Origin of the sequence: Corynebacterium sp. p3-SID1194 (assembly GCF_025144155.1) — a bacterium.
In the GTDB taxonomy this organism is placed as follows: domain Bacteria; phylum Actinomycetota; class Actinomycetes; order Mycobacteriales; family Mycobacteriaceae; genus Corynebacterium.
Genome location: NZ_JALXWY010000013.1, coordinates 1 through 57,009, shown reverse-complemented (window position 1 = coordinate 57,009; position 57,009 = coordinate 1). Strand labels below are relative to the sequence as shown.

Genomic DNA, 57,009 nt, shown 5'->3' with positions numbered 1-57,009 from the left:
AGCCTCAACGAGATCGTGTCCCGAGCCGTTGCTGGCCTCGACGGCATCATTGCCGAGGAGAAGCCCGACGCTGTCATTGCCCAGGGAGATACCTCCACCGCGATGGCAGCGGCGGTGGCGGCCTTCAACCGTGAGATCCCGGTGATCCACCTTGAAGCCGGACTGCGCACCGGCAACATTCACTCTCCGTTCCCGGAAGAGGCGAACCGCCGAATCATCGGGCAGATCTCGGACCTGCACCTTGCGCCGACAGAGACATCCAAGCGCAACCTGGTCGCGGAAAACTTTGACCCGGCGAATATCGCGGTGGTGGGAAACACCGTCATCGACGCATTGCTCACCGCGGCGGAATGGGACACGACGTTCACCGACGAGCGCCTCAACGAGCTCGCAGCCTCAGATGCCCGGCTCATCGTCGTGACAACGCACCGACGGGAAAACCTGGATGCGATGGCGCACATCGGACTGGCTGTCAACGACCTGGCGCAGCAGTACCCCGACGTGACCTTTGTTCTCCCGCTCCACCTCAATCCGAAGGTGCGCGAAGCCGTCCTGCCTGAGGTCGATTCTGTGCGCAACGTGATCATCACTGATCCGCTGCCGTACGACCAGTTCACCAAACTCATGGGACGCTCCGACATTGTTCTCACCGACTCGGGCGGAGTGCAGGAGGAAGCACCCGCGCTGGGCAAGCCCGTGATCTGCATGCGGGAAAACACCGAGCGCCCCGAAGCTGTTGAGGCGGGAACGGTTCAACTTGTGGGCACGGACCGCGGCAACATCGCGGCGTCTGTTTCCACTTTGTTGGATGACGCCTCGGCTTATGAGCGCATGGCCCGGGCCATCAACCCCTACGGTGACGGCCACGCGGCGCAGCGTTCTGTCGCGGCAATCGCCCAACTGCTCGGCGTGGGTGAGCGGCTCCCGGATTTCGCGGCGGCGGCCACGGATCAGTAACCGTCGACAAGCGGAGATGCGCTGCGGGGTGGTGGCTGGACGCGGCCAACCGTGGCGCATTCACATGGTTGGGTTGATCCAGGGAGTGTTTACTCTGTGTCCCCGAGAATCGCCCTGGGCAGCTTCTTCAGGCTCTTGAGCTGCTTTTGAGAGATCGCGTCGAGCGCCCGCTCCTCGGCGGCTGCGACCCGTGCAGCCAGCTCCGCATGCGCCTTGGTGCCCTTCTTGGTGGGGGTGACAATCTGCCGGCGCCTGTCCTTCGGGTCGCGGTCCCGGGTCCCCTAGCCGTGCCCCTCCAGTGAATCGATGAGGCGCACCATTTCGGATGCGTCGATAGCCAGCAGCGTCGCGAGCTGAGTCTGCGAGCAGGGCTGCGCGGTGACGCACGAAAGAATCCAGTACTCGCGCATCGTGGTGTTCTCCTCCGCGAGCGCGCGCTCAACCTCATCCTTGGTGTGCCGGTGGACGCGCTCGATCTGGAACGAGGGGGGACTTAGCCAACACGGCGGGCAGTTCAAGGAGAGGGGCCATGCTCCCTCCGCCCCCACACCGCCCCCGCCCTCATCGGACTGCCCGGCGGCCCGGACTCCCTCGCCCTGGTCGCCGCTGCTGCGGCCGAGGGGAACGACGTGCGCGCGGTGGTGATCGACCACGGCCTGCAGGAGGGGTCAGCCGATGTGGCGCAACGCGCCGCGGGCGCCGCCGAGGAGCTGGGCGTGCCCGCTGAGGTCGTCGCCGTGACCGTGGATGCCGCGCCGGGGGTAAGCGTCGAGGCCGCCGCCCGCACGGCCCGCTATGCGGCGCTGGCCGCCGCAGCGGAGGCCGCCGGCCGTGACATCTGGGTCGCGCACACCCTCGACGACCAAGCTGAAACGCTTCTGCTCGGCGCGCTGCGCGGCAATCCGGCGGGCATGGCAGACGTATCCCGCCTCGACACGCAGGATGGGCCGGGCGTGACGCTCGTGCGGCCGATCCTTTGCCTGCGGCGGGCAGACACCGTCGGGGCGTGCGCGGAGTTGGGGCTCGAGCCCTGGCACGACCCGATGAATGGCGACCCGGCATTCCGCCGCGTCGCCATCCGCCAGCAGATCCTCCCGGCGCTCGCGGAGATCGTGGGCGGCGATGCCGCTCCCGCGCTCGCCCGCACGGCTCGCAGGGTCGCGGCCGACCAGTCCCTGCTCGCGGAGCTGGCGGAGGTGACGCCGACTTCTGATTGCGCCACCCTCGCCACCGATCCTGCGCCGGTGCGGCAGCGCAGTATCATCGCGTGGCTGCGCGGGCACGGCGTGTCCCCCTCCGGCGCGCAGCTTGCTGACACGGAGCGTCTCTGCACTGACTGGCACAGCCAAGGCCCCGTCTACGTTGGCGGGGGAGTGCGCGTCGCGCGCCGCGGTGGCGCGCTGGTGCTTGAGCCCGCCGAGCGGTAGGCACCGAACGCGCGCGGCACCGAATGTACGGGTCGCCGGCGTCCACTGTCGGCATGAACGGGTAGTGGCGGGGAGTGCGGGGGCGGGGGAGTCGTCGATAAGCGATCTTCTGGCAAGATAGCGGTATGGCTGAAGGAACGAGGCTGAGCGAAAGCAAAGATTTCGATGTCCCCGCGCACCGCTACGGCGATGACGTGGAAGCGATCCTCATCCCAGAGGACGAGCTGAAAGACCGCATCCAGGAGATGGCGGACAAGGTCTCCGAGCTCTACCGCGACGCGGACGACGACCTCATCCTCGTGTGCGTGCTCAAGGGCGCGGTGTACTTCCTCACGGACTTCGCGCGCGCGCTGTCCATCCCGTCCGAGGTCGAGTTCATGGCGGTGTCCAGCTACGGCAACTCTACGACGAGCTCCGGCGTCGTGCGCATTATGAAGGACCTGGACAAGGAGATCTCCGGCCGCGACGTGCTCGTCGTGGAAGACATCATCGACTCGGGTCTGACGCTGTCGTGGCTGCTGAAGAACCTGTCCGGCCGCCAGCCGAAGAGCTTGAATGTGATCACGCTGCTGCGCAAGCCGGAGGTGCAGACGGCGAAGATCGACTTGCTCGACGTGGGCTTCGACATTCCCAACGAGTTCGTCATCGGCTACGGCCTCGACTACGCCGAGCGCTACCGCGACCTGCCGTATGTGGGCACGCTGCACCCGCGGGTGTATTCCGATGTCGGTGAGGAGCCGGTGCCGTCGCGCAACGAGGGTCCGGAAACCGTCGAAATCTAGGCCGCGCGGTTAGGATGCGCCCCGCCGCTGGGGCGCAACTTGCCACGGTGAGTAGGCTGTAAGAACTACAACTTCCGGCTAATCACCCATTACAGGACTAGATGAATAACAAGACTGTCGCGCGCTACGGCATCATCGGTGCCGTCCTGCTGATTCTGCTGTACCTGCTCACGCTGATCGGCGATGATTCGCGCAATTTTGCCGAGGTGGATACCTCGGTCGCCCTGCAACAGCTCGCCGACAAGAATGTCGAAGAAGCGCAGATCGACGACCGCGAGCAGCGCGTCCGTCTGACACTGCGCGAGCCGATCACCGTCGAGGAACGCGAAGGGATCGAAGAGATCCAGGCGCAGTACCCGGCCCGCACCACCCCGGACATCTTCAACGCGGTCAAGGGCGCGGAGCCGGATTCCTACACCACCAACGTCACACAGGAGTCCTTCCTGCTGTCCATGCTCGGCTTCATGCTGCCGATGCTGCTGATCTTCGGCCTGATCAGCTTCCTCATGTACCGCATGCAGTCCGGCGGCGGCATGTTCGGCATCGGCGGATCGCGTGCGAAGAAGCTGACCAAAGACATGCCGACGAACACCTTCGCCGATGTCGCTGGCGCCGATGAAGCGGTCGACGAGCTGCAGGAGATCAAGGATTTCCTGCAGGACCCGGGGATTTACGAGCAGCTGGGCGCGAAGATTCCGCGCGGCGTTCTGCTCTACGGCCCTCCCGGCACCGGTAAGACGTTGCTCGCCCGTGCCGTGGCCGGCGAAGCGGGTGTGCCGTTCTACTCCATCTCGGGCTCGGACTTCGTGGAGATGTTCGTCGGTGTCGGCGCGTCCCGCGTCCGTGACCTGTTCAAGCAGGCCCGCGAGAACAGCCCGTGCATCATCTTCGTCGACGAGATCGACGCGGTGGGCCGCCAGCGCGGCTCCGGCACCGGCGGTGGGCACGACGAGCGTGAGCAAACCCTCAACCAGCTGCTCGTGGAGATGGACGGCTTCGGCGACCGTGAGGGCGTCATCCTCATCGCCGCGACCAACCGCCCGGACATCCTCGACCCGGCGCTGCTGCGCCCCGGCCGCTTCGACCGCCAGATCCCGGTGACAAACCCGGATCTGGCCGGCCGCGAGAAGATCCTGAACGTCCACGCCAAGGGCAAGCCGTTGGGCCCGGATGTGGATTTGAAGGCCTTGGCCAAGCGCACCGCCGGTATGTCGGGCGCGGATTTGGCGAATGTCCTCAACGAGGCCGCGCTGCTCACCGCCCGCATCGGCGGCAATGTGATCACGGCGGACGCGCTCGAGGAGGCATCGGACCGCGTCATCGGCGGGCCGCGCCGCTCGTCGAAGATCATCTCCGAGAAGGAGAAGAAGGTCACCGCCTACCACGAGGGCGGCCACACGCTCGCCGCGTGGGCGCTCAAAGACATCGAGCGCGTGTACAAGGTCACCATCCTCGCCCGCGGGCGCACCGGCGGCCACGCCATGACCGCCGCCGAGGACGACAAGGGCATGTACAACCGCGACGAGCTCTTCGCCCGCCTCGTCTTCGCCATGGGCGGCCGTGCGGCCGAGGAACTCGTCTTCGGCGAGCCAACCACGGGCGCATCCGCCGACATCGAGCAGGCCACCAAGATCGCGCGCGGCATGGTCATGGAATACGGCATGAGTTCCGTGCTCGGCACCGTCAAGTACGGCGACGAGGACGGCGACCCGTTCGCGCGCGCAATGGGCGGCGGCAGCCTCGACTATTCGCCCGCTGTCGCCGAGACGATCGACCGCGAGGTGCACGAGCTTATCGACGTCGCCCACCAGCGCGCCTACTCCATCCTCGCCGAAAACCGCGACTACCTCGACACTCTCGCCTCCAAGCTGCTGGAGAAGGAGACGCTGCGCCGCGGCGACCTCGAGGCCATCTTCGACGGCATCGAACCGGCCGGCTCCGGCCTTGAACTTGTCGACGCCCGCTTCCCCCGCCAGCCCGACCGTGAACCCGTCAAGACCCCGGTCGAGTTGGCTGAGGAACGCGGCGAAGAACCGCCGAAGAAATTCTCTCTGCTCGAGGCATCCCAGCAGGCCCGCGCCCGCCGCCAGGCCCAGCGCGAGGCCGAACTGAACCAGCGCTGGATGCCGCAGGACCAGCCCGGCGCCCCCGTCAACGGCTCCACCCGCTGGCAGCCAGGTCAGCCCAGTCAGCCCGTCCCGCCCGCGCAGGTTCCGTCGCAGGCGCAGGGCCAGAACCAGCCGCGCTACGACGGCCCCCAGCCGCCCGCCGACTGGTCCTTTACCGGCGACGGTCGCGTCCAGCAGCAGCCCGCGCAGCCGCAGCCGCAGCCACACCCGCAACACCCGAACCAGCATCCGGGCCAGGCGCAGTACCCGGTGAACCCGGCGCAGCGGCCTGCCCCGCAGCAGGCACCACCGACCGAGGTGATCGGTTTCCGCCTGCCGGAAAATGAGCAGCCGGACCATGTTTGGGACGACCGTGCCGAGGACATGAAAAAGTCCGGCGAGAAGGCGACGGGCCAGCAGGATTCAGGTGAGCAGGCGCCGCGCGCGGATGCGGCCGGTGTCGCGGAACCGACACTGCGCGAGGGATCCGAACCGACGGAACAGCTCCCGCGCCCGGATACCGATCACGACGCGCGACACAGGAGGCCCGAACATGAGTGAGACCGCTAGCGACCGTCCGACATTCGACCGCGAGCGCGCGGAAGCCGCCGTGCGCGAACTGCTCCTGGCGGTGGGGGAGAACCCGGATCGCGAGGGATTGCTAGACACCCCGGCGCGTGTTGCGCGAGCCTACGAGGAAGTCTTCGCGGGCCTGCACACGGACCCGACGACGGTGCTGGAGAAGACCTTCGCGGAAAACCACGAAGAGCTCGTGCTGGTGCGAGACGTACCGATCTACTCCACCTGCGAACACCACCTCGTGCCCTTCTACGGGGTGGCGCACATCGGGTACATTCCCGGTGAGGACGGCCACGTCACCGGCTTGTCCAAGCTGGCGCGGCTGGCGGATATGTACGCCAAGCGGCCGCAGGTGCAGGAAAGGTTGACGAGTCAGATCGCGGATGCGCTCGTCGATAAGCTTCATGCGCAATCTGTGATTGTCGTGATCGAATGCGAGCACCTGTGCATGGCGATGCGGGGCATCCGCAAGCCGGGCGCGACCACGACGACATCGGCCGTGCGCGGCGGATTCAAACGCAATGCCGCCTCCCGCGCGGAGGTATTGAGCCTGATCAGGGGGTAGAAATGGTCACCGTTTCTGATTTGACTGCGCCCGGCCGCACGATGGTCATGGGCATCCTCAACGTCACCGAAGACAGCTTTTCCGACGGCGGGAAGTGGCTCGACCGCGATGACGCCATCGCGCACGCCAAGGAACTCGTGGCCCAAGGCGCGGACATGATCGACGTCGGCGCGGAATCCACGCGACCAGGCGCAACGCGAGTTGACCCCGCCTTAGAAGTCGAGCGCGTCCGCCCCGTCATCGAAGCGCTGCACGCGGAAGGAATTCGCACGTCGGTGGACACGATGCGCGCGGCGACCGCACGCGCCGCAGCCGAGGCCGGCGTGGACATGATCAACGACGTCTCCGGCGGACTCGCCGACCCGGACATGTACGCCGTCATGGCAGAGACCGGACTGCCGGTATGCCTCATGCACTGGCGGACCGTTGAATTCGGCGATGCCGCTGGCTCCGCAGACCACGGCGGCGATGTCGTCGCCGATGTCCGCGACACCTTGAAGCGCCTGACCGGCAACGCCGTCGCCGCTGGCGTGGAGCACTCGCAGATCGTGCTGGACCCGGGCCTCGGCTTCGCTAAGACCGCTGCCGACAACTGGGCGCTGCTGCACGCTTTGCCGGAATTCATCTCTGGTGACCTGCCTGTTCTCGTCGGTGCGTCCCGCAAGCGCTTCCTCACTGAGATTCGCGCGAACCGCGGACTGGAGGCGAACCCGTCGCTCGCGGACCCCGCTACGGCGGCTGTCACCGCGGTCAGCGCGCACCTCGGCGCGTGGGGCGTGCGCGTCCACGAGGTCGACGTCTCCCGCGATGCCGTCGATGTCGCCGCGGCATGGCGTCGCGGCGCCGATTATGGAGGTGCGTAGATGGCCGACCGCATTCAGCTCACCGGCATCCGCGTCCACGCGGGCCACGGCGTCCTTCCGCACGAGGCGGAGTACGGCCAGCCGTTCATCGTGGATATCACCGCTTGGCTCGACTTCGCCGACGCCGCGCGCGATGACGACCTCACGAAAACGGTCAATTACGCGGAGCTCGCCACGCTTGCGGCGGACACGGTCACAGGCACGCGCCGCGCGCTTGTGGAGACAGTGGCCACGCAGATCGCCGAAGAAGCCATGACCGCATTCGCCCAGCTCCACGCCGTGGAGGTCACAGTGCACAAGCCGCATGCGCCAGTCGGGCTCGTGCTTGACGACGTCGCCGTCACCGCCCGCCGCTCCCGCAAATCCCCCGGCCTGCGCGCCGCGGACGGAAAGTAGGCCCCCACATGCGTGCTGTGCTGTCGACCGGGTCGAATATGGAGGACTCCCGCGCGCATCTCGCCTCCGTCGAAACCGATTTCGCCGACGAGCTCGTCGCCGCGTCCCGCATCTACCGCACCGCGCCGTGGGGCGGGGTGGAACAGCCCGACTTCTACAACCAGATCCTCATCGTCGACGTCGCGGAATCCCCGCATGAGCTCCTCGCGCGCTGCCAACGCCTCGAACACAACGCCCACCGCGTCCGCGATATTCGCTGGGGTCCGCGCACCCTCGACGTCGACATCATCGCGCTTTACGACGACACCGGTGCCGAACTCACCCTCGACACCCCCGATCTGACCGTCCCGCACCCGCGCGCCCACGAACGCGCCTTCGTCCTCGTCCCGTGGCTCGAGGTGGATGGGAAGGCACGGTTGGGTGGACGGGGCGTCGATAAGCTTGCTTTGACGCTTGACGACGAGGTGACCCCCGCATGACCCGCACCAACGTGACCGCCCTAGTCGGTGCCGCCGGCTTCTTCGCCGCCGCCACCCTGATTTTGGCCCGGCGGTTCTACGGCGCGTGGCAAACCATCTCCCCGCTATGGTCGTTGCCCATCTGGGGCGTTGCCGCGCTGTGCGTCTTTTTGATCGTGATGGTGCGCCGCCGCCGCAAGGAAGGCCGCATTGGCCTCGACCGCTCCCAAATCAACCCCATGATGATGGCTAATTTCATGGTCATCGGCAAAGCTAGCGCCTGGTCTGGGGCCATTCTCGGCGGAATCTTCCTCGGCCTCGCCGTGTGGGTGCTTCCCCGCCTGAGCACCCTCAGCGCCGCGCAAGCCGACCTCCCCGGCGTGATCTCTGGCACCCTCGCTACCGCCGCTTTGGCCGTTGCTGGTGTGATTCTTGAACGCTCCTGCGAAGTGTCGCCACCCGCCGAAGGCGAACCAGCGGGTTAAAGTGATGGACATGACTGCGGAAAACCGGTCGCGTGACGGCGGCAATGTGTGGATGATCGTCCTGATCGCTCTGGCACTCATCGCCACAGTGATTATGCTGTTCAGCGATTCCGCCGTGTGGCTACAAATCGCCCTCCTGGCCGCCCTGTGGGCCGCCATCTGCGGCTTCCTCCTCGTCACCCGCACCCGCAACGACCGTGACCGCGCCCGCGCCGAGCTCGACGCCCGCGAACGCGAATACCGTGCCGAGCTCGACGCCCTCCGCGCACGCAACGTCGCCGACCGCAACGCCCTCGAAGCTGCCCGCGCCGGTGAAGGCCTTCCGCCCGCCGTCGACACCGAGGTCCTCCGCGAGATCCGCGCCGAACTCGCCACCCTCCGCGCCCAGCTCGAAGACCTTTCCGGCCGCGAATTCGGCTACGAGCCCGCCGCCCTCCAAGCCGAGGCCCGCCGCGTCAAGGAGATCGAGGCCCGCGCCAGCCGCGTCGCCCCGCAGCATGAGCCGCAGGCACCGCAGCCTCAGCCCCAGCCGGCTCCGCAACCGGCCCAGCCCGCTCACCAGCTGCAGCATGAGCAGCCGGCGCCACAGCCGCAGCAGCGACCCCAGCAGCCGGCGCAGCCGACACCGCAGCCTGCACAGCCTGCCCCGGAGCCGACCCGCCAGCAGCAGCCTCAGCCGCAGCAAGCTCAGCCACAGCCGGCCCCGGCACCCGAGTGGCCGAAGCAGTGGCCCGAGCAGCCGCAGCACGGCGAGTCCACGCGTTGGGGCGCGCCCAACGAGAACGAAGTCACCTCCCGCATCACGCCGGTGCGCGACGCTGATGAGAAGCAAGCGATCAACGCGCTGACCAAGCAGCCCGGCCAGCAGCAGGCGCCGCAACAGCCTCAGCCGCAGCATGAGCAGCCGACACCGCAGCCGGCGCCGCATGTCCACCGCGGCCCGTCGTCGGACGCAGTCGCAGGTCGCGTCGGCTCGCACCGCGCGCCAGAGGGGCGTAACCCGCTGACGGATCTCATCCGCGAGCGTCAGGAAGAGCTCGACCGCGAGCGTGCCGAGCGCGAGCTCCAGCAGCGACAGGAGCAGGAAGCGCAGCAGCGCCGCGAACGTGAAGCACGCGAACGCGCGGAGCGTGAGCGTCGCGAGGAAGAAGCTCGTCGCGCAGAGGAAGCGCGCATTGCGGAGCAGGAGCGCCGGGAGGAAGAGGCCCGCCGTCGTGAGGCGGAGCTGGAGGCTGAATCCCGCGGCCGCCGCCGCGCGGATGAGAACCGCGACGGTGCGCTGACGGTCGCTGAGCTGCTCGCACGCAGCAAGAAAGGACGCTAGTGGTGGGACCGCGGCTGCGGGTGTGGGCGTCGGAAAGCGGAAAACTCGCGAGCGAACTCGCGCGCGTCGGGCACACGGTCACCGTCGACACGCCCGTTGCGGAGGCGGCGAACAACGATCTTTTGCTTATCGACGCCACCCCCTCCCTCATTTCCTCCCTCGAACCCCACGTCCGCCGCGGGCAGATGGTGCTGCACACCTCGCTGCGTGACGGAGTGCAGGTGCTCGACCCGCTGGAGGTTCGTGGCGCGGTGGTGATGGCTGCGCACCACATTTTCGACGACTTCTGGGTCACTGCCGCCGCTGACGAACTTGGTGACGCAACCGTGAACCTGCTCATCAGTGAGATCGGCGGCTCGCCCGTCCCGGTTACCGACGAGCAGCGGCCCACGCTGATGGCTGCGCAGCGCCTGCGCGCGCTCGAGTACGAAGTGCGTCTCGATGCCTACAACCTGCTGCGTGGCGTGATTCCCGGCCTTGCGGTGAAGGCCGACGATTTCATTCATGGAGCAGACCGCCCCTACGCGTACCCCGAAGACGCTGCGACGCTGGCGACGATCCGCGCCGCCTTCGCTGACCCGGCGGCGCGGGAGCTGTACGAGGGGTTGGAGGGGCGTCGTCAAGCGCGAACCGGTCGGCCGTACCCTTGAAGATATGAGTTTTGAACCTGGTAAAGCTGTCGTGGTCGGCGATCCCGCGCAGCTGGCGACGTACGGCCGCGCGTTCCGTAAGACCGGCAAGCGCGTGGTGCTCGTGCCGCTCGGAAAAGGCCTGCACGCAGGCCACATCGCGCTGATCCGCGCCGCGAAATCGCTGCTCGGCGGTGTCGTCATGGTGACCTACAGCGGCGACGAGGTCCCCGAGGACTTCGCGCGCGAGGGCGTCGATGTCGTCTTCCACGGCGACCTGCCCACCGACGTCCGCGTCGTCCCGCAGCTCGACCACCTCGAAGACCCGGCGCTTATCGCGCGGGCTGTCACGCGCACGATCGCCGCGATCAACGCCACCCACGCCACCGATGTCGTGGTGGGGGAGAAGGACTTCGAGGAGCTCGTCGCCCTCCAGCAAGCAGTGAGCGGCCTGCGCATGGAGGTGCTGCTGCACAGCCTGCCCACCGTGCGCGCGGGAAATGGTGTGGCCATGTCGCTGCGCAACGCCGACGTGCCCGAGCAATTCCAGGACGACGCGCTTGCCCTGTCCGCCGCGCTCACCGCCGGCGCGCACGCGGCCGAGCGCGGCCCCGACGCTGTTCTCGAGACCGCTCGCGGCGTCCTCGAGGCCGCCGGCGTCACCCCCGACTACCTCGCGCTGCGCTCCCTGTCGTTCGACGACACGCCCGCCATCGGCGACGCCCGCCTGCTCGCGGCCGCGCGCTTCGGCGACGTGCGCCTCATCGACAACGTCGGGGTGCCCGTCGGGGTCGGTTTCAAGCACATCGGCGAACAGCTTGAGCCTTAAAATAAACCGCGCGATATGTTTAATGCAGCAAATATTCCGTCATTTCCCGGCCATGCTTAAGGACCCCCGCTTTGGCACACCACAATTTCTACGACTCGCTCGGACTCGACCGCGGCAAGGACGCGGAAACGCTGGGCAAAATCATCGACGAGCGCCTCAATTCGCAATCGCTTAACGGCGCCACCCGCGACGAACTCCAACTCGCCCGCCTCATCCTCGGTGATTCCGGCCGCCGGAAGACCTACGACACGCGTCTCGACGACCCCACCGCCCCCACCATCGACGTCCCCGCCCTCCGGGAGATGGCCGCCGCCCCGTCATCGGACTCTTGCTCAGACTCTTCTCCGAAGCCTTCCTCGCAGTTCGGCTCGGCTGTAGCAGGCTCCACTTCTATTGCCGGCTCCGTTTCCAAGGCCGCGGCCGCTTCGAAACGCAATAAGCCGAAGCAGTATTTCCCGGACACGGACCCAGAGGCTGAGGCGGTGCGTCCCGGTCAGACTGAGCAGGGCCAGTCCACGCAGTCCCAGTCCACGCTCGGTGAGGCCCCGAACTGGGACTCCTTCTCGACGACGACCAACATCCCCCTTTACCAGGGGCCGAACACGGGATCGTTCCCGGGCCAGTACGGTTTCCAAAGCCAGAGCCAGCCGCAGTACGGCTACCCGGGGCAGACCCAGCAGGCCCCGCAGGGGCAGGTCCAGCCCGTGCAGCAGCCGACACAGCAGCCGGTCCAGCAGCCATTGCAGTCCGCAGAACCCGCGCAGCCAGCGCAGGACACGCAGTCCGAGGTAGCGACGAAGACCGAGAAGAAGGGCGGATCACCGTGGCTCGTCGGGGCGATCGTGCTGGAGCTCCTCGCGATCGCAGCGGGCTGCTGGTGGCTGTGGAGCAACAGCGGCGAGGACTGGAACGCCACGGAAGAAAAGATGGCGGACGCGTTCCCGCAGATCATCTCCGAAAAGAGCGGCCAAAAGGGTTGGCTGGGCATGAAGTGCAAGTCGATGACGCCGAATAGCGGCGAGGACGCGCGTATTCGTTGCTCGGATGAGAGTCTCGGAGTGAGCATCATCGACTACGGCACGGAGGCGAACCGCGACGCGCAACTGCCGGAGGGAGACGCGGAGGTCATCGGCAACAACGCGTGCTCGGCGCGCTCCTACAAGATGGAAGGAGTGACTCCGCCGGCGTACCGCATCGCACCGGAAAAGGAGGATGCGCAGTACTTGCTCGTCGTCAATGGCGGCGAGGCAGAGAGCAAGCGCATGTACTTGAACCTCTGCGAGAAAACGCGTGGCTAGAAGCCGGCACGTGCGCAATCACCCCGCACGGACACCTCGACGACCCGCCTGTGTGGACCCTTCCTGACTATTGGTGAGCAGAAGCGACTACGGTAGAGCATCGTGACTACCCAGGACCTTTCAGAGCAGCAACAGATCCGCCGCGCAAAGCGCGAAAAACTCCTCGAGCAGGGCAAGGACGCGTACCCGGTGGAGGTGGACCGGACGACGTCGTTAAGCGAATTGCGCGAGAAATACTCCGTCGTTGAATCTGGCGCTGACGGGGTGACCACCCTGGAAGCTGGCCAGGAGACGCAGGACGAGGTCGCGGTCGCAGGCCGCATCATGTTCCAGCGCAACACAGGCAAGCTTTGCTTTGCGACGCTTCAAGAAGGCGACGGCACCCAACTCCAGGTCATGCTCTCCCTGGCTGAAGTCGGCGAAGAAGCTCTCGCTGATTGGAAGTCCGACACCGACCTGGGCGATATCGTCTCCGTGCGCGGCCGTGTCATCGCGTCCAAGCGCGGCGAGCTGTCCGTCATGGCGAAGTCCTGGCACATGGCCTCCAAGGCGCTGCGACCACTGCCCGTCGCGTTCGCCGACATGAACGAAGAGCAGCGTGTGCGCTACCGCTACACCGACCTGATCATGCGCGAAGACGCCCGCAAAAATGCGCTGACCCGCATCAAGGTCATCGCTGCGCTGCGCAAGTACCTCACGGGCCTGGACTTCGTCGAGGTGGAAACCCCGATGCTGCAGACGCTCCACGGCGGCGCCGCCGCGCGCCCGTTCGAGACGCACTCCAACGCTCTCGACATCGACCTGTTCCTGCGCATCGCGCCCGAGCTCTACCTCAAGCGCTGCGTCGTCGGCGGCCTCGAGCGTGTCTTCGAGATCAACCGCAACTTCCGCAACGAAGGCGTCGATTCCTCTCACAGCCCCGAATTCACCATGATGGAGACCTACCAGGCATGGGGCACCTACAAAGAAGGTGCCGAAACCATCAAGGGCGCCGTCCAGTTCTGCGCACAGGAAGTCTTCGGGTCCACCACCGTCACGCTTGCCGACGGCACCTCCTACGACCTCGGCGGCGAATGGAAAGTCCTGGAGATGTACCCGTCCCTCAACGAGGCGCTGGCGCGCAAATTCCCCGGCCAGCCCGAGGTGACCATCGACTCCACCGTCGACGAACTCAAGGCCATCGCCGCCGAAATCGGCCTCAAAGTGCCTGAAAACGCCGGCTGGGGCCACGGCAAACTCGTCGAGGAGATCTGGGAAGAGCTCTGCTCCGACCAGCTCTACGAACCGACCTTCGTGATCAACTTCCCTGTCGAGACCTCCCCGCTTACCCGCGACCACCGTGAAAAGCCGCGCGTGACCGAGAAGTGGGACCTCTACGTCCGCGGCTTCGAGTTGGCCACTGGCTACTCCGAGCTCGTCGACCCGGTCATCCAGCGCGAACGCTTCGAAGACCAAGCCCGCCTCGCCGCCGACGGCGACGACGAAGCCATGGTCCTTGACGAAGACTTCCTCGCCGCCATGGAACAGGGCATGCCGCCCACAGCCGGCACCGGCATGGGCATCGACCGCCTGCTCATGGCCCTGACCGGCCTTGGCATCCGCGAGACCGTTCTCTTCCCGATGGTGCGCCCCGAAGCGTAGCCGCGTAAAAATCATACCCGGGACCTCGCATTTTTCCTGGCTGCACGATACAGTCTGACTTGTTATTCGAATAGTCGAAAGGACCCACTTCGATGAGCACTTCCTGGCAGGGCAACTCCTACGGCCAGCAGTACGACAGGGACGGCATGCCGGTGAATAATTCCGGTGCAGGTTCCAGCAACTACTACGCGGCGTTCGCACAGCCGGGTCAGCAGCCTGTCCAGCAGCCGCAGGCGGCAGCGGTGCCGGCTCAGTACGCGCAGCCGGCTCAGTACGCGCAGCCGCAGCCGTACAACCAGTACCCGCCGATGATGAACCCACCGAAGAGCAAGGCCGTTGCGGCTTTGTTGTTCTTCTTCCTGGGTGGTTTCGGCGCCGGTAACTTCTACATGGGGCAGAACAACCTGGGTGTCACGAAGCTGGTACTGATGTTCTTTGGTTTCATCACGTCGTTCTTCATCATCGGCCTCTTTGTGATGATGGCGGTCGGCTTGTGGGCGCTGGTGGAGATGATCATGGTGCTCTCCGGTAGCGGCGGCTACGACCGTGACGCGAACGGCGTGCCGCTGCAGTAGCTGCAGTCACCACGTTTGAGGACCTGGGCGCTCCTAGCTGAGCGGTGCCCGGGTCCTTTTGTTTGGGCGTAGGCTCGATGGCTAGCTACGTCCACGGAAAGGTTCGCGAATGACTGACAGGGTGGTTCTCCACGGCATCGGCGTCTCGTCGGGGATAGCGTCGGGGCCTGCGGTGGTAGTGGCGCCGGCGGTGGGAATCGACCTGGATGAGCCAGCATCGGCGGACGCGGAGGTCGACGGACAGCGTGTGCGCGAAGCGCTCGACCAGGTCGCTGCCGGGTTATCGGAGAGTGCGGCGCATGCAGAGGGCGACGCCAAGGAGATCCTCGAGGCCACCGCCGCATTGGCGAAGGACCGCGGCCTGATCAGGAGCATCGACAAGGAGCTGAAGAACGGCAAGGGCGTCACGGCTGCTGTGCACGCCGCCGTGGAGGTCTACGCGAAGAAGCTGCGCAAGATCGGCGGCTACATGGCCGAGCGTGTGACCGACCTCTACGACATTCGCGATCGCGCGACAGCGCGTCTCCGCGGACTACCGGAGCCCGGCATTCCCGATCTCACGGAGCCCAGCATCATCGTTGCGCACGATCTCGCGCCTGCGGAAACGGCGACGCTCGACCGCAGCAAGGTCCTGGGCATCGTCACGGAGGCGGGCGGCGCGACGTCGCACACGGCGATTCTCGCAGCACAGCTCGACATTCCAGCCGTCGTCAAGGTCGCAGGAATCACCGAGTCGCTTATCGACGCCACCCCCCTCGCCCTCGATTCCTCCCTCTCCCTCGTCTTCCTCGCGCCGACCCCTGAAGACATCGCGGAACTTGAAAAGCGCTTCCGTCGCCGCGCAAAAGCCCTCGCCGGTTCTGCCGGTCCGGGTGTTACCAAGGACGGCCATCCGGTGAAGCTGCTGGCCAATATCGGCACCGCTGCCGATGCCGTCTCCGCCGCCGCCTTGGATTTGGAAGGTTCCGGGCTGTTCCGCACCGAGTTTCTCTTCCTGGGACGCGAGGAAGCCCCGACTGTCGAGGAGCAGACAGCGACATACACCGCTGTCCTGGAGGCATTCGGCGACCGCCGCGTTGTCGTCCGCACTCTTGACGCGGGTGCCGACAAGCCGCTTGCCTTCGCCGACCTCGGCCCTGAGGAAAACCCGGCCCTCGGCAAGCGCGGCGTGCGCCTGACCCAGGTCCGGGAAGACCTCATGGACAACCAGCTCGCTGCACTCGCCGCCGCACAGGAAGCTGTTCCGTCGTCCGACCTGTGGGTCATGGCTCCGATGGTGGGGACGGGGGAGGAGGTCGAGTGGTTCGTCGATAAGTGCCGTTCTGTTGGCTTGCCGAGAGCCGGAATAATGGTGGAAACCCCCGCCGCGGCAATCCGCTCCGCTGATCTGCTCGCGCTTGCCGACTTCGCCTCCATCGGCACCAACGACCTCTCCCAGTACACAATGGCCGCCGACCGACTGCAGGGCGACCTCGCCGCACTGCTGTCCCCGTGGCAGCCCGCCGTTCTCTCCATGATCCGTGAGACGTGCCGCGGCGGCGACGCGACCGGCAGCGATATCGGCGTGTGCGGTGAAGCCGGCGGCGACCCGCTGCTCGCCCTTGTCCTCATTGGTCTCGGCGTGTCATCGTTGTCCATGGCCCCGTCGAAGGTTCCCGCTGTCCGTGCTGCCCTCGCGCTTCACGACCTCGCCACCTGCCGCGAAATCGCCTCCCGCGCCCTCGCCGCCACCACCGCCGATGCCGCCCGCGCCGGTGCACTCGAACTCGCAGCACCAGTTCTCCGCGACCTTTGCGCCCGTTAGCACCCCCTTGTGACCTGCCCGTTTAGGCGATGTCTACTGAAGTAGACATTGTTTGGTGGATCTCGGGTTGCGCGCGGTTTAACGTTTGTGCCGTGAACGATTTTGACGCGTTTCTAACAACACTCGGCAGTCCGATGGACATCCTGGCTGGTTTCGACCGTCAGGCTGCTCAGGCTGCCGGCGTCAAACCCACCACGTATATCGAGTGGGGAAAAGCCCACGAGACCTACTTCGGCACGACCCGCTCCACCCGTAAGCAAGCCCACGCGGTACGCATCGCCCGCGAAACCGGTAAATCACTCGACCAGATCCTGTTTATCGAACAACAAGTCCGCACCTTGGGCACCGAGAAGGAGAAGTGGACAATCCGCCTCGCCTTGTTGTCTGTGCGCGGGAACTACGAGACGTTGAAACGCCGCGCCAAAGACATCGTCCCCGAGGTGGATACACCTGCCCCTGAGTCGTCGGTGCGGTTTGGTAAGGAGCGGAAAGGTAAGCGCACCTTTAGTGCCACTGGTGATGCGAGGGATATTGCTGCCCTTGAGTACGCGCTGCGTCAAAACCTCGATGCTAATCGTCCTGAGGGTCCGCAGATGTACGAGGCATTCCACGACTTGCTGCATAAGGATGGTGCTGTCGCTGATGCTGTTCCACGCCCGCTGGTGCAGATCCCGCTGGCGGATTACATCAAGGTCCTCGGTGGCCAAGGTGATGACACCATCCTGGGGTTGTCTGATGGCACGACGATGACTGGTGCGGAGTATTTGGCGCACCATCACTCCAAAGACCTTGAGGTGGCGCTGTTCCACCCGCAGGTAGGTCCGGTGAATCTGTACAACACGAAACGGTTCGCTAATAAGAAACAACGTGATCTCGCCCGGGCAACACTGACGACGTGTCCTGTGCCGGATTGTCGGCATGCTGCCGATAACTGCGAGGTCCACCACATTGAACCGTGGGCCCGGGGTGGGCCGACGAATATGAACAACCTGTCGGTGTTGTGCAGGTATCACAACCGCACCAACGATGATGACCCCGACAGGCACAACAGGGGTCGAATACAGATGCGCGATGGGACACCGACATGGATCTCACCGCGCGGAACACCAGTGGCGAACAGCACGCACCAATACGGTGCGATGCACCTGTTGTTCGGGAAATAACGAAAAGGCCGCAGACACAGTCTGACCACGCTTATCGCGTGAGTCAGGCATGTCCACGGCCAGTTCGGCGCGCCCGAAAACTAGCGCATGAGGTCGCGGCCGTACAAGTGCGCCCGAAGGCCGGCCCGAGGATCACTGTTGGTTCAACTCGGAGGCCTTGGGGCCGGCGGGGCTTGGTTTGAGCTCTGATTCGTGATTCGGGCTGGAGTCTCGGCGGAGGAGTCGTCCGCGTCCTGGGCGGGGCGGAGCTTGCGGGGGAGCTTCCCTTTCTTCCACAGGGAATACCCGATGATTCGGCGCAGCAGGAGCGATATACCCACTACCGCGAAGGTGGTGGAGAAGAGGGCGAGGAGGGAGGAAGACTCGTCGGCACGCATCTCGATCATGATCGGCAGGACGATTCCGGCGGCGATGAACGCCACGTCTCCCACGAAGTTCGTCACGCGCAGAAAAAGCAGCGGAAACGACAGCATGAAGACGAACAACAGGGCCACCACCAACGGCACGAAGACAAAAGCGGAGGTGAATCCTGCGTCAGTCCCGGTGCCCGAGGTGTCCGCAACTACGGTCGCGATGAGATAAACAAGCGCGACGATCTCCAGCATGGGCACGATGAGTGCCGGGTAATCCCATAGCCGGGGGACCTGGCGAGCCTTGGGCGGGCGCGAGTTCGTCATGCCTAGAAAGTCTAGATACCTCACCGCGGCCGCGCCGAGCTGAAACTTGGCGGATTCAGCCGGGGCGAGCTGGAGCGATTGCTGCCGGGTGCGCGGTGCAGAATTGCGCGCCCCGCAGCCGATCCGACGTGGGCAAACGGTTACGAGAGCGTCGCGTACATGATGGCCTTGATGGTGTGCATGCGGTTTTCGGCTTCGTCGAAGACCTTTGATTGGGGGGATTCGAAGACGTCGTTGGTGACTTCCATTTCGGTGATGCCAAATTTTTGGGCGATGTCAGCGCCGATTTCGGTCTTGGTGTCGTGGTAGGAGGGGAGGCAGTGCATGAAGATGGCGTCGGGGGAGGCTTTGGCCATGACGGCGGAGGTGACGCGGTAGGGCTCGAGAAGTCGGATGCGTTCTTCCCAGATGTCGTCGGGTTCGCCCATGGAGACCCAGATGTCGGTGTAGACGACGTGGGCGCCGGTGACAGCTTCGTCGACATCTTCGGTGAGGGTGATGGGGGCGGAGGTGGGGAGGGCAGTGCAGGCGTCGATAAGCTCTTGCTCTGGCATTTGCTCCTTCGGGCCGCACGCGACGAAATGAATGCCGAGTTTGGCGCAGACGACCATGAGGGAATTGGCGACGTTGTTGCGCGCGTCGCCCATGTAGACGAGCTTGAGGCCGCGCAGTCCTTGCGGGAATTTTTCCTCGATGGTGAGCATGTCGGCGATCATTTGGGTGGGGTGGAATTCGGTGGTCAGGCCGTTCCAAACGGGGACGCCGGCGTTTTCGGCGAGCTCCTCGACGATCTCTTGGCCGAAACCGCGGTATTCAATGCCGTCGAACATGCGGCCCAAAACGCGCGCGGTGTCGGCGATGGATTCTTTCTTGCCCATCTGCGACGACCCGGGTTCGAGGTACGTGACACCCATGCCGAGGTCGTGACCTGCGACTTCGAACGAGCAGCGGGTGCGCGTCGACGTTTTCTCAAAAAGCAGCACGATATTTTTGCCCTCGAGGTAGCGGTGCGGCGTGCCAGCGAGCTTGAGGTTTTTGAACTGCCGCGACAGATCGATGAGGTACCGGATTTCATCGGGCGTGAAATCGAGCAGCTTCAGAAAATTGCGGCCGGACAGACTGATAGGCATTGGGGAGCTCCTTCTCGTTTCCATCCAATTTACGCATTTCGCTTAACGACGCCCACCCCCCGTTCGCTACCAGCGAACAGCCCCAGGAGCTGCTGTTTTGCGGTGTTTTTCTGATTTGTCCTTTCGAGGCGGGATTGCCTCGTGTACGTGCGCGTTATGGTGGGTGGAACTTAAATTTAGAGACTTAGCCAAAAAGGGGTTGCCACATGTTCGAGCGGTTTACTGACCGTGCACGTCGCGTGATCGTGCTGGCCCAGCAGGAAGCTCGCGACCTGAACCACAATTACATCGGCACCGAGCACATTCTGCTCGGTCTGATTCAGGAGGGCGAGGGCGTTGCTGCCAAGGCTCTAGAGTCGATGGGGATCAACCTCGAGGACGTGCGCCGCGAGGTCATCGACATTATCGGCCGCGGTTCGCAGCCGCACACAGGTCATGTGCCGTTCACGCCGCGCGCGAAGAAGGTGCTGGAGCTCGCTCTGCGTGAAGGACTGCAGATGGGCCACAAGTACATCGGCACCGAATTCCTGCTGCTCGGCCTGATCCGCGAAGGTGAGGGTGTTGCTGCTCAGGTGCTGATCAAGCTCGGCGCGGATCTGCCGCGCGTGCGCCAGCAGGTCATCCAGCTGCTCTCGGGTTACGAGGGTGGCGACGGCCAGAATCCCGAGGTCGCCGAAGGTCAGAGCAGTGGCCCGAGCCTTGCCGGTGCCGGTTCTAGCCAGGGCGGCATGGGCGGCCCGCGCGGTGGCGGCGGCGAGCGTTCCAACTCGCTCGTGCTCGACCAGTTCGGCCGCAACCTGACCGCCGCCGCGAAGGAAGGCAAGCTCGACCCGGTCGTGGGGCGCGACAAGGAGATCGAGCGCATCATGCAGGTGCTCTCGCGCCGCACCAAGAACAACCCGGTGCTGATCGGCGAGCCCGGCGTGGGCAAGACCGCTGTCGTCGAGGGCCTAGCGTTGGACATCGCCAACGGCAAGGTCCCGGAGACGCTGAAGGACAAGCAGGTCTACTCGCTCGACCTGGGCTCCCTCGTCGCGGGTTCCCGTTACCGCGGCGATTTCGAGGAGCGCCTGAAGAAGGTGCTCAAGGAGATCAACCAGCGCGGCGACATCATCCTGTTCATCGACGAGATCCACACTCTCGTCGGTGCCGGCGCTGCCGAGGGAGCCATCGACGCGGCTTCCCTGCTGAAGCCGAAGCTGGCCCGCGGCGAGCTCCAGACCATCGGTGCGACCACGCTCGACGAGTACCGCAAGCACATCGAGAAGGATGCCGCCCTCGAGCGCCGCTTCCAGCCCGTGCAGGTCGACGAGCCGAGCATCGACGACACCATCTTGATCCTCAAGGGTCTGCGCGACCGCTACGAGGCGCACCACCGCGTGTCCTACACCGACGACGCGCTGGCCGCCGCCGCGAACCTGTCCGACCGCTACATCAACGACCGCTTCCTGCCGGACAAGGCCGTCGATCTTCTCGACGAGGCCGGCGCCCGCATGCGCATCAAGCGCATGACCGCGCCGAAGGGCCTGCGCGACGTCGACGACCGCATCGCCGATGTCCGCAAGGAAAAGGAAGCGGCGATCGACGCCCAGGACTTCGAGAAGGCCGCTGGCCTTCGCGACACCGAGCGCAAGCTGGGTGAGGAGCGCGCCGAGAAGGAGAAGCAGTGGCGCTCCGGCGAGCTTGAGGACATCGCCGAGGTCGGCGAGGAGCAGATCGCCGACGTGCTGGCCCACTGGACCGGCATTCCGGTGTTCAAGCTCACCGAGTCCGAGTCGTCGCGCCTGCTCAACATGGAAGAAGAGCTGCACAAGCGCATCATCGGCCAGGACGACGCCGTCAAGGCGGTCTCCCGCGCCATCCGCCGCACCCGCGCTGGCCTGAAGGACCCGCGCCGCCCGTCCGGCTCGTTCATCTTCGCCGGCCCGTCCGGTGTAGGTAAGACCGAGCTGTCGAAGGCGCTCGCGGAGTTCCTCTTCGGTGAAGAGGACGCCCTCATCCAGGTCGACATGGGCGAATTCCACGACCGCTTCACCGCCTCCCGCCTGTTCGGCGCGCCTCCGGGCTACGTCGGCTACGAGGAGGGTGGCCAGCTCACCGAGAAGGTGCGTCGCAAGCCGTTCTCCGTCGTGCTTTTCGACGAGATCGAGAAGGCCCACAAGGAGATCTACAACACCCTGTTGCAGGTGCTCGAAGAAGGCCGGCTTACCGACGGCCAGGGTCGCAATGTCGACTTCAAGAACACCGTTTTGATCTTCACCTCGAACCTGGGCACCTCCGACATCTCGAAGGCTGTCGGAATCGGCTTCACTGGCGACAGCTCCACGGATGCCGACGCCCAGTACGAGCGCATGAAGAACAAGGTTCACGACGAGCTGAAGAAGCACTTCCGCCCCGAGTTCTTGAACCGTATCGACGAGATCGTCGTCTTCCACCAGCTCACCCAGGAGCAAATCGTGGAGATGGTCGAGCTTCTCACGCAGCGCCTCGAGAAGAACCTCGCCGCCCAAGACATGGGTATCGAGCTCTCGAGCGCCGCCAAGAACCTCCTCGCCGCCCGCGGCTTCGACCCGGTTCTCGGCGCCCGCCCGCTCCGACGCACCTTGCAGCGCGAAATCGAGGATGTTCTCTCCGAGAAGATCCTCTTCGGCGAGATCGGTGCCGGCGAGATCATCGAGGTCGACGTCACAAACTGGGACGGCAAGACCGACAGCCCGCGCGACTACGAGAAGGCCGAGTTCACCTTCACCCCGAAGCCGAAGCCTTTGCCTGAGGAGACCTTCGGCGACCTCGACGAGGACGATGTCCGCGACATCGCCCCGGAGGACGGCCATGAGGACGTGCAAATTCGCGCGACCACTCCGCCGGAATCCACGGACCCAGAGAACGGCCCTGACGCTTCCGGCAGCGACTCCGTCGTTGACGCCGACGCCGATGCCGATGCCGACGTCGGCGGCGCGGCAGGCACAGACACGCTTGAGCCCCCGCGCGGAGACGAGAGCAACGGCGACGGTGATGCCGACGGCGACGACGGCGAAAAAGCCTAAGCTCTAGCTTCGGCGCCCTGCGCACCCGAATCTCGGGTGTGCGGGGCGTTAGTCGTTGAAGCGCTCGTTCATCCAGCGGATGACTTCGCCGGATTGAGTGATCGCGGGGGCGACGTGGCCGAGGCCGGCGCGGGAGGAGGCGTCGGAAAGCGGAATGCTTAGGAAGGTGACGGGGGAGCCGAGGGAGCGGTAGTCGTCGGCAAGCTGTTTGCCCTGTTCGTACGGGACGACGTTGTCTTGCGGCGATTGCGCGATGAGGATCGGAGCTTTGACGGGCACGGTGCCGAGGCGGTTGAGGCGAAGGGTGCGGAGGATGCGGTCGTCGGAAAGCGCGAGCTCGTCCAGTGACGGCGCATCCGGCGCGAGGTCCTCGATCGATGCCGACGAGCCCGTGGTCTCAGCGACACAACTTGCCGCGACAGCCGTGAGATAGCGATTCGCCGCGGCCGTCGTGTGCGCACCGACTGCCTCCCGGAACTCCGGGTACGAATACGCGTAACTCGCGATCACCATGGCCATCACCGGCTCCAACGTCGCCGGATTACCCTGCTTGAGCATCGTCTCCGGATTCGCCGGCGGCGCGCCTGCGAAAACCCCCACGAGGTGAAGATCCGGCGCGTACTCCGGCTGCAACTCACCAGCTGCCGCTACCGCCCCGCCGCCCTGGCTGTAGCCGTAGAAAAAGACCTTCTCGTCCGGTTCCGCCGCCGCGCGCGCCGCGTCGATGACCGCATGCCCCTGGTCGATCCTGTTCAGATACGTGTGGACCCCCGGCGTACCCAACCCGATGTAATCCGTGACGACGACCTGATACCCTTCGTCCGCCAACCTCTGCGCCACCGGCGCCTCGTAGTTGACGTTCACGGAGGAGCCATCCGTGCCGACCAGCATCGATGAGCCTGCCGACGGCGCGCACTGGTCGCCCATTCCCCGCGTTCCCGGAGCCAGCACCACTGTGCCCTTGCGCGAGTTCTCGCCGTGCGATTTCGCCGGGTAAATCGCACCGGAGACCGGGACGATCTGACCCCGCTCATTGGTGGACGTGTAGAGAATCCGCTCGTTGCGCGAGCTGCCGACGCGCTCACGTGCCACCAGCTTGCCCGGCTCGTCGGGGAGTGGCTGGTTCGTTTTCAGGGTGGTGGAACTCAGCTCGGAAGAGCCCTTAGAAGAGCCGCTGCTGCCCGCTGAACTGAGTGTTTCCCCGAGCGCCGAGCTTAAGGGGCCGAACCAGGGTGCGGTGGAACTGGAGCTAGAGCTGTGGGAGCTCAGACCCGAAGATTGCGCATGAGCTTCCGGCGCGTCGAGGACGCAGGTGCTGGCAAGGCAGATTGCGATTGCGGCGGGGATGGTGCGGAAAACAGAAGGGGAGAAGCGGGGCATGATCGAAAACCTCAGTTCGGTGGAGTGTTCAGTGGGATCAGAAAGCGCCACAGTTGGATTGGGTGGGGACGCCGTCGAAACGGTCAGCCATCCATTTCATGGAGGGAGCCAGATGGGAATAGATGCCGACACCGTGGTTGACAGCAGTCTTGATGCCGGGGGTGAGGGGAGGAAGGGCACTGTCGTAGAAAGTGACGTCAGCGCCGAGAGAGCAGTGATCGCGGGCGAGTTGGGCGACTTGGTCGGAGGGGACGACATCGTCGTTTCCTGCAGTAGAAATCATGATGGGGGAGGAGGGGGAGGTGCGGCCGAGCTTTTGGGCGTCGATAAGCGTGCTCATTTCTGGGTTCGTCGTCACTGCTTCGCTGAGCTTCTGCCCGCTCGCCGTGAATGCGCGCGAGTCGCGCAAACCCCAACGGACGGCACTATCCGCAATGCACGCATCGGCCGTGGAAGCCAGGAATTCGCGGCCACGATCCGTAAACATCGGTGCGAGCGATTCCTTAAGTCCCGGGTAACGGTCCTGCCAGCCGTTCAGCGCGTACCCCATGACCGCGGAAATCGTGGAATCGTCGACGCCGTGCATCGACTTCAGCAGATCCGCCGGCGGCGCGCCCGCGAACGTCCCCTTCACGTCCAGCTCCGGCGCGTAGCTTGCCGCCTGTTCGGCTGCCGACGCCGCAGCCCCGCCACCCTGCGAGTATCCCCAGAAACCGACCGGCCCGCCGTTCGGTAGGGCAGCGCGCGCGGCATCGAGCATCGCGTGGCCTTCTTCCTCGTGGAGCATGTACGTGTGCGCGCCCGGCGTGCCGAGGCCGATGTAATCAGTGACCACCACGCGCATCCCCAGCAGCGCCGCCGCGTGATAACTCGGCAGCTCATAGTTCGTGCCGAGCGAACCGGTCTGAAGATTGATCTGCCCCATCATCCACGTTCCCCGCGATGGGGCGCACGCATCGCCGATCCCGCGGGTGCCTGGGCCGAACACGACAGTCGGGCGAGGTCCTTTACCGCGCCACGGGTTCGCCGGCTCCATGATCACGCCGCTGACCGGGACGATATCGCCGTGGACCGTCGTGGAGGTGTAGAGAATGCGCTTCGCGTGGCCGTAGAAATCCGGGCCCAGGATATTCAGCAGGTGCGGCGCGGGCTGGGTTCGCAGAATCTTGCCCGGGCGGTCGAGCTGATCGGCCGGGACCGGGTCGTCGTAAAACGCGTCGTAGTCGTGGACCGGGTCGCCGCCCGGTGTCGTGGCGGCGTGGTGGATGCCGTCGCGGATCTCCTCGACAGTTTGCGCGCTTGCCGACGCCGGTGTGACGACCCCCGCGACAGTGACGGTAGTTATCGCGGCGGTGATGGCAGTGGCGAGGGTGGTGGCGAAGGCGGTGGCGAGGGCGGTTGCAGCCGAACGCAGCGAAAGGGGAAAGGTGCAGGAAAAGTGGGCTGCGGGGGAGCGTCGATAAGCGGTGTGGAGCATGCGTTGAATGTTAAGCGAAGTTTTGCGACCTTACGTGTTTTAGAAAGAAAAGTAGGGAGCGCGGTGCGTCGCTTCGCCGTAAGATGAACCGCTATGGGTCTGCTGTACAGGGATAAGAAGAAGGTCGGCAAGAATTCGTGGATCAACGTGTCCAAATCGGGCGCGTCGATGTCGACCAAGATGGGGCCGATGACGGTGAATTCGCGCGGCGGCTTGTGGATCAACCTGCCCGGCGGGCTGACGTACCGCGGCCGCTGGAAGTAGCGCGCGGCAGCCGAGCCGACCTGCGGGCTTAGCGCTAGGGGAGGCGGAATCGCCCGTCGGCGTCCTGGGCGGCGAGGCCGTCCTCAAGGAGCGAGTAGAGGGCGCGTGAACGTTGAGCGTCGTCGGCCCAGACGACGTCGATGGCTGATTGGGGGACGGGTGCGTCGGCGTCGCGGAGCACCTTCATGATCTTGCCGCGGACCTGCCGGTCGGTGCCCTCGAATTTTTGGACTTTACGACGCGCCAGCTCTTCCTCCGTCGGCGCCGGGCAGCCGGCCGCGACCCAGGCGCAGTCGTCGAGGAGCGGGCAGGTGTCGCACGCGGGGTTGGTTGCGGTGCAGACGAGCGCGCCGAGTTCCATGAGGCCGGCGGAGAAGACGGCGGCGTCGGAAGCGGAAGCGTCGGCTGCAGGCGTGGAGTCGGCGGCATCGGCAGAGTCAGGCGCAGCCCCGGGCAGCAGCTCCGCAACCCACGCGAGCTCGGCTTTTTGCGGCCGGGCAAGCGGACGGCCGAGGACGGCGCGGGCGTAGACGCGGCGGACGTTGGTGTCGACGACGGGGACGGCTTTCCCGTAGGCGAAGGCGGCGACGGCGCGGGCTGTGTAGTCGCCGATGCCGGGTAGCGCGAGCAAGGAATCGACGGATCGGGGGACGGCACCGTCCCAGGCGTCGATAAGCGTTTGCGCGCATTCTTTGAGGCGCAGCGCGCGGCGCGGGTAGCCGAGGGTGCCCCATGCGCGCAGGACGGCGTCGGTGGGGGCGGCGGCGAGGTCGGCTGGCGTGGGCCAGCGGGCGATCCATTCTTCCCAGATGGGTGCGACGCGGGCGACGGGCGTTTGGTGGCTCATCACCTCGGACAGCAGGATGCCCCACGGGGTGGTGCCGGGGCGCCGCCAGGGCAGGTCGCGGGCGTTGTCGCGGTACCAGGCGGTGACTTTCGCGGGATCAATCACAATGCATGCAACAATAGTGGCTATGCCTTTCAGGAAGATTCCGCGGGATGCGTGGGCGCACCTTGAAGCGGGTAACGCGAGGTTCGCCAGCGAGCGCCCGGAGCACCCAAACACAAACGCTTATCGACGCGCCGAGCTCCGTTCCGGCCAAGCCCCCTTCGCCGCTGTGCTGGCGTGCTCGGATTCCCGGGTGCCTGTTGAGATGCTTTTCGACGTCGGCTTGGGCGACCTTTTCGTCATCCGCACCGCCGGCGGCTGCGTCGACGCGGCAGTGACTGGTTCACTGGAGTATGCGGTGAAGTCGCTGGGTGTGTCGCTTATCGTGGTGCTCAGCCACGAGAGCTGCGGTGCGATCGGTGCCGCCGCGTCGTCGTTTGAGGAGGGGGATTTGCCGGCGGATCTGACGCGTGTGTTCGTCGAGAAGATCGCCCCGAGTGTTCTTGCCGCTAAGCGCGCGGGTCGTGACGACCGCGCCGGGATCGAGGAAGTCCACGCCGAAGTCACCGCCGAGCACATCATGGCCCGCATCCCAACCCTGGAGAGCAAGGTCGCTGAGGGCAGCCTCGGTGTCGTCGCCGCAAGATACAGGCTCGAAGATGGCCGCGTCACAAGCGTTCAGGAGCATTTCGCGGGTTAGGATCACGGTGTGACACACCAACCGCCCCGCCGACCCGACCGCTCCGACTTTGGCTCCAGCCGTGCCGACCGTGCTGACCGTGCTGAACGCGCCAACCGCGCCGACGCTAGGCCGTTGCCACAGGAGATCTACACCCGGCGACGCGTCGCCGCAGTCGCGGTGATCCTCGCTGTCGCGGCACTCGTGGTGTGGGGGTTGACCGCGTTCGCTCGCTCCGGCGGAGACGACGAAGCTCCGGAAACCCCGGCCCCTGTGTCGTCGACGTTGGTGACCACCCCGACCGAGCCGAACCCCGACGGCTCCGACGCCGCCAGCAGCGAAACCGACGCGACCGCAGCCGAGACGACCAGCACCGACGCGAACGCGAAGTCGAGCGATGCTGCCGCGACGGAAGACGGAGAGCCGAGCACGGGCGCGTCCGAGACTGACAAGCCCGACGCCGAAGCACTCGCTGCGAAGAAGACATGCGAGCTTGAAGACCTCCAGCTGACCACCGAATTGAATAAGACGGCGTTCGCGCAGGACGATTCCGCGGACAACCGGAAATTCAGCGTCCTGATTCACAACCCGACGGGTGGTGACTGCGTCATCGACACGGACGACAACCAGCTCCGCTTCGCGGCATTCTCGATCGCCCGCGAGGGGTACCAGCAGATCTGGAGCGACACCGACTGCAACAAGCCGATGATCACCGGCGAGGAAGTCTTCCCAGCGGGCGAGACGAGGAAGTTCACGGCGGCGTGGTCGGGGCTGGATTCGGCACCCGAGCGTTGCGACGCACGCCAGCCCGCCGCCCCCGGTGCCTACGCTGCCGTCGGCTTCCTGGGCGAGAACAGCTCCGCGCCGGTGACTTTCAACGTCACGGGCTAACGAAACCGCAGCTCGGCAGGGCTGCGAGCAACGGTGCGAGCAACAGCTAGGTGAAGCGCCGCAGCCCTTCCACGATGTGTCGCGCCCACAGCGGCGAGACATTCTCGGCCGCAGCGATCTCGTCGGCGTCGGCGGCGCGAATGGCATCCAGGTCGCCTAGCTCGGCGACAATGCGGTCGATGAGGAATTTCTGTACGCGCGGGATACGGGACAGCGCGCGGTAGCCGCGTGGGGTGACATCCTCCATGAGGTTCTCTTCGGTGGCCGGCAGCCCCAGAATGCTGGCGAGTGCGGGGGTGTTCAGCAGTTCGGAGTCGGGGAGGGCGTCGAGGGAGTCGATGGTGTCGTCGATAAGCGAATTGCTTGGTGCCCCGTCGGCGACGACGTAATCGCACACCAGCATGGCAATGTCGTGGTAGATATTGCCGCGCAGCTCGATGAGCTGGAGGCGCAGTTGGCGCGCATCGGTGCCGAGCTCGAGGATCTGGTCGTCGACGTCGCGCGCCGCGCGGTGCAGCAGAAGCTGGCGTTGGAGAAGGTGCAGGACATCTTCGACCGTGGCGTAGCGGTTCACCTCGGCGACGTTGAGGCGCTGGTTGGCTTTGTCGACGCGGGAGCGGTACTGCTCCACAGTCGCGAGGGCCTGGCGGGCGCGCGTCATCATCACGCCGGGTTCTTCGATCGCGTGGCGCTTGCCGTCGGCGTACACCGTGACGATGCTCATCGACGCGGAGACGGACACCACCGGCACACCTGTGTGGAGGGCGGTGCGCTCGGCCGCGCGGTGGCGGGTGCCTGTTTCCGATGTCGGGAAGGTCGGCGACGGCACCAGCTGCACATTAGCCCTGGTGATGCGGGTGACGTCGTCGGACAAAATGACGGCACCGTCCATCTTCGCTAGCTCGCGTAGCAGCGTGGGGGTGAATGGCACGTCGAATTCGATACCGCCGTCGCATACCTCTGCGACTTCTGGGCCGTCGCCAAGCACGATGAGCGCGCCTGTGCGGCCGCGTTTGATGCGCTCAAGCCCGTCACGCAGTTCGGTGCCGGGCGCGAGACGCTGGAGCGTTTCTCGCATGAAGGTCATAAGCAACGCAGTCTAGTTGCGCTTATCGACGCACGCGATTGCCTCCCCCAGCGTCCCCACCTCCGCGATTCGCATGCCGGAGACATCGAGTGCGCCTTGGCCGCTGCCCGCGGGGACGATTGCGCGTTCGTAGCCCAGGCGCGCAGCTTCCGTGAGCCGGCGCTCAAGGTTGGGGACGCGCCGCAGCTCGCCCGCGAGTCCCACTTCCCCGATGACGACGGTCTTCGGCGGCAGCGGCTGGTTGTGCAGACTCGACCAGGTCGCGAGGGCTACAGCGAGGTCTGTTGCGGTCTCCGTGATGCGCATGCCGCCGACGGTGGCGACGTACGCGTCCTTGTCGTTCGTCCGCTCCCCGCAACGGGCTTGGAGCACGGCGAGGACCATGGGAACGCGGTTGAAATCGAGGCCCGTGACGACGCGGCGCGGCGACTTGTTCACCGGGTCAACCGTCAGCGCTTGGACTTCGGCGAGGATGGGGCGCACGCCGTCCATCGCGACGGTGACAGCCGACCCATCGGGCGTTTGCCCGCGGTGGGAGAGGAATAGTCCGGAGGGGTCGGAGACTTCGCGGATGCCATCGGCGGTTTGCTCGAAGCAGCCGACCTCGTCGGTGGCGCCGAAGCGGTTCTTCATGCCGCGCAGCATCCGCAGGCTGGTTTGGCGGTCGCCTTCGAAGGTGAGGACGACGTCGACAAGATGCTCCAGCACCCGCGGCCCTGCGACGTTGCCGTCCTTCGTCACATGGCCGACGAGAAGAATCGGGAGGTTGGTCGTCTTCGCCAAGGTCGTCAAGGCTGCGGTCACCGCGCGCGATTGCGCGACGCCGCCCGCGACACCCTCGACACCGGGCGCCTGCATCGTTTGCACGGAGTCGACAATGAGCAAACTTGGCTTAACGACGCCCACGTGCCCCATCACCACATCCAAGTTCGACTCCGAAGCCAGATAGAGGTTGTCGTGGAGTCCACCTGTGCGCTCTGCTCGGCCGCGGACTTGCGCCGCGGATTCCTCGGCGGTGACGTAGAGCGCGGTGCGACCGGGGGCTGAATCGGATGCGGAGTCGGCGGAATCAGACGTGGAGTCGGCGGAATCAGACGTGGAGTCGGCGGAATCAGACGTGGAGTCGGACGCGGTGTCAGCGGCAGCCCAGCGACTGGCTACCTCGAGCAGGAGCGTGGATTTTCCGACGCCGGGCTCACCGGAGAGGAGAACCACTGACCCGGGGACAACGCCGCCGCCGAGGACGCGGTCGAGCTCGGAGATGCCGGAGGGGCGTCGATAAGCGGCGCTTGCGGCGATTTTCGTGATCGGCTGAGCGGCGCTCGTGGGCGTAAGACCTGTCGACGCTGGGCGCGCAGCAGACGCTGAAGGCGCGTGCGCTTGCTCTTGGAGCGTGCCCCACGCGCCGCATTCAGGGCAGCGACCGAGCCATTTCGGCGACGAGTAGCCGCACTCGGAACACGTGTGGACGGTGCGTTTCTTCATCGCGTGCCCGTGCGGGGGCGCTGGAGGGTTTAGTGCTCAGCTTCCGGCTGACGGTGGGACTCGCCGGACTTGGCGGTCGGCGCCGAGATGGTCGCCAGCGTCTCAATCTTTCCGGAGTCGAACGTGAACGTGACCGGCAGGTTGCCGCCGTATGCGAAGTCCTCGTTGTCGAGCTCGGTCTCGACGTACTGGATCTTGTCCATGTCAGCTTCCGGCATGTTGCGCAGGCCGTCCGCGGAATCGCCGACGATCGTGGTGTTGTACGGCATCGCGTCAACGGAGCCGAGCTGCACGGACTGGCCGTCGACCTCCACGGACTGCAGCTTGTGCTCGCGCATGTCGTAATCCTGGTTGGTGGCGGTGAACTTGAGGGCGGCCTGGCCAGTTTCGTCGAGAAGCACGGTGACGTCGCGGACGGCGACGGAACCGTCCTCGGTCTGGGCGCTGGCACCGTTGACTGCCGCGACCTGAGAAGAGGTCTGGGTGATCTGGCCTGCCGAGCAAGCGGCGAGCAGCAAAGCGGATGCGGCAGCGACCGAAACTGCGCCACCGCGGCGTGCGACCGACTTCAGGGACTTCACGTCGATGTCCTCCATAGAGAGTTCTTTAAGGCGTATCAACGATTCACTTTAGCCTTTCGGCAGCCCCGATACACAGTTTGGGGACCGCGCGGAGATGCACCCCACGCCAAAACGGGGGTCATCCGGGGGTATCCGGGCGCAAGGGGCGGGAAGGCGAAGGGGTGGCGCAGCCGGGCGCGACGGTGGCCCGGCGGTGGGAAGATCGCAGGTGCTAGAATCGTCACGTTGCTTTGAACCCCCGAAAGAGGAGACTTCATGGATTTCACAGTCGGAGAAGTGGTCGTCTACCCGCACCACGGTGCGGCCCGTATCGCCGACATTGAAAAGCGTGAGATGGGCGGGGAGGAGCTCGACTTCCTGGTCCTGAATATCTTGCAGTCTGATCTTTCGGTGCGTGTGCCGGTGAAGAACGCGGAGCTGGTGGGTGTCCGCGACGTGGTGGGGGAAGATGGCCTGCGGAAGGTCTTCTCGGTGCTGCGTGAGACGGACGTGGAGGAGGCCGGCAACTGGTCTCGTCGCTACAAGGCGAATCAGGAGCGTTTGGCATCGGGTGATATCAATAAGGTCGCTGAGGTGGTGCGCGATCTGTGGCGCCGTGACCAGGGCAAGGGCTTGTCGGCGGGCGAGAAGCGCATGTTGGGCAAGGCGCGCCAGATCCTGGTGGGTGAGTTGGCGCTGGCGGAGCCGGTGGATGAGAAGAAGGCCGACGGCATGGAGAAGGAGATCCAGTCGGTGATTGCGCGGCATGTGGAGCAGGGGCTCGTCGATAAGCCGCGCGATGATTTCGATCCTGAGGATGACGTCGATTTGGACGACCTCAGCTTCGACGACGATGACAGCGAGGACTAGCTCGCCGGTCGTCGCGCTTGTCGCGGCCGCGGGGCGCGGCACGAGGCTCGGCGCGGAGATCCCGAAGGCGTATGTGCAGCTGCGCGGACGTTCGCTGCTGGAACGCTCGATCACGGCGATGGAAACGTCGGAGATCGTCGACCAGATCGGGGTGATTATCAGCCCGGACATGGAGCCGCTCGCCCGCCGCCTGTTGCGCGGCCACGACGTCCAGTTCATCCACGGCGCGGGGGAACGCGCGGACTCCGTGTGGGAAGGGCTTCAAGCACTTTCGCTTAACGACGCCACCGTGCTCATTCACGATGCCGCCCGCGCCCTGACCCCGCCCGGAATGATTGCCCGCGTGGCACGTTCCGTCCTGGACGGGGCCCCGGCGGTTGTGCCTGTCCTGCCGGTCGCCGACACCATCAAGCGCGTTTCCGACGACGGCGCCACCGTCCTGGGCACCCCCGACCGCGCGACCCTGCGCGCTGTCCAGACGCCGCAAGGTTTCGACCTGGCTACTCTGCGCGCCGCCAACGAGAAATATTTCGCGCAGGTCGGCTCGGCTGCGGCCGGTTTCACCGCCACGGACGACGCGAGCCTGATGGAGTGGTTCGGCGTCCCGGTGACGACGGTGCAGGGCGATCCGATGGCGTTCAAGATCACCACGCCGATCGACTTAGTGTTGGCGGAGCGCATCACGGAGGAGGCGGAGCCGACGGTCTTCGACGTCCCGGGCAGCTAGTCTCGGGGCCATGACTTCTTTGCGTGTCGGAACTGCGTTTGACGCCCACCAGATCCAGGAGGGGAAGCCGTGCTGGATCGCGGGCCTGCTCTTTAAGGACACACCGGGGTGCGAGGGGCACTCGGATGGGGATGTGGTGTCGCACGCGATCGTGGATGCGGTGCTGTCGGCAGCGGGGCTGGGGGATCTCGGGAGCTTCGTGGGGGTCGGGCGCCCGGAATACGCCGGGGTGACGGGGGCGCAGCTGCTCAAGGAGCTGCGGGCCAAGCTCGACGCGGAGGGCGTCGAGGTGGTGAATGTGTCGGCTCAGCTGATCGCCCAGACGCCGAAGATGGGCCCGGTGCGTGAGGAGGCGGAGCGGGTGTTGTCGGAGGCGCTCGGTGCGCCGGTGTCGGTGAGCGCGACGACGACGGACCACATGGGTTTCACCGGTGCGGGGGAGGGACGGGCGGCGGTGGCGACGGCGTTGGTGGAACGAAAGTACCGACATTAAGAACTTAGGTCTCTTACTCCAATTTTCAGGTTCTATTCAGCGCATGACACGTTTACGTTTAAGTCATGCGAAACTTGAAGACTTGGGGTCTGGCCGCCGCCACGGCGTTAGCTGTGGCGCACGCGCCGGTAGCGGCTGCTGTGCCGGCGATGCCGCAGGGATACCCGATTGAGAACTTTGGCACGAAGTGCGGGGCAGGTGTGACCCCGGAATGGCGGTATGCAGAGACTGCGCGACGCTATCTCGCGGACGGCACTTTCCAGTTCACTAACCGCACCGACCAGACCGTCCCGTATACCGCGACGGTGGAGACGGGAACGAACCACAAGATCGAAGCCAATTCGAAGGCGACGCTCCCGAACGGCTGGGACACTACGGCGAAGACAGACATCGGCCTGAAGGAGTCCAACGGCTGGATCGAGGGCGAGACCTTCGGCCCCATCAAGCTCGGCCCGGGCGAGTCGTTCCGGGTTGATTACGGAGTGCTGGAGAAAGACTTCATCTCCATGTTCATTACCTGCGACGACGGCGTGCTCCAAAACGCTCCGGGTGCGAACGTCATCCGCGGCACCGGTCCGGCGGAGCGCTACGCGTTCGCCTACATCATCAAGGCGGACGGATCCATGTCCAACTTGGCGATGGAAATTCCGGCGCGCGCCGAGGGCGCCAACTCGAAGCCGGCGGGCCAGACGTACACGGCGACGTCGGGGCCGAGCCTGGAGAAGATCGCCAGCGAACGCGATATGACCGTCAAGCCTGACGCCAGTTTCCGTCGCGATGCCGACTGGCCGACCGAGGGGCAGCCGACGCGCAAGGGCGACATGTCGTATTACCCGTACGACATTGAGGCGGTCACGCCGACGTTCCGCAAGCCCGGCTATTCCCAGGACTTCCTGAACTGGTCGAAGGGTGACTATACCTTCCGGCCTGTGACCGACTACGTCGTCGGCGCCGAGAACAACCAGTACGTCAACTGGATGGGCGACAACGGCCGCCTCCCGGCCGGCTGGCTCACGTCTGTCGGAGCCGTCAAGCGGGCGTACATGCCGGTGGGCACCGAGCTGAAACCGATCGACTTGAAGCCCGGCGAGCGCGTGCGCGTCGAATACGGGACCACGATGACCCGGATCAACTACCGGGAGATCTCTGCCGGCCGAGACGGCAAGTACTCCCGGATCACGACCCACCCGCAGTCCACCGCCCCGACCGGTTTCTGGGCGGAAGCCACGGTGACGGCCCCGGACGGCACCACACGGACACTCGACGTCACCCCGGACGAGTACCGGAAGCTCCCTGTCCCCACCCAGTCCCACCTCTAATAAGAACTAGAACCAGAAAAGGAATCAACCATGAAACGCATCATCGCCGCAGCCACCGCTGTGACCCTCGCTTTCGCCCCTGCCGCCAACGCCCTCCCGCAGCGCAACTTCGACGCGACCAACCCGACGACCATCGGCGAGCGCTGCGCCAACCCAGGCGACCGCGGCCAGACGGTCGAGATCGTCCGCAGCTACTTCGATGGCTCCGCCGGCACCTGGACGGTGTCCAACTACAACGACGAACCGCTGCCGCTGACCCGCAGCATCAAGGAGACGAAGACCAAGACGTGGAACGTCAGCGCAGGTCTGAGCTTCGATGTTGCCAAGCTGATTCAGTTCACCTTCTCCACCAGCTACACCACCGAGCAGTCCTACGAGGTCGGCGAGCAGGTCGGCCCCTACAACGTAGCCCCGGGCAAGACCGCCGTGATGCAGGCCGGCTGGATCGTCTCTGACTTCAAGGGCCAGGAGACAGTGTGCGGCAGCGACAACACCTGGCAGGCCGCCGGCAACACGTTCACCGCGACGATGCCGAAGGAGCGCCACGTCCGCGTCAGCACCCGCGACAACATGGACTGGGGCGACTAAATGAGAAAATTCACCGCGGCGCTGTTGTCGGCTGCTGTCGTTGCCGGTCTCGCGGCGCCGGCGCAGGCGGCGGCACCGGAATTCGAGCTTCCGCAGCGCTGGAACGACGACCTGGCTCCGGGATCCCACTGCGCAACCCCGGGGCAGACGGACACGTACGTGACGGCGAAAAGGCGCTGGTTCAAGCAGACCGACGCAGCCAGCGTCGCGAACTTCACGGAGGAGGCCGTCCCGGTCTCCCAGAACGTGAAGGAAAAGCGGGTGGAAACGCTCGAGGTGTCGGGCACCTTCACCCCGAAAGGCGACCTGGTGAAGAACGTCTCCCGCGCGTACGGCTGGAAGTACGTGCACCAGGTGACGTGGACGCTAAACCAGAAGGTCGGTCCGTACACACTCGCCCCGAATACCCAGGGGCGCCTCGTCTGGGGCTTCACCATGCTCGACGGTGACGCCCAGGATGTGCGGTGCGGGGAGGATCAGGTGTGGGGTGCCGTCGGCAAGCAATATGCTTTCACCCTTCCTGAAGCGCGGTATGCGGAGCTGAAGGTCGAATCCTCGGAACTGTAGAATGCGGTTGTGACTCAACGCATTTTCGATACCGCGACCCGCACTCTCCGCGATTTTGAGCCTGTCCGCGACGGGCATGTCTCGATGTACGTGTGCGGTGCGACGCCGCAGTCTTCGCCGCATATCGGGCATCTGCGTTCGGGCGTGGCGTTCGATATTGTGCGCCGTTGGTTTTTGGCGAACGGGCAGGATGTCGCGTTCGTGCGCAACGTGACGGATATTGACGACAAGATTCTCACTAAGGCGGCGGACAATGGCCGCCCGTGGTGGGAGTGGGTGTCCACGTACGAGCGCGAGTTCGCACGCGCCTACAACACATTGGGTGTTCTGCCGCCGAGTGTGGAGCCGCGCGCGACGGGGTTCGTGACGCAGATGGTCGAGTACATGTCTCGTCTGATGGACAACGGTTTCGCGTACGCGGCGGATGGCTCCGTGTACTTCGATGTCGCGGCGTGGGTCGCGGCGGAGGGGTCGGATTACGGTTCGCTGTCGGGCAACCGCGTCGAGGAGATGGAGCAGGGTGAGACGGACAACCGCGGTAAGCGGGGTGCCCACGACTTCGCTTTGTGGAAAGCCGCGAAGCCCGGTGAGCCGAGCTGGCCTACCCCGTGGGGTGACGGCCGTCCCGGTTGGCACTTGGAGTGCTCGGCAATGTCCACGTGGTACTTGGGCGATACCTTCGATATTCACGGTGGTGGCCTCGACCTGCAGTTCCCGCACCACGAGAATGAACAGGCGCAGTCCCACGCCGCGGGTGACGGGTTTGCGCGCTACTGGATGCACAACCACTGGGTGACTATGGCGGGCGAGAAGATGTCTAAGTCTCTCGGCAATGTGCTCAGCATCGACAATATGCTCGAGTCGGTTCGTCCGGTCGAACTGCGTTACTACCTCGGTTCCGCGCACTACCGCAGCGTGCTCGAGTACTCCCCGGAAGCCCTCCAGGAAGCTGCCGCCGGCTACCGGCGGATCGAAGACGTGATCAACCGCACGCAGGAGCTGAATGACGGCGCACCGGTCGACTCGACCACTTGGACCGATGATTTCGTCGAAGCAATGAGCGAGGACTTCGCAGTCCCACGCGCGCTCGCAGAGATCTACAACACTGTCCGCGCAGCCAATAAGGCCCTGGCGGAGAAGGACAACGAGACTGCATTCGCTCTTGCCGGTCAGATACGTGCGATGGCAGGCGTTTTGGGCATCGACCCTGTGGAGTGGGGAACGCGCTCGGGCGGCACAGGCGACGACAAGTCCGAAAGAACCGACAAGGCGCTCGATGTTTTGGTGCAAGCGGAGCTGAAGCGTCGCGCATCTGCCCGGGCTGAAAAGGACTGGGCGACTGCTGATGCCGTGCGCGACCGACTGACCGCAGCCGGGATCGAGGTCACGGATACACCTGACGGGGCGCGATGGACGCTTAGCTGACGCCTTATTTAAAGACAGAATTTAAATAAGGCATGAAGAAAGTCAACAAGGAGTAGATCATGGCGAAACCATACGAACGCCCCGATAAACAAAAGAGGAATAAGAAAGGTGCGACGAAGGGCTCCGGGGGACAACGTCGCCGTGGTCTCGCCGGCAAAGGGCCGACGCCAAAGGCTGAGGACCGTGTCTACCACTCCGCGCACAAAAAGAAGCTGGAGCGTCAACGCCGTGATTCTGGCCGTCACGACCGTGAACAGGCTGACCTCGTTGTCGGCCGCAACCCTGTGATCGAGTGCCTGCAGGCAAAAGTGCCGGCCGAAGCACTCATCGTGGCGCAGGGAACCGGGCACGACGACCGGTTGAGCGAAGCCGTCCTGATTGCGAACACACGCCAGATCCCCGTGCACGAGGTTCCGCGTCGGGAGCTCGACAACCTGACCGGCAACGGACTGCATCAGGGGATCGGCCTGAAGATTCAGCCTTATAAATACGCTGATGTCTTCGATCTCATCGCGGATGTCAAGGAACGCAATGAGATGGGCATGTTCGTTGTGCTGGACAACATCACTGATCCGCGCAACCTCGGCGCTGTCATTCGTTCGACGGCGGCCTTCGGCGGACATGGTGTCATCATCCCCGAGCGGCGCTCGGCACAGGTGACGGGCGTGGCGTGGCGCACTTCAGCTGGCACCGCCGCACGCCTGCCTGTCGCGCGGGCAACGAATATCACCCGGACCATCAAGCAGTTCAAAGACAACGGCTACATGGTTGTCGGCCTGGATGCTGGCGGTGACTACTCTCTGGACACCTTCCACGCCGCCACCGACCCCGTGGTCATCGTTGTCGGCTCTGAAGGGAAAGGAATTTCTCGCCTGGTTCGAGAAAACTGCGACGTGATCATGTCTATCCCCACCACGGACTGGGTGGAATCCCTCAACGCGTCCGTTGCAGCAGGCGTAGTGCTAAGTGAGTTCGCCCGCCAACGCCGGCAGGTTTAGGCCCGCGAACGCCGGCAGGTTGAGGAAAGTGGACTCACAGAACATGACCAAACACTGGTGAGCCACACTTCAAATTATTTAGACTCACGTGGGTCTAGCTGGCTTCAAGTTGTGTAGGGCACAGCTTTCGTTACGGCGCGAGGGGCGCCATAGGGCTAATTTACCCCCGGAATAGGGTAAACCTGTGACATGCTTGGGAGTGGTGTGGCAAAACGAAACTAAAAGGAGCTATGGGAAAACGCCAGTAAGACTGCCTTCTAAGTGGTCGCTGAGCGGAAAAACGCCGAAAAGGTTGGAGAAATCTGGCTGGGCAGTTGCAGCTGTTGGAAAGACTTCGTAATATTTCGCACGACGGAGCCGATAGGGTGATTGAGGACCTAGGGAAATCAATCAGAAACCCCATCAGGTCCGGAGTACAAAGACCCGTCCGAAGCGCGAGTCTGGGTCAACATTCGTTCGTTTTCGATTCATAGGAGAACACCCAACATGTTCAAGAACCGTGTTCGCACCGCTGCTCTCGCAGGTGCAATCGCAGTTGCAACCGGCGTTTCTGGTCTTTCCGTTCCGGCCTACGCTGCCCCTGAAAACCCGCAGACCGACAACCACTTCAACCAGCCGGACGGCTCCCGGGCTGGCCAGGGCACCGAGCTTGAGAACCTGCCGGCTACCGGCGAGGTCAAGGCTGCTGACGAGCTGCGCAACCGCGCAAACGATGACAAGGACGCTATCAACGCGCACGAGTTCGAGCCGTTCTCCCCGATCAAGCACCGTCCGGTCGAGGAGGAGTCCAAGGCTAAGGCTGCCAAAAAGGAAGCTGAGGCAACCGAGCTGCTCAACCGCGCAACCAAGACCCTCGACGACGCTTCGGCTACCCTGAACGCTGTCGCCGCTGAGACCAAGGCTGCTAACGACGCTTGGGCTGCATACGCTACCGCCGTCTCCGTCGACGAGGCTGAGTGGAAGGAACTTCGTAAGCTCGAGAAGAAGTACGCAGACGCAGGCGCTCCGGGCTGGAGCGAGGGCCGCTACACCGACCATATCGAGAAGGTCACCGCGCGTCGTGGCTCCAACAACTACCTCGACCAGGTTCAGAAGAGCCGTGAGTCCATCGAGGGTCCTCAAGGTGAGGCAGGCACGGCTGAGTCCATCAACAACGACATCAAGGCTGTCGACCAGCGCACCGAGCAGGGCATCGACGAGCTCAACCGTCTGACCACCTTCCAGAAGAAGCTCATGGGCTACCTGGAGGGCTTCCAGGAGCGCGACGCTCGTTACGCTAAGGCTGTCGAGCTGACCAACACCGCCACCAGCCGTAACCTCCCGGTCCTGAAGGAAGCCTTCGAGCGTGCGCAGAAGAACGTCCGCGCTGCTCGTACCGTCCAGGCTTACTACGGTGTCGCAGCTCGTTGGCTCGACCTCTACGAGAACGACGCTCTCCGCGAGAACGAGGAGAACACCATCCGTGCTGAGTACTTCGCGGTGCTGTTCGACCCGACCATCCCCGACCGCACCCAGGGTGCAAACGGCGTCAACAAGTCCCTCGAGGAGCTGGCTTCCCTGGCAGTCCAGAACGTTGACAACGAGCTGACCTGGGAGAACCCGGTTCAGCGTCTGCGTCTGCTGGACAAGAAGTACACCTCCAACGGTGGCGAGAAGGCTAACGTCAACGACTCCCTGGCTCGTATCGCTGACAGCCTCGAGTCTCTCGAGAACGGCGGCAAGGACGACCAGGGCAAGGGTGGCCAGGACAAGGGCGACCAGGGCAAGGGCGACCAGGACAAGGGCGACAAGGACAAGGGCGACAAGGACAAGGGCGACAAGGACAAGGGCGACAAGGACAAGGGCGACCAGGGCTCTGCCCCGGCCAAGACCGATAACAAGGGCCTGAAGATCTTCGGCATCATCGCTGGCATCATCGCTGGTATCGCAGCTCTGGCAGGCATTGCTAACCTCCCGCAGGTCAAGGCTATGCTGAACATCTAAGAGTTGCCTGATCCCCTAGGGATCGCCAACACTTAGCCAAATGACCCCCGTGCAGTGCACGGGGGTTATTGCTTTGCGTAGACGCTGTCGTCGGCGGTAGCGAGACGCCTTCGCCTAGTATCTAAAGCTTGAAGAAGGTACTCACCAGTTTTGCCCCCACGACCTTGTCTGTCCCCGGCCCAATCTTTGCGTCCAGCTGCTTCGGGCTAGGCACGAGATGGCCCACTCCTTCAATGGACCACAGTTCGACCGTAGGTCCGTTAGCGGCCGTGCCTGGGACGCCGGAACCGAACCTCTCGACGCGGACCTCTCCTGATACTCCCGTCGTCGTCTGCTGCGGGTTGAGTCCATTCAACGCAGCGAAATGACGCGCTGAATCGATCGCGGAGCGCGCAGTGCCACGATTCGCGTTTCCGATGCCAGACGTACCGCCGTTATACGGAACGATCGGATCAGCGGTGCCTTGCACCGAGAGAACCGGAGTAGCTACCCAATCCTTTTGCTTTTCGGCTAGTTCCGGCAGGACATTGTCTTCGGCCGGCCAGGGCGAACCGAAGCAGGCTATCCCGTCTAGAATTCCCGGTCGCTCCAGCGCGAAACGTTGAACCATTTGCCCTCCGTTAGAAAAACCGCACGCGATGACACGGTCCGTGGCGTATTCGCCGGCCGATAGGTCGATCAGTCGGGACAGAAACGCCGTGTCATCGATAAGCATCTCCCGCGCCTTTTCCTGAAAGCCCACGCGGTGGTCGTTGAAATGGCGGTGTATGCCGTCGGGGTAAAAGACTACGCAGCCGCGTTCCGTGAGTGCGTCGAAGGTGTTGCCCGTGAAGTTGCGTGCGACGCTGCCGGATTGCAGCGAGCCGTGAAGAAAGAGAACGAGGGGCGCCCCAGGTGTGACCGTGTCGGGCAGCACCTCCGTGAAACGGCGTTGAATATTGTCGATCTCAGTCGTACGGCGGTTCACTATCACGCTGTATAGAGTAGCTACATGGCACGGAACCGGGGCACGCTTGCATCTATCGCAGCAGAGGTAGGAGTGTCCCGCACCACCGTTTCCAATGCGTACAACCATCCCGACCAACTCTCACCCGAACTGCGTGAGAGGATTCTCGCCGCCGCGGCAGCACGGGGTTACACCGGCCCTGACCCGACTGCCCGGAGCCTGCGCACACGCCAGGTCGGTGCTATCGGCGTGATCCTCACCGAGAACCTCGCCTACGCCTTCGAAGACCAAGCCTCCATCGACTTTCTTGCCGGGCTGAGCGAGAGCTCCGCCGGCACCAGGAACGCCTTGACCCTCATTCCGCTCGGCCCGAATCAAGGGACAGAAGTCAGCCCTCTTGTCGCCAACGCTCTCGTCGACGGGTTCGTCGTCTACTCCGTCCCGGAAGCCGAGCCCCACCTCGATGCCGTTCGTGCCCGCGGCGTTCCCACCGTGGTCTGCGATCAGCCGTACCCCGATGCTCCCGTGGACCCGGTCGATCATGCGTCTGTCACTCGAGGCACCGGTGCCGGGACCCGCACGGCGTATGTCGGGGTCGACGACGCCAAAGCGATCACTCCCGCGGCCCGCGCGTTAGTTGCCGCTGGGCACATCAGAATTGGGATCATCGGGAAACGCTTATTCCGCGATTCTCGCCGTGAAGGCGCCGTCACGCGTGAGGCTGTCGCCACAGCCGAGATGCATGTTCAACGGGAGCGCATCTTGGGTGCACTCGCCGTATTCGACTCAGCGGGGATCACCGATGTACCCATAGTTACCCGGCATTTCAACGACCATGACACAGCAGTCGACGCCGCGCGGGAGCTGCTCACAGAACATTCTGATCTCACCGCGGTACTGTGCACCACCGACTCCATGGCGTTGGGCGTGCTCGACTACTGCGCCGGGGTCGGCCTCTCCGTTCCCGGGGATGTGTCCGTCACCGGCTTCGACGGTATCGAGCAAGCGCTGTCGCACGGACTGACTACCGTGGTGCAACCCAATCAACGCAAGGGTGAGACAGTCGGGCACGTGCTCACCGAGCTGATTGAGGCCGCGGCCACCGAGCCCTCGGACGCGGAGTGCGAGCCGCTGCGGATCGTTTTACCGACGGAATTCAGCCCTGGGCAGACTGTCGCGCCTCCGCGAGAGCGGTGAGGAAGTCCGCCACCTCGGCCACAGAGCCGAGCCCATAGTCCGCCGCGGTGGCCGAGGCACCAGTGCCACCCGTGGTGGAGTGTTGCACCTTGATCCCGACATCGCTGGGTGTGCTCACACTGGGATGAGGCTTTGCGGTGTCCAGGACTGCCAGCGCAGTTTCGTCCGTCACGTCGTCACCGGCGAAGAGGGTGGCAGTGTAGCGGGTCTTTTCGGCGGCGAGCCAGGAGCCCTTCGTTATGTCCACGGCGGAGAATTCCAGGATGTTGTGGCCCGGTGTAACGGGACGGCCGTTCGTGGGCAGGTGGAGTCCACTTTCCAAAATCGCTGCGGCCGCGTCCGGGTCAGTGGTGGCGAGCTTCATCACATGCAGGACGCGCTGGTAGGGCTTGACCTCAACGAAGGCGCCAGGGTGGTCCTGGGTGAGCTGCTCCAGTTCACGCTGGATCCCGTCCAGGTACTCCCGGTCCTCGGCGGTGAGCTCTGGGCCGCCGGTGGTGGGCTCCGCACCATGCGAGCCGACCAGCGTGACCGGCGGGCCGAGCGGGCAGACGCGGCGCAGGCCGTCCAGGTGGCGGCCGGAGAGGATAGCCACATCAGTGCCGGGAAGTGCTGCGAGGTTCTCCAGCGCAGCGATGGCCTGCGGATCAGGGGTGACGGCGTACGCGTCGGGGCGAAGCTCGCAGATGGTGCCGTCGAAATCCATGCAGATGAGCAGCGTTTCGGCGTGGGCGAGGTACGCGAGTGCGTCGTGCGGGTCGGGGAGCGTCATTGCGCGACCAACTTGATGGTGGGGCGGTCGAGGGCGTCGCTGCGGAGCTTGAGCGTGATCACGTCGTCGGCGAGGTGCGTGACGTCGAATTCGGCACCTTCGGTGAGCAGCCCGGTGAGTTGGTCGTGGACGCGGCGGGAGCCGCCCATGCAGTCTTCGCGGACATCGCCGACGCGCACCCCCTTGAGACGAAGCGTGTCATCGCGGATCTCCGCGCCGGCTTGCAGCGGGGCGCACGCGGTGCGCGCGGTGAGCGATTCGGCGCCGAAGACGACGAGTGCGCGTCCGGCGGCGTCAGCTGGCACCGCGCCGGGGACGTCAGGGTCGGTGTAGACGGCGGTGACTTCCCACGTGCGGCCGCCCAAGACATGGTCGGGTTCGGCTGAGCATCCGGCGAGCAGCAGGCACGCGGCAATGGCGAGTGCGCGTTTCATCGTTTGACCTCCCGCAGCGCGTCGAGAAAGGAATCAGCCCAGCGCGTGACGTCGTGTTCCATGACGTGCGCGTGCATAGCCAGCATCGCATCGCGGGCTTCAAGGCTATTTTGCTTATCGACGGCTCCCACGATCGCCCCTTTCACCGCCTCCACGTCGAAGGGGTTGCACAGGTGCGCGCGGTCGAGTTCTTCGGCAACGCCGGCGAATTCGGACAAGACGAGTGCGCCACTGCCGTCGGGGTGGCAGGCGACATATTCTTTGGCCACGAGATTCATGCCGTCCTTGAACGGCGTGACCAGCATGATGTCGGCGGCGGAATAATAGTCCCGCAGTTTCGACTTGGGGACCGAGTGGTGCTCGTAGTGCACGACAGGGTTGCCGAGTGAACCGTAGCGGCCGTTGATGCGCCCGACAGCTTCCTCCACTCCCGCGCGGGTCTTCTTGTAACTGGCGATGCGCTCTCGCGACGGCGTCGCCACCTGGATCATGGCGACGGAGTCGAGTCGGCCCTCCTCGAGCAGTTCCTCGATCGCGGTGAGACGCTGCAGGATGCCTTTGGTGTAGTCGAGGCGGTCCACACCCAGCATCAGGGTGCGGGGGTTAGCGACAGAGCCACGGACCTTGTCGATCGCCGCGTCGTCAGAGCGCCCGAACTCGGAGGTGTCGATGGAGATGGGGAAGGTGCCGGTGCGGGGCGTCGATAAGCTGCTTGTGGTGGCGATGTCCCGGAAGTTCTGCTCATCGCGTGCGCGCTGGAACCCGATGAGATCGGCGCCTTCGAGTCCGCGGAGCACCTCGTCGCGCCACGGCAACTGACGGAAGAGATCCGAGCCGGGGAACGGAATGTGAAGGAAAAAGCCGATGGTCACATCGGGACGCAGCTTATGCAACAGCCCTGGGACGAGCTGTAGCTGGTAGTCCTGCACCCACACCGTCGCGCCAACCGCAGCGACTTTCGCCGCCTCGCGCGCGAATTTCTCGTTCACCGAGCGGTACCGCTGCCACCAGTGTCGATGATATGCCGGCGTGACAATCAAGTCGTGGTACAGCGGCCACAAAGTGGAGTTGGAGAAGCCTTCGTAGAAGAGGTGAAAATCATCGTCGTCAAGCTGAACTGGGTGGAGCGTGATGCCGTCGTTGTCGAACGGCTCGAAGCTCGCGTTCGGTGCCCCGGGCCAGCCCACCCAGCAGCCCTGGTTCGCCTTGAGTACGGGCGCGAGTGCCGCGACGAGTCCGCCCGGCGATGCCACCCACCGCCCGTCGACGTGATCGACTGGGAGGCGGTTCGCGACGACGACGAACTGGTTATCCCTCATCGCTGGCAGTCTTCTTGGCAGCCTTCTTCGTCGTCTTCTTGGTGGTCTTCTTCGCAGCCTTCTTGGCAGTCTTCTTTGTCGACTTCTTCTTCGCAGCCTTCTTGGCGGTCTTCTTCGTCGACTTCTTCTTCGACGCCTTCTTGGTGGACTTCTTCTTCGTGGCCTTCTTCGTCGTCTTCTTGGCTGTGGAGCCTTCCTCCTCAGCCTCCGCGATCTCCGCCTCGAAGTCCTCAGCGAAGCGCTTGTACACCAAGCCCTGCGGCTCGATGCCGAGCATGCACATGAGCGTCACACCGTCGACAAGATCGTCCGCGTACGTGGCCACGATGCGGCGTGCGCCAGAAGCCGTCTGCTCCTCGACCGTGTGGACGGCTGCATCCGGGTTGGGGCGGCTGTCGGTGATCTTTGGGGGCACGAAAAACCTCCTGGGGTCTTGCCGGGCGGTGAACAGATTTGACCCGTTTATTCTACGCCATCGCCGCCTGTGCTGGGTGGGGTGGCCGGGTTCTGCTTCGGGTGCTTCTTCGCCAGGGGATTTTTGATCGGCATGTGCATCTTGGGCACCGGCTTCTTCGGATGCTTCTTGGCGGGCTTTTGCGGGGCCTGCTTTTTAGCCAGTTCTTTCTTTGCCTGGTTGCGGGCGATCTGCTCGGCACGGCGACGCATTGCGGCTTGCTCCGCGCGGCGGATCTGCTGGAAGGTGATGCGGCCCGCGGCGCGGAAGGCATTGTAGGGGTTGAACATCTGCGGGCGGCGGATGCGGCGGGCGATCCACTCGCCGAGGACCACTCCGCCAGCGAGCGCCATACACGTGCTCACGGCGATGAAGATATTGTTCAGGCCCAGCACGGTCTGGTCGTTGAGCAGGGCGTACATGCCGCGGTACACGCCGGAACCCGGCAGGAAGGGAGTGACACCGGCGACTTCCACGATCAAAGGGGCGATCAAGTAGCGGCGGGCAATCAAACCACCGGCGAGACCGACCATGATCGCGCACAGCGCGGTGGCGAACAGGCGGCCGGAGCCGAAGGGAATCAGAACCGCGTAGTAAGTAAAACCGCCGAAGAAGGCGGTCGCGGCCGTCGCGATGATGGCGGGGACCTCTGCATACACCGCCAGAGCGAAACCGGCTGCGGCGAACACGCCGCCGAGGCTGCGCACGATGGCGGAGCCGTACGTCGGGGTCGGCGGCTGCGTCTCAATCGGGGGAAGTCCAGCACCGAATAAGTCGGCGATCTGGATGCCGCCGGCCACGCCGGCGATGATCGCGCCGGTGAACAACACCGCCTGGAAGAAGCGGCCGCTGGCGGTGACGGGGGAGCCGGTCACACCGTCCTGAAGCGACTGGACCAGCGTCAAACCGGCCAGCAGGACGATAATGCCGGTGGCGATGACCTGGCTGGGCACGATCGTGGTGCCAGCGCGGGATGCCAACGAATAGAACACCGCAGCCGGAACCGTGGCCATGAAGCCGCCGACGACGCAGTGGTAAAAATACGGCAGCTCGTTTTTGCCCATCCACGCGTTGATCACGGTGATCAACGATGCGGTCACGGCGCCTAGAACCGACATGAGCAAGTCGCCGCCGAGCAGAATCGCGATGGAGGCACCCATGATCGCCCAACCGGCAATGGACACCCACTTCGGGTACGGCGGGGCAGCAGCATCGAGCTCGTCGAGAATCTTCTCCGCGATTTCCGGCGGCGTCGCACCCGCACGGATGGAGCGGATCAGGCGGTCGACCTCCTGGAGCTTGGAGAAATTTTCCGACATGTCCGTGACCACACGGAACACGTTCACCGGCTGCTTGCGTACGGTGCCGATCACGGAATTGATCGTGATCGTGTTCATCGTGATGTCCACATGGCAGTAGTGCAGACCGTACGAGGACGTGACGGCGTGAATCTGCGCCTTCGCATCCGAACTGGTCGTGCCATTGGCGATGAGGATCTCGCCGACGCGCGCGCCGATCGTCATCACAGCCGCGACCTGGGTGGGGTCTGTCAGATCGACAGGCGCCAGGACTGAAGGCGGCGGAGACGTGCGCGCCTGGTCGATGGTCGCGACCGGGTTATCGGTGCGCATCGACTCACGCATACTCTTGAACAGCGGTGCCACACCGTCACACTATCCGCCCGTGCTGTGTGGCGCGAGGAAAGGCCCCTTTTGTGGACAGGGCAGATCTGCTTGTAGAATCTCGCGCAGTGCTGGAGTGGCGCAATCGGTAGCGCAACGGTCTTGTAAACCGTAGGTTGCGAGTTCAAGTCTCGTCTCCAGCTCAAAGGGAACCTCGGCCAGGCTCGTTGTCTGGCTGGGGTTTTCACGTTCGCGGACGAGGGGAGCGGCGGCGCTAGATAATGTCGGAGGAACTCCCCCGGCAAGCCGAAACAGAGGTACAGTGGGCATTCAGGAAACGTTCAGTCTCCGCTTGTTAAATAGGTCATTCACGCGTGGTGTGCTTTTGGGAAGCGTGCCACCACATTCAACGAAGAAAGAGACTGCCATGGCTGATACGCCTACTCCGCAAAACGTCAAGGTGCTCGTTGTCGATGATGAGCCGAATATTGTCGAGCTGCTCACGGTGTCTTTGAAGTTCCAGGGTTTCGATGTTGAAGCTGCGGAGTCCGGCCAGGAGGCGCTGAAGATGGCGCGCGAGCTGAAGCCGGACGCCTACATCCTCGATGTGATGATGCCGGGGATGGACGGTTTCGAGCTGTTGGGCAAGCTGCGCAGCGAAGGCCTCGACGCACCGGTGCTGTTCCTCACGGCGAAGGACGGGGTGGAAGACCGGATCCACGGCCTGACCATCGGCGCGGACGATTATGTGACGAAGCCGTTCTCGCTCGAGGAAGTCATTACGCGTCTGCGCGTCATTTTGCGCCGCGGCAATGTCGCTGAGGGGGAGACGGAAGATGCGACGATCCGTTACGCAGATTTGACGCTTAACGACGAAACGCATGAGGTCACCAAGGACGGCCAGATCGTCGAGCTGTCGCCGACGGAGTTCAATCTCCTCCGGTACCTGATGCTGAACGCCGAGGTGGTGCTGTCCAAGGCGAAGATTTTGGACAACGTGTGGCACTACGATTTCGGCGGGGACGGCAACGTCGTGGAGTCCTACATCTCGTACCTGCGCCGCAAGGTGGACACGGGTGATACGCCGCTGATTCACACCGTCCGCGGCGTGGGCTACGTTCTTCGTACTCCGCGCCAGTAATGGCGTCGCCGAGATTGGAGCCAGCCCCGGCGAAGCTCAGCCGCTTGGTCAGGAACCGTGTGCCCACGTTGCGTGTGCGCACACGGTTGTTGATCATTCTCATGGTGATCTCGGGGCTGGGACTGACGGGTATGTCGGTCGCGGTATGGGGGCTCACCCGGGACCAGACGTACGAGCGGGTGGACAAGGACCTCCGCAGAGGCTTGACGACGTGGGCTCTAAGCCCCGAGATCCGCAATTCCTCCCCGGACACGTATTTGCCCAGTCAGTTCATTCTCATGACGGCTGTGCCGGGGCATCCTCCGCGCATCGACAATATCGGCGGGTGCTATCCGCGGCTGTCTGAGCTGGTTTTCGACCGCCGCCCCCGGACCGTCGGTGCGGAGTGCATCATCGACCAGAAGGAAGGCCTGAAATTCCGGGTCATTGCTATTCAGGCTCCTGATGGAACATCGACTGTGGTGGCCAAGTCGCTCGAGCAGGAGAACGGGATGCTGGAGTCGCTGGCGGCGGTGTTGGCGTCGATAAGCCTGCTTGTTTCGGCGATGATGGGCGTTGCCGGAACCTTCTTTGTGCGCCGTGCGTTGCTGCCGCTGAAGGATCTGGAGTACACCGCGTTGGCGATCGCCGACGGAAATATTGATTCTCGTGCCCCCGCGTGGCCGCGCGATACCGAATTCGGACGCCTGTCGTACGCGATGAACACGATGGTCAGCCAGCTGCAAGAGACGCTTGATGAATCCCGCGCGAAAGAGGAGCAGATGCGCCGTTTCGTCGGCGACGCGTCCCATGAGCTGCGCACGCCGCTGACCAGTGTCCGCGGCTACACCGAGCTGTACCGCGCCGGCGTGACCGATGACGCTGACATGGTCTTGAGCAAGATCGACGAAGAATCCGCGCGCATGAAACTCCTCGTCGAAGATCTGCTGGCGCTCACTCGCGCCGAAGGATCCCGCCTCGAGATGCGTACCGTCGATGTTCTCGAACTCGTGCTGTCCGTGAGTAGCTCCGCGCACGCCGCATTCCCCGGGCGGACCCTTGAAGTCGAGAACGCCGCCGCCGATATTCCGGTGGTCTCCGGCGATCCCGACCGCCTCCACCAGGTGCTGATCAACCTGGTCACCAACGCTTTCAAGCATGCCGGTGAGGACGCTGCCGTGCAGATCACCATCCGCGAATACCTCGACAACGTCTACATCGATGTCACCGACAACGGCTGCGGCTTGGCCCCCGAGGATGCCGACCACATCTTCGAGCGCTTCTACCGCGCCGACTCCTCGCGCAATCGCTCGAAGAGTTCCGGCGGCTCTGGGCTGGGACTTGCGATCACAAAATCCATCGTCGAGCAGCACGGCGGCGCGATCACGGTGCGATCCGTGCTTGGCGAGGGCTCCAAGTTCACCGTCAGCCTCCCGCGCATGGAGAGCGCCGCCGGGAACAGTAGTGCTGAGGAGCCGTCGAACGAGGCCTAGCTGCGGCAGCCGTCTTCGCCGGTGCCGAGCTCGGCGCGGAGTTTCTCGGCGGCGGCGTCCATCTCTGCCGGGTCGGTGTCGTCGACACGCATGATGTTCTGCAGGCTGTAGCCCGACATGTCGTTGGCGGGGAAGACGTGAATGTGCGCGTGTGGGACCTCGAAACCTGCGATGAGGTAGCCGGCGCGCTGCGAACCGAATGCCTTGATCACGGCATTGCCGATCTCCTGCGCGACCTCGTTGGCGTGCAGCCAGATCTCCGGCTCGAGGTCCGTCCACTTGTCCACCTCGGCGACCGGAACGACCAGAGTGTGGCCGTACGCGATCGGCTCGATGGTCAAAAACGCGGCGACGGTCTCGTCGCGGTAGATGAAGCGGCCGGGGATCTCCCCGTTGATGATCTTGGTGAAGACTGTGCTCATGCCCGCCAAGGGTAGCGATACTATGGGCCGCATGCGCATCCTTGTGATCGGTTCGGGCGGCCGCGAACACGCCCTAGTCCATGCACTGAACGGCAATGCTGGTGCGGCTGGCGCTGGCGCGGGTGAGCACGAGCTGCACGTCGCGCCGGGCAACGCCGGTATCGCGGGTCTGGCTACGCAGCACGCGCTGGACGTGACCGACGGGGCAGCCACGGTGGCGCTGGCTCGTGAAATCGGGGCGGATCTCGTGGTCATCGGGCCGGAGCAGCCGCTCGTTGCAGGTGTCGCGGACGCGCTGCGTGAGGCCGGCATCGCCGTGTTCGGCCCGTCGAAGGCGGCGGCTGCGCTGGAGGGCTCCAAAGCGTTCGCGAAGGACGTCATGGCTGCGGCTGGCGTGCGCACCGCCGATGCCCGCCAGGTGACGGACGCCGCGGATATCTCTGCCGCCCTCGACGCTTTCGGCCCCACGTACGTGGTCAAAGACGACGGTCTGGCCGGCGGCAAGGGCGTTGTGGTCACCCCGGACCGCGCCGCCGCGCGTGAGCACGCGGAGGCGGTACTGGCGGCCGGCAACCCCGTGCTTTTCGAGTCCTTCCTGGAAGGCCCCGAAGTCTCCCTGTTCTGCCTCGTCGACGGCGAGACCGTCGTGCCCCTGCTGCCCGCGCAGGACCACAAGCGCGCCTACGACAACGACGAAGGCCCCAACACCGGTGGCATGGGCGCCTACACGCCGCTGCCGTGGTTGCCGGAAAATGGTGTGCAGCGCATTGTCGACGAGGTCGTCGCGCCCGTCGCCGCCGAGATGGTCCGTCGCGGTACCCCGTATTCCGGTCTGCTGTACGCCGGTCTGGCGTGGGGTGCTAAGGGCCCGGCCGTCGTCGAGTTCAATGCCCGCTTCGGCGACCCGGAGACGCAGGCTGTTCTCGCGCTGCTCAACACCCCGCTCGCCGAAGTCCTCTACGCCACCGCCACCGGCACGCTCCACGAGATCGAGCCGCTGGACTGGCAGGACGGTTATGCGGTCACTGTCGTTCTCGCGGCAGACGGCTACCCGGCCAGCCCGCGCAAGGGCGACGCGATCACCGCAGAAGGCGAGCTTCTCGACGACCCCGCCCACGTCCTCCACGCCGGCACCTCCACCAGCAGCGACAACGGCACCGGCTACGTGTCCGCCGGCGGCCGCGTCCTCAACGTCATCGGTACTGGCGCGACTCTGGAAGAGGCGGTGACCTCGGCCTACGAGACCATCGGGAAGATCGAACTGGACGGTTCCTTTTACCGCCGCGATATCGCTCGCCCGGCGATCGACGGCCAGATCTCGGTAGGCGGCTAGCTCCTCATCCGGGCCGCGGTCTCAGGCCGACGGCACGTGCACCCGGACAAGGGCAGCGAGGGGTCTGGATTTAGACGACAAATTCACCGCGGCAACAAAAATTGACCTTGGGTTTTGTCGGGGAGAGCGGCGCGAAGTCGATCGAGATCCAGCAGCCCCCGGAAGCCCCAGCCCCGTCCCCGGGACGACGTGCGATAATGGGGCGCGTGACTGACACGAAACCCCGTAATGCGAATGTCCTGTCCAACCGCTACGCGTCTGCCGAGATGGCCACGCTGTGGAGCGCGGAGCACAAGATCATCCTGGAGCGCCAGCTGTGGATCGCGGTGATGCGGGCGCAGCGTGATTTGGGAATCGATATCCCGGAGGAGGCGATCGCGGCTTACGAGCAGGTCGTGGACCAGGTGGATCTTGACTCCATCGCCGAGCGTGAGCGGGTCACCCGCCACGACGTGAAGGCGCGCATTGAGGAATTCAACGCGCTGGCGGGCCACGAGCACATCCATAAGGGGATGACCAGCCGCGACCTGACCGAGAATGTCGAGCAGCTGCAGATCTACCGCTCGCTGGAGCTGGTGCGCGGGCGCGCGGTGGCGGTGCTCAACGCCATCGGCAACCGGGCAGGCGAATACCGCTCACTGGTCATGGCGGGCCGTTCGCACAACGTGGCGGCGCAGGCGACGACGCTGGGCAAGCGCTTCGCGTCGGCCGCCGACGAGATGCTGGTGGCCCTCGACCGCATCGAGGACTTGCTGGGCCGCTACCCGCTGCGCGGCATCAAGGGCCCGATGGGCACGGCGCAGGACATGCTCGACCTGGTCGGCGGGGATGAGGCGAAGCTCAATCAGCTGGAGCAGGCCATCGCGAAGCACTTGGGCTTTGAGCGCATCTTCGATTCGGTGGGGCAGATCTACCCGCGCTCGCTGGACTTCGACGCGGTGTCCGCCCTGGTGCAACTGGGAGCGGGCCCGTCTTCCTTGGCCACCACGATCCGCCTGATGGCCGGCAACGAGACCGTGACGGAGGGCTTCAAGGAAGGCCAAGTCGGCTCGTCCGCGATGCCGCACAAGATGAACGCCCGCTCCTGCGAGCGCGTGGGCGGCTTCCAGGTGATCCTGCGCGGCTACCTGACCATGGTGGGCGACCTGGCTGGACAGCAGTGGAATGAGGGCGACGTGTTCTGCTCCGTGGTGCGTCGTGTCGCGCTGCCGGATGCGTTCTTCGCTATCGACGGCATGATGGAGACATTCCTCACGGTGCTCGCGGAATTCGGTGCGTTCCCGGCGATGATCACGCGCGAACTTGACCGCTACCTGCCGTTCTTGGCCACCACGCGCATCCTCATGGCGAGCGTGCGCGCAGGCGTGGGCCGCGAAACGGCGCACGAGGTGATCAAGGAGCACGCCGTGGCGATGGCCTTGGATATGCGCGAAAACGGTGCAGAGCAGAACCTGGTGGAGCGTCTCGCCGGCGATGACCGTCTGCCGCTCGACCAGGAGCAGCTACAAGCGGCACTCGAGGACCGCCACGCATTCATCGGCGCGGCGGAGTCGCAGGTGGACAATGTTCTGGACCGCATTCAGACCTGGGCGAATAAGTATCCGGAGGCTGCTGGCTACACTCCAGGAGAGATCCTGTAGCCGGGCGCGTAACATCGCACGCATGCGTCCAGAGCTTTCTGACTACAACCATCTTTCCGCCGGCAAGGTCCGCGAGATCTACGAGATCGACGACGACACCTTGCTGATGGTGGCCACCGACCGCATTTCCGCATTCGATTACGCACTTGAGCCGGAGATCCCGGACAAGGGCAAGATCCTCACCTACACCAGTGAGTTCTTCTTCGATCTGCTCGATGAGTTCCCGAACCACCTCGCAGGCCCGCTCGACGACGAGCGGATCCCGGAGGAGGTCCTCGGCTCCGCCTTCGTGGTGAAGAAGCTCGACATGATCCCGTTCGAGTGCGTGGCCCGCGGCTACCTGACGGGCTCGGGCAGGAAGGAATACGACAGCAACGGCGCAGTATGCGGTGTCACCCTGCCAGAAGGGCTGCGGGAAGCATCGAAGTTGCCGGAGCCGATTTTCACCCCTGCCACGAAAGCGGAGCAGGGGGAGCACGATGAGAATGTGCGGTTTGAGTACGTCGTCAAGCATGTCGGCGAGGAGCTCGCGGAGAAGATGCGCGCAACGACGCTGGAAATCTACTCGCGCGCCGCGGAATACGCGGAGTCGCGCGGGATCATCCTGGCGGATACGAAGCTCGAGTTCGGTTTGGACAAAGACGGCACGCTGGTGCTCGCGGACGAGGTGCTGACGCCGGATTCGTCGCGCTACTGGCCTGCGGATTCGTACGAGGAGGGCAAGAGCCAGCCGAGCTTCGACAAGCAGTTCGTGCGCAATTGGCTCACGGGCCCGAAGTCGGGTTGGGATCCGAAGGAGGGGACGCCGCCACCGGAGCTTCCGGGCTCTGTCGTGGAGGCCACGCGCGACCGCTACATCGAGGCGTACGAGCGTCTGTCGGGCCGTAAGTTCGCTTAAGGGCGCGGGCGCTACCATCGGTGGGCATGAATGAAACGACCACCGCACCTGTAGCAGCGAAGCACCCGATCACGCGCACGTTCCACGGCCGCGAGTTCGTGGATGATTACGAGTGGTTGCGCGATAAAGAGTCGCCGGAAACGCTCGCGTATCTCGAAGCGGAGAACGCCTACACGAAGCAGCAGACGGCGCACCTCGACGGCCTGACGGACGCGATTTACAACGAGATCAAGTCGCGTGTGAAGGAGACGGATATGTCCGTCCCGCAACGCCAGGGCGACTGGTGGTACTACGGCCGCACGGAGGAGGGCAAGAGCTACGGCATCAGCTGCCGCGTGCCCGTCGCGGACGGGTGTGATCCGTGGGTGCCGCCGACGCTGCCCGAGGATGGTTCCGGGTTGCCGGGCGAGCAGGTGATGCTCGATTTCAATGCGCTCGCTAAGGGGCACGAGTTCTTCTCGGTGGGCGCGTCGAGCGTGAGCACGTCGGGCCGCTACCTCGCGTTTTCCACGGACATCCGCGGCGACGAGCGCTTCGATCTCAAGGTCAAGGATCTCGAGACGGAGCAATTGCTTGACGACGAAATCCCCGGCGTCTTCTACGGCGCCACCTGGGCCGGTGAGGACCACATCTTCTATATCCGTGTCGACGATGCATGGCGCCCCCACCAGGTGTGGCGCCACAAGCTCGGCACCGATGCCGCTGACGACGTGCTCGTTTATGAAGAGCAGGACGAGAAATTCGGTGTCGGCGTGGCAGCGGACCGTTCCGAGCGCTACGTCCTCATCGTCTCCGCGTCGTCGCTGACCACTGAGTACCGGGTGCTGCCCATGGATGACCCGGAGGGTGAATTCGGGGTGCTCTGGCCTCGCGAGCCGGGCGTGGAGTACAACGTCGACGTTGCCGTCCTCGAGCAGGACGGGAACGAAGAAGAACGGTGGGTGGTCACGCACAACGCGCACGGCCCGAATTCCTCGGTGGGAGTCTGCGCGGCAGGCGCAGAGCTTCCGCCGCTGCGCGAGCTGACGGAGCTCATGCCGCACAGCGACGAGGTGCGCATCGAGGGCACGGATTCCTACCGCGACTTCATTTTCGCAGCTTATCGACGCAGCGGGATCGGCCGCCTCGCCATCGCCGACCTGACGGAAGGTGAGTTCGGCGACTTCCGTGAGCTGGAATTCGACGAGGAGCTCTACACCGCAGGTCTTGCCGCCAACCCGGAGTGGGATGCACCGGTGGTGCGCATCAGCTACACCTCATTCACCCAGCCGGCGCAGGTGCTCGACTACCGCGTCGCCACCGGCGAGCTCACACTGCTCAAGGAGCAGGAAGTCCGCGGCGGCTACAACCCGCAAGACTACGTCGCCGAGCGCATGTGGGCCACGGCCGATGACGGGACCAAGGTGCCGATGTCGGTGGTGAGGAGGGCAGATGTGGACGTCGATAAGCCTGCTCCTTGCTTGCTGTATGGGTACGGTTCCTACGAAGCGTCGACGGATCCTGGCTTTTCGGTGGCGCGGCTGAGCTTGCTCGACCGCGGCATGGTGTGGGTGTGTGCGCACGTGCGCGGCGGCGGCGAAATGGGGCGCCTGTGGTACGACAACGGCAAGATGCTGACGAAGAAGAACACGTTCAGCGACTTCGTGGCCTGCGCCGATACGCTTATCGACGCTGGCCTCACCACCCCAGAAATGCTCGTCGCCGAGGGCGGGTCCGCCGGTGGCCTGCTCATGGGAGCTGTGGCGAATCTCGCGCCCGAGAAATTCGCGGGCATCCAAGCGATCGTGCCTTTCGTCGACCCGCTGACCTCAATTTTGAAGCCGGAACTCCCGCTGACTGTCGGCGAATGGGAGGAATGGGGCGACCCGTATCATGACCCTGAGGTCTACGACTACATGGCCACGTACGCGCCGTACGAGAATGTCGAAGCGAAGGATTACCCGAATATTCTCGCGGTGACCAGCATCAACGACACCCGCGTGCTATATGTCGAGCCCGCGAAGTGGATCGCGAAGCTGCGCGCGACGGCGACCGGCGGGCAATTCCTGCTCAAGACCGAGATGGCGGCGGGCCACGGTGGTGTGTCCGGCCGCTACGCGAAGTGGAAGCAGACCGCGTTCGAGTACGCGTGGACTCTGGATACAGCGGGCGCGGTGGGGTAGCTCGCCGAGCGGGCGCTATGCCCTAGAAGTAAGATGTAGGCCATGTCCCGTCACTTGCTCGTCTCCGTTTCCTCGATTTTCGACGAGACACGCAAGGATGTGCAGAAGCTCGTCAGCGACCTCGAGCGCGAGTCGATTCCGGTCTCCCTGCTGGTCGCGCCGCACATCGACAAGAAGTGGCACCTGGCTAAGGACGACAAGACCCGTGGCTGGCTCAAAGACCAGATGGACGCCGGCCGCGGCCTCATCCTCAACGGATTCGACCAGCCTGTTCAGGGCCGCCGCGCAGAATTCGCCAACCTGGAAGCCCACGAGGCGAAGTTGCGTCTCAAGGGCGCGACGCGACAAATGGAGAAACTCGGCTTCGAGCTCGACACGTTCGCCCCGCCGCGCTGGCGCATGTCAGAGGGCACCTTGGAAGCGCTGCGCACATTCGACTTCCGCCTCGCAGCGTCCACCCAGGGCATCCACTTCCTGCGGACCGGTCAGATCGTCTATTCACGCAACCTCTCCGTCGGCGAGGGCTTCGGCGCCGCAGGGTGGTGGCGCCGGAATATCATCGACGCCGCTGTCCGCAGCGCCAAACGCGGCAATACCGTCCGTCTTTCCGTCTCCGGTAGGAACCTATCGAAGAAGAAAGTCCGCGATGATTTCATCGCCGCCGCCGTCGCCGCTGCGGGCGAAGGTCTTGAACCGGTGAACTACCGGGACCTCTAGCGCGTTCCGCCCACGCGGCGGCGCTGCAGCCCGCCGATCACGCGGCACACCAGGTAGATAC

General features: G+C 64.6%; 54 protein-coding genes and 1 tRNA gene (1 of these 55 only partly in view). 39 read left to right on the top strand and 16 right to left on the bottom strand.

Features of this window, described 5'->3' with window-relative positions:
• Positions 1-957, top strand: partial view of a non-hydrolyzing UDP-N-acetylglucosamine 2-epimerase gene (gene wecB / locus M3G19_RS08990; protein WP_259902263.1) — the 3' portion only. The gene continues 198 nt to the left of window position 1, outside the view; 957 of the gene's 1,155 nt are visible here — the last part of the coding sequence; its start codon lies off the left edge, out of view; its stop codon occupies positions 955-957.
• 281 nt (positions 958-1,238) lie between these two features.
• On the opposite strand, the gene M3G19_RS11955 is transcribed toward wecB, so the two are convergent.
• Positions 1,239-1,610: a hypothetical protein gene (locus M3G19_RS11955; RefSeq protein WP_396121774.1), complete on the bottom strand. Its 372-nt coding sequence runs from the start codon at positions 1,608-1,610 to the stop codon at positions 1,239-1,241.
• Between M3G19_RS11955 and tilS the strand changes: the two genes are divergently transcribed.
• The 16 genes from tilS to M3G19_RS08905 all read left to right on the top strand — a co-directional run bounded on the left by tilS (position 1,521) and on the right by M3G19_RS08905 (position 17,883).
• Entirely contained in the window at positions 1,521-2,384 is an 864-nt protein-coding gene (tilS, locus tag M3G19_RS08980; RefSeq protein ID WP_259902270.1) for a tRNA lysidine(34) synthetase TilS, read from the top strand. The two genes, M3G19_RS11955 and tilS, sit on opposite strands and share 90 nt — an antisense overlap.
• Positions 2,385-2,509: 125 nt before the next feature.
• Positions 2,510-3,166: a hypoxanthine phosphoribosyltransferase gene (gene hpt, locus M3G19_RS08975; RefSeq protein WP_259902262.1), complete on the top strand. Its 657-nt coding sequence runs from the start codon at positions 2,510-2,512 to the stop codon at positions 3,164-3,166.
• A gap of 101 nt (positions 3,167-3,267) precedes the next feature.
• Positions 3,268-5,835, top strand: a complete 2,568-nt coding sequence (gene ftsH / locus M3G19_RS08970; RefSeq protein WP_259902261.1) for an ATP-dependent zinc metalloprotease FtsH — start codon at positions 3,268-3,270, stop codon at positions 5,833-5,835.
• Positions 5,828-6,418 (top strand): GTP cyclohydrolase I FolE, encoded by a 591-nt coding sequence (gene folE / locus M3G19_RS08965; RefSeq protein WP_210575984.1) that lies wholly within the window; start codon positions 5,828-5,830, stop codon positions 6,416-6,418. The genes ftsH and folE overlap by 8 nt, the downstream gene beginning before the upstream one ends.
• 2 nt (positions 6,419-6,420) lie before the next feature.
• Complete coding sequence (gene folP / locus M3G19_RS08960; RefSeq protein WP_259902260.1) at positions 6,421-7,281, top strand: dihydropteroate synthase; 861 nt, start codon at positions 6,421-6,423, stop codon at positions 7,279-7,281.
• Positions 7,282-7,677, top strand: coding sequence for a dihydroneopterin aldolase (gene folB, locus M3G19_RS08955; RefSeq protein WP_259902259.1), 396 nt, complete (start codon positions 7,282-7,284; stop codon positions 7,675-7,677).
• An 8-nt stretch (positions 7,678-7,685) separates the two neighbouring features.
• Positions 7,686-8,156 carry a 2-amino-4-hydroxy-6-hydroxymethyldihydropteridine diphosphokinase gene (gene folK / locus M3G19_RS08950; protein ID WP_259902258.1) on the top strand — a complete coding sequence of 157 codons (471 nt, stop codon included), beginning with the start codon at positions 7,686-7,688 and terminating at the stop codon, positions 8,154-8,156.
• On the top strand, positions 8,153-8,620 hold the full coding sequence (locus tag M3G19_RS08945; RefSeq protein ID WP_259902257.1) for a DUF3180 domain-containing protein: 468 nt from the start codon (positions 8,153-8,155) through the stop codon (positions 8,618-8,620). Before folK ends, M3G19_RS08945 begins: the two co-directional genes overlap by 4 nt.
• A 10-nt stretch (positions 8,621-8,630) precedes the next feature.
• The gene (locus M3G19_RS08940) at positions 8,631-9,944 is read left to right on the top strand and encodes a DUF6779 domain-containing protein (protein ID WP_259902256.1); all 1,314 of its coding nucleotides are present in this window, start codon (positions 8,631-8,633) and stop codon (positions 9,942-9,944) included.
• Positions 9,945-9,946: 2 nt separating this feature from the next.
• Positions 9,947-10,594 carry a hypothetical protein gene (locus tag M3G19_RS08935; protein ID WP_259902255.1) on the top strand — a complete coding sequence of 216 codons (648 nt, stop codon included), beginning with the start codon at positions 9,947-9,949 and terminating at the stop codon, positions 10,592-10,594.
• 4 nt (positions 10,595-10,598) lie between these two features.
• A complete protein-coding gene (locus tag M3G19_RS08930; RefSeq protein ID WP_259902254.1) occupies positions 10,599-11,402 on the top strand; it encodes a pantoate--beta-alanine ligase in 804 nt (267 codons plus the stop codon).
• A 71-nt stretch (positions 11,403-11,473) separates the two neighbouring features.
• Complete coding sequence (locus M3G19_RS08925) at positions 11,474-12,700, top strand: hypothetical protein (protein WP_259902253.1); 1,227 nt, start codon at positions 11,474-11,476, stop codon at positions 12,698-12,700.
• A 102-nt stretch (positions 12,701-12,802) separates the two neighbouring features.
• Positions 12,803-14,341: a lysine--tRNA ligase gene (gene lysS, locus M3G19_RS08920; protein ID WP_259902252.1), complete on the top strand. Its 1,539-nt coding sequence runs from the start codon at positions 12,803-12,805 to the stop codon at positions 14,339-14,341.
• Positions 14,342-14,433: 92 nt separating this feature from the next.
• Positions 14,434-14,916, top strand: a complete 483-nt coding sequence (locus M3G19_RS08915) for an NINE protein (RefSeq protein ID WP_259902251.1) — start codon at positions 14,434-14,436, stop codon at positions 14,914-14,916.
• Between the two features lie 109 nt (positions 14,917-15,025).
• Complete coding sequence (gene ptsP, locus M3G19_RS08910) at positions 15,026-16,720, top strand: phosphoenolpyruvate--protein phosphotransferase (RefSeq protein WP_259902250.1); 1,695 nt, start codon at positions 15,026-15,028, stop codon at positions 16,718-16,720.
• A gap of 92 nt (positions 16,721-16,812) precedes the next feature.
• Positions 16,813-17,883, top strand: coding sequence for an HNH endonuclease signature motif containing protein (locus M3G19_RS08905; RefSeq protein ID WP_259902249.1), 1,071 nt, complete (start codon positions 16,813-16,815; stop codon positions 17,881-17,883).
• Between the two features lie 143 nt (positions 17,884-18,026).
• Here M3G19_RS08905 and M3G19_RS08900 read toward each other — a convergent pair whose 3' ends face one another.
• On the bottom strand, positions 18,027-18,560 hold the full coding sequence (locus M3G19_RS08900) for a hypothetical protein (protein ID WP_259902248.1): 534 nt from the start codon (positions 18,558-18,560) through the stop codon (positions 18,027-18,029).
• Positions 18,561-18,700: 140 nt separating this feature from the next.
• A complete protein-coding gene (gene argF / locus M3G19_RS08895; protein ID WP_259902247.1) occupies positions 18,701-19,690 on the bottom strand; it encodes an ornithine carbamoyltransferase in 990 nt (329 codons plus the stop codon).
• 206 nt (positions 19,691-19,896) lie between these two features.
• On the opposite strand from argF, the gene M3G19_RS08890 reads away from it, so the two are divergent.
• The gene (locus tag M3G19_RS08890; protein ID WP_259902246.1) at positions 19,897-22,737 is read left to right on the top strand and encodes an ATP-dependent Clp protease ATP-binding subunit; all 2,841 of its coding nucleotides are present in this window, start codon (positions 19,897-19,899) and stop codon (positions 22,735-22,737) included.
• Between the two features lie 48 nt (positions 22,738-22,785).
• Here M3G19_RS08890 and M3G19_RS08885 read toward each other — a convergent pair whose 3' ends face one another.
• Together M3G19_RS08885 and M3G19_RS08880 are read right to left on the bottom strand one after the other, a co-directional pair.
• Positions 22,786-24,117: a lipase family protein gene (locus M3G19_RS08885; RefSeq protein WP_259902245.1), complete on the bottom strand. Its 1,332-nt coding sequence runs from the start codon at positions 24,115-24,117 to the stop codon at positions 22,786-22,788.
• 37 nt (positions 24,118-24,154) lie between these two features.
• A complete protein-coding gene (locus M3G19_RS08880; RefSeq protein WP_259902244.1) occupies positions 24,155-25,594 on the bottom strand; it encodes a lipase family protein in 1,440 nt (479 codons plus the stop codon).
• A gap of 93 nt (positions 25,595-25,687) precedes the next feature.
• On the opposite strand from M3G19_RS08880, the gene M3G19_RS08875 reads away from it, so the two are divergent.
• Positions 25,688-25,858 carry a DUF4236 domain-containing protein gene (locus M3G19_RS08875; RefSeq protein WP_210574312.1) on the top strand — a complete coding sequence of 57 codons (171 nt, stop codon included), beginning with the start codon at positions 25,688-25,690 and terminating at the stop codon, positions 25,856-25,858.
• Positions 25,859-25,892: 34 nt separating this feature from the next.
• Here M3G19_RS08875 and M3G19_RS08870 read toward each other — a convergent pair whose 3' ends face one another.
• Complete coding sequence (locus M3G19_RS08870; protein ID WP_311198349.1) at positions 25,893-26,810, bottom strand: A/G-specific adenine glycosylase; 918 nt, start codon at positions 26,808-26,810, stop codon at positions 25,893-25,895.
• Between the two features lie 22 nt (positions 26,811-26,832).
• Between M3G19_RS08870 and M3G19_RS08865 the strand changes: the two genes are divergently transcribed.
• Both M3G19_RS08865 and M3G19_RS08860 read left to right on the top strand, forming a co-directional pair.
• Complete coding sequence (locus tag M3G19_RS08865) at positions 26,833-27,447, top strand: carbonic anhydrase (protein ID WP_210574314.1); 615 nt, start codon at positions 26,833-26,835, stop codon at positions 27,445-27,447.
• Between the two features lie 9 nt (positions 27,448-27,456).
• Positions 27,457-28,317 carry a hypothetical protein gene (locus M3G19_RS08860; protein WP_259902243.1) on the top strand — a complete coding sequence of 287 codons (861 nt, stop codon included), beginning with the start codon at positions 27,457-27,459 and terminating at the stop codon, positions 28,315-28,317.
• A 46-nt stretch (positions 28,318-28,363) separates the two neighbouring features.
• On the opposite strand, the gene disA is transcribed toward M3G19_RS08860, so the two are convergent.
• Genes disA through M3G19_RS08845 form a run of 3 tightly spaced genes read right to left on the bottom strand, consistent with a single transcriptional unit; the run spans position 28,364 to position 31,485 of the window.
• Positions 28,364-29,404, bottom strand: coding sequence for a DNA integrity scanning diadenylate cyclase DisA (gene disA, locus M3G19_RS08855; RefSeq protein ID WP_259902242.1), 1,041 nt, complete (start codon positions 29,402-29,404; stop codon positions 28,364-28,366).
• Between the two features lie 12 nt (positions 29,405-29,416).
• Positions 29,417-30,889 (bottom strand): DNA repair protein RadA, encoded by a 1,473-nt coding sequence (locus M3G19_RS08850; RefSeq protein ID WP_259902241.1) that lies wholly within the window; start codon positions 30,887-30,889, stop codon positions 29,417-29,419.
• Positions 30,890-30,918: 29 nt separating this feature from the next.
• Positions 30,919-31,485 carry a hypothetical protein gene (locus tag M3G19_RS08845; protein ID WP_259902240.1) on the bottom strand — a complete coding sequence of 189 codons (567 nt, stop codon included), beginning with the start codon at positions 31,483-31,485 and terminating at the stop codon, positions 30,919-30,921.
• A 240-nt stretch (positions 31,486-31,725) separates the two neighbouring features.
• Here M3G19_RS08845 and M3G19_RS08840 point away from each other — a divergent pair, with 240 nt between their 5' ends.
• The 9 genes from M3G19_RS08840 (at position 31,726) to M3G19_RS08800 (ending at position 40,419) form a co-directional block, all read left to right on the top strand.
• Positions 31,726-32,319 carry a CarD family transcriptional regulator gene (locus M3G19_RS08840; protein WP_210574324.1) on the top strand — a complete coding sequence of 198 codons (594 nt, stop codon included), beginning with the start codon at positions 31,726-31,728 and terminating at the stop codon, positions 32,317-32,319.
• The gene (gene ispD / locus M3G19_RS08835; RefSeq protein WP_259902239.1) at positions 32,303-33,046 is read left to right on the top strand and encodes a 2-C-methyl-D-erythritol 4-phosphate cytidylyltransferase; all 744 of its coding nucleotides are present in this window, start codon (positions 32,303-32,305) and stop codon (positions 33,044-33,046) included. Before M3G19_RS08840 ends, ispD begins: the two co-directional genes overlap by 17 nt.
• A gap of 10 nt (positions 33,047-33,056) precedes the next feature.
• Positions 33,057-33,539, top strand: a complete 483-nt coding sequence (gene ispF / locus M3G19_RS08830; RefSeq protein ID WP_259902238.1) for a 2-C-methyl-D-erythritol 2,4-cyclodiphosphate synthase — start codon at positions 33,057-33,059, stop codon at positions 33,537-33,539.
• Positions 33,540-33,604: 65 nt separating this feature from the next.
• Positions 33,605-34,858: a hypothetical protein gene (locus M3G19_RS08825; RefSeq protein ID WP_259902237.1), complete on the top strand. Its 1,254-nt coding sequence runs from the start codon at positions 33,605-33,607 to the stop codon at positions 34,856-34,858.
• Between the two features lie 30 nt (positions 34,859-34,888).
• Positions 34,889-35,446 carry a hypothetical protein gene (locus M3G19_RS08820; protein ID WP_259902236.1) on the top strand — a complete coding sequence of 186 codons (558 nt, stop codon included), beginning with the start codon at positions 34,889-34,891 and terminating at the stop codon, positions 35,444-35,446.
• The gene (locus M3G19_RS08815; RefSeq protein WP_259850361.1) at positions 35,447-36,013 is read left to right on the top strand and encodes a hypothetical protein; all 567 of its coding nucleotides are present in this window, start codon (positions 35,447-35,449) and stop codon (positions 36,011-36,013) included.
• A 9-nt stretch (positions 36,014-36,022) separates the two neighbouring features.
• Positions 36,023-37,438, top strand: a complete 1,416-nt coding sequence (gene cysS / locus M3G19_RS08810; protein ID WP_259902235.1) for a cysteine--tRNA ligase — start codon at positions 36,023-36,025, stop codon at positions 37,436-37,438.
• Between the two features lie 59 nt (positions 37,439-37,497).
• Positions 37,498-38,436 (top strand): 23S rRNA (guanosine(2251)-2'-O)-methyltransferase RlmB, encoded by a 939-nt coding sequence (rlmB, locus tag M3G19_RS08805; protein ID WP_259902234.1) that lies wholly within the window; start codon positions 37,498-37,500, stop codon positions 38,434-38,436.
• A gap of 486 nt (positions 38,437-38,922) precedes the next feature.
• Positions 38,923-40,419 carry a hypothetical protein gene (locus tag M3G19_RS08800; RefSeq protein ID WP_259902233.1) on the top strand — a complete coding sequence of 499 codons (1,497 nt, stop codon included), beginning with the start codon at positions 38,923-38,925 and terminating at the stop codon, positions 40,417-40,419.
• Between the two features lie 121 nt (positions 40,420-40,540).
• Here M3G19_RS08800 and M3G19_RS08795 read toward each other — a convergent pair whose 3' ends face one another.
• On the bottom strand, positions 40,541-41,392 hold the full coding sequence (locus tag M3G19_RS08795) for a PHB depolymerase family esterase (protein WP_259902232.1): 852 nt from the start codon (positions 41,390-41,392) through the stop codon (positions 40,541-40,543).
• An 18-nt stretch (positions 41,393-41,410) separates the two neighbouring features.
• On the opposite strand from M3G19_RS08795, the gene M3G19_RS08790 reads away from it, so the two are divergent.
• Positions 41,411-42,562 carry a LacI family DNA-binding transcriptional regulator gene (locus M3G19_RS08790; protein WP_259902231.1) on the top strand — a complete coding sequence of 384 codons (1,152 nt, stop codon included), beginning with the start codon at positions 41,411-41,413 and terminating at the stop codon, positions 42,560-42,562.
• Here M3G19_RS08790 and otsB read toward each other — a convergent pair.
• From otsB to M3G19_RS08765, 5 genes are read right to left on the bottom strand one after another with little or no spacing between them, the layout of a single operon-like run.
• Complete coding sequence (gene otsB, locus M3G19_RS08785; RefSeq protein WP_259902230.1) at positions 42,522-43,334, bottom strand: trehalose-phosphatase; 813 nt, start codon at positions 43,332-43,334, stop codon at positions 42,522-42,524. The genes M3G19_RS08790 and otsB overlap by 41 nt on opposite strands.
• Positions 43,331-43,768, bottom strand: a complete 438-nt coding sequence (locus tag M3G19_RS08780) for a hypothetical protein (RefSeq protein ID WP_259902229.1) — start codon at positions 43,766-43,768, stop codon at positions 43,331-43,333. The genes otsB and M3G19_RS08780 overlap by 4 nt, the downstream gene beginning before the upstream one ends.
• Positions 43,765-45,087 (bottom strand): trehalose-6-phosphate synthase, encoded by a 1,323-nt coding sequence (locus tag M3G19_RS08775; protein WP_259902228.1) that lies wholly within the window; start codon positions 45,085-45,087, stop codon positions 43,765-43,767. The genes M3G19_RS08780 and M3G19_RS08775 overlap by 4 nt, the downstream gene beginning before the upstream one ends.
• Entirely contained in the window at positions 45,077-45,502 is a 426-nt protein-coding gene (locus M3G19_RS08770) for a histone (RefSeq protein WP_259902227.1), read from the bottom strand. Before M3G19_RS08770 ends, M3G19_RS08775 begins: the two co-directional genes overlap by 11 nt.
• Positions 45,503-45,549: 47 nt before the next feature.
• The gene (locus M3G19_RS08765; protein ID WP_246875089.1) at positions 45,550-47,172 is read right to left on the bottom strand and encodes a threonine/serine exporter ThrE; all 1,623 of its coding nucleotides are present in this window, start codon (positions 47,170-47,172) and stop codon (positions 45,550-45,552) included.
• A gap of 121 nt (positions 47,173-47,293) precedes the next feature.
• On the opposite strand from M3G19_RS08765, the gene M3G19_RS08760 reads away from it, so the two are divergent.
• From M3G19_RS08760 to M3G19_RS08750, 3 genes are all read left to right on the top strand, one after another.
• Positions 47,294-47,366: transfer RNA gene (locus tag M3G19_RS08760), tRNA-Thr, on the top strand.
• A gap of 224 nt (positions 47,367-47,590) precedes the next feature.
• On the top strand, positions 47,591-48,304 hold the full coding sequence (locus M3G19_RS08755) for a response regulator transcription factor (protein ID WP_259902226.1): 714 nt from the start codon (positions 47,591-47,593) through the stop codon (positions 48,302-48,304).
• Positions 48,304-49,776, top strand: a complete 1,473-nt coding sequence (locus M3G19_RS08750) for a cell wall metabolism sensor histidine kinase WalK (protein ID WP_259902225.1) — start codon at positions 48,304-48,306, stop codon at positions 49,774-49,776. The genes M3G19_RS08755 and M3G19_RS08750 overlap by 1 nt, the downstream gene beginning before the upstream one ends.
• On the opposite strand, the gene M3G19_RS08745 is transcribed toward M3G19_RS08750, so the two are convergent.
• Entirely contained in the window at positions 49,773-50,198 is a 426-nt protein-coding gene (locus M3G19_RS08745) for an HIT family protein (RefSeq protein WP_259902224.1), read from the bottom strand. The two genes, M3G19_RS08750 and M3G19_RS08745, sit on opposite strands and share 4 nt — an antisense overlap.
• 31 nt (positions 50,199-50,229) lie before the next feature.
• Here M3G19_RS08745 and purD point away from each other — a divergent pair, with 31 nt between their 5' ends.
• The 5 genes from purD to M3G19_RS08720 all read left to right on the top strand — a co-directional run bounded on the left by purD (position 50,230) and on the right by M3G19_RS08720 (position 56,948).
• The gene (purD, locus tag M3G19_RS08740; protein ID WP_259902223.1) at positions 50,230-51,531 is read left to right on the top strand and encodes a phosphoribosylamine--glycine ligase; all 1,302 of its coding nucleotides are present in this window, start codon (positions 50,230-50,232) and stop codon (positions 51,529-51,531) included.
• Positions 51,532-51,728: 197 nt separating this feature from the next.
• Positions 51,729-53,171: an adenylosuccinate lyase gene (gene purB, locus M3G19_RS08735; RefSeq protein ID WP_396121773.1), complete on the top strand. Its 1,443-nt coding sequence runs from the start codon at positions 51,729-51,731 to the stop codon at positions 53,169-53,171.
• 22 nt (positions 53,172-53,193) lie between these two features.
• Complete coding sequence (locus M3G19_RS08730; RefSeq protein ID WP_259902221.1) at positions 53,194-54,069, top strand: phosphoribosylaminoimidazolesuccinocarboxamide synthase; 876 nt, start codon at positions 53,194-53,196, stop codon at positions 54,067-54,069.
• 26 nt (positions 54,070-54,095) lie between these two features.
• Complete coding sequence (locus M3G19_RS08725; RefSeq protein WP_259902220.1) at positions 54,096-56,231, top strand: S9 family peptidase; 2,136 nt, start codon at positions 54,096-54,098, stop codon at positions 56,229-56,231.
• A 42-nt stretch (positions 56,232-56,273) separates the two neighbouring features.
• Positions 56,274-56,948: a DUF2334 domain-containing protein gene (locus tag M3G19_RS08720; RefSeq protein WP_259902219.1), complete on the top strand. Its 675-nt coding sequence runs from the start codon at positions 56,274-56,276 to the stop codon at positions 56,946-56,948.
• Positions 56,949-57,009: the final 61 nt, after the last annotated feature.

Coding starts and splice junctions, on each gene's coding strand:
- M3G19_RS08775 (WP_259902228.1), bottom strand. CDS start 45,087: ATGAGGGATAACCAGTTCGTCGTCGTCGCGAACCGCCTCCCAGTCGAT.
- M3G19_RS08755 (WP_259902226.1), top strand. CDS start 47,591: ATGGCTGATACGCCTACTCCGCAAAACGTCAAGGTGCTCGTTGTCGAT.
- argF (WP_259902247.1), bottom strand. CDS start 19,690: ATGCCTATCAGTCTGTCCGGCCGCAATTTTCTGAAGCTGCTCGATTTC.
- otsB (WP_259902230.1), bottom strand. CDS start 43,334: ATGACGCTCCCCGACCCGCACGACGCACTCGCGTACCTCGCCCACGCC.
- M3G19_RS08930 (WP_259902254.1), top strand. CDS start 10,599: ATGAGTTTTGAACCTGGTAAAGCTGTCGTGGTCGGCGATCCCGCGCAG.
- M3G19_RS08850 (WP_259902241.1), bottom strand. CDS start 30,889: ATGAAGAAACGCACCGTCCACACGTGTTCCGAGTGCGGCTACTCGTCG.
- ispF (WP_259902238.1), top strand. CDS start 33,057: ATGACTTCTTTGCGTGTCGGAACTGCGTTTGACGCCCACCAGATCCAG.
- M3G19_RS08915 (WP_259902251.1), top strand. CDS start 14,434: ATGAGCACTTCCTGGCAGGGCAACTCCTACGGCCAGCAGTACGACAGG.
- M3G19_RS08945 (WP_259902257.1), top strand. CDS start 8,153: ATGACCCGCACCAACGTGACCGCCCTAGTCGGTGCCGCCGGCTTCTTC.
- M3G19_RS08875 (WP_210574312.1), top strand. CDS start 25,688: ATGGGTCTGCTGTACAGGGATAAGAAGAAGGTCGGCAAGAATTCGTGG.
- M3G19_RS08750 (WP_259902225.1), top strand. CDS start 48,304: ATGGCGTCGCCGAGATTGGAGCCAGCCCCGGCGAAGCTCAGCCGCTTG.
- folP (WP_259902260.1), top strand. CDS start 6,421: ATGGTCACCGTTTCTGATTTGACTGCGCCCGGCCGCACGATGGTCATG.
- hpt (WP_259902262.1), top strand. CDS start 2,510: ATGGCTGAAGGAACGAGGCTGAGCGAAAGCAAAGATTTCGATGTCCCC.
- ftsH (WP_259902261.1), top strand. CDS start 3,268: ATGAATAACAAGACTGTCGCGCGCTACGGCATCATCGGTGCCGTCCTG.
- purB (WP_396121773.1), top strand. CDS start 51,729: ATGGGGCGCGTGACTGACACGAAACCCCGTAATGCGAATGTCCTGTCC.
- M3G19_RS08845 (WP_259902240.1), bottom strand. CDS start 31,485: ATGGAGGACATCGACGTGAAGTCCCTGAAGTCGGTCGCACGCCGCGGT.
- M3G19_RS08885 (WP_259902245.1), bottom strand. CDS start 24,117: ATGCCCCGCTTCTCCCCTTCTGTTTTCCGCACCATCCCCGCCGCAATC.
- M3G19_RS08890 (WP_259902246.1), top strand. CDS start 19,897: ATGTTCGAGCGGTTTACTGACCGTGCACGTCGCGTGATCGTGCTGGCC.
- rlmB (WP_259902234.1), top strand. CDS start 37,498: ATGGCGAAACCATACGAACGCCCCGATAAACAAAAGAGGAATAAGAAA.
- ispD (WP_259902239.1), top strand. CDS start 32,303: ATGACAGCGAGGACTAGCTCGCCGGTCGTCGCGCTTGTCGCGGCCGCG.
- M3G19_RS08900 (WP_259902248.1), bottom strand. CDS start 18,560: ATGACGAACTCGCGCCCGCCCAAGGCTCGCCAGGTCCCCCGGCTATGG.
- disA (WP_259902242.1), bottom strand. CDS start 29,404: ATGACCTTCATGCGAGAAACGCTCCAGCGTCTCGCGCCCGGCACCGAA.
- M3G19_RS08940 (WP_259902256.1), top strand. CDS start 8,631: ATGACTGCGGAAAACCGGTCGCGTGACGGCGGCAATGTGTGGATGATC.
- M3G19_RS08730 (WP_259902221.1), top strand. CDS start 53,194: ATGCGTCCAGAGCTTTCTGACTACAACCATCTTTCCGCCGGCAAGGTC.
- M3G19_RS08745 (WP_259902224.1), bottom strand. CDS start 50,198: ATGAGCACAGTCTTCACCAAGATCATCAACGGGGAGATCCCCGGCCGC.
- ptsP (WP_259902250.1), top strand. CDS start 15,026: ATGACTGACAGGGTGGTTCTCCACGGCATCGGCGTCTCGTCGGGGATA.
- folB (WP_259902259.1), top strand. CDS start 7,282: ATGGCCGACCGCATTCAGCTCACCGGCATCCGCGTCCACGCGGGCCAC.
- M3G19_RS08865 (WP_210574314.1), top strand. CDS start 26,833: ATGCCTTTCAGGAAGATTCCGCGGGATGCGTGGGCGCACCTTGAAGCG.
- M3G19_RS08765 (WP_246875089.1), bottom strand. CDS start 47,172: ATGCGCACCGATAACCCGGTCGCGACCATCGACCAGGCGCGCACGTCT.
- M3G19_RS08720 (WP_259902219.1), top strand. CDS start 56,274: ATGTCCCGTCACTTGCTCGTCTCCGTTTCCTCGATTTTCGACGAGACA.
- M3G19_RS08780 (WP_259902229.1), bottom strand. CDS start 43,768: ATGAAACGCGCACTCGCCATTGCCGCGTGCCTGCTGCTCGCCGGATGC.
- M3G19_RS08800 (WP_259902233.1), top strand. CDS start 38,923: ATGTTCAAGAACCGTGTTCGCACCGCTGCTCTCGCAGGTGCAATCGCA.
- folE (WP_210575984.1), top strand. CDS start 5,828: ATGAGTGAGACCGCTAGCGACCGTCCGACATTCGACCGCGAGCGCGCG.
- purD (WP_259902223.1), top strand. CDS start 50,230: ATGCGCATCCTTGTGATCGGTTCGGGCGGCCGCGAACACGCCCTAGTC.
- M3G19_RS08840 (WP_210574324.1), top strand. CDS start 31,726: ATGGATTTCACAGTCGGAGAAGTGGTCGTCTACCCGCACCACGGTGCG.
- M3G19_RS08880 (WP_259902244.1), bottom strand. CDS start 25,594: ATGCTCCACACCGCTTATCGACGCTCCCCCGCAGCCCACTTTTCCTGC.
- M3G19_RS08790 (WP_259902231.1), top strand. CDS start 41,411: ATGGCACGGAACCGGGGCACGCTTGCATCTATCGCAGCAGAGGTAGGA.
- folK (WP_259902258.1), top strand. CDS start 7,686: ATGCGTGCTGTGCTGTCGACCGGGTCGAATATGGAGGACTCCCGCGCG.
- M3G19_RS08820 (WP_259902236.1), top strand. CDS start 34,889: ATGAAACGCATCATCGCCGCAGCCACCGCTGTGACCCTCGCTTTCGCC.
- M3G19_RS08815 (WP_259850361.1), top strand. CDS start 35,447: ATGAGAAAATTCACCGCGGCGCTGTTGTCGGCTGCTGTCGTTGCCGGT.
- M3G19_RS08725 (WP_259902220.1), top strand. CDS start 54,096: ATGAATGAAACGACCACCGCACCTGTAGCAGCGAAGCACCCGATCACG.
- M3G19_RS08825 (WP_259902237.1), top strand. CDS start 33,605: ATGCGAAACTTGAAGACTTGGGGTCTGGCCGCCGCCACGGCGTTAGCT.